The sequence below is a fragment of the Streptomyces sp. NPDC033180 genome (genome assembly GCF_055577645.1).
This window is the reverse complement of sequence record NZ_JBVIPU010000014.1, coordinates 1-55,842: the sequence shown is the minus strand read 5'-3', so window position 1 is coordinate 55,842 and position 55,842 is coordinate 1. Positions and strand designations below refer to the sequence as shown.

52 protein-coding genes and 2 pseudogenes (1 of these 54 only partly in view) are annotated in these 55,842 nt (G+C 70.9%); 25 read left to right on the top strand and 29 right to left on the bottom strand.

Features of this window, described 5'->3' with window-relative positions; all coding sequences use genetic code 11:
* A protein-coding gene (locus ACZ5WE_RS30255) for an SIS domain-containing protein (protein ID WP_467689717.1) crosses the window boundary here: on the bottom strand, positions 1-381 show its 5' portion. Its footprint begins 384 nt before the window's first position; the window shows 381 of its 765 coding nt (coding positions 1-381); it begins with the start codon at positions 379-381; its stop codon lies off the left edge, out of view.
* A gap of 263 nt (positions 382-644) precedes the next feature.
* Between ACZ5WE_RS30255 and ACZ5WE_RS30250 the strand changes: the two genes are divergently transcribed.
* Together ACZ5WE_RS30250 and ACZ5WE_RS30245 are read left to right on the top strand one after the other, a co-directional pair.
* Positions 645-1,337: a metal-dependent transcriptional regulator gene (locus tag ACZ5WE_RS30250; protein ID WP_467689719.1), complete on the top strand. Its 693-nt coding sequence runs from the start codon at positions 645-647 to the stop codon at positions 1,335-1,337.
* Positions 1,338-1,902: 565 nt separating this feature from the next.
* On the top strand, positions 1,903-2,766 hold the full coding sequence (locus tag ACZ5WE_RS30245; protein WP_467689720.1) for an alpha/beta fold hydrolase: 864 nt from the start codon (positions 1,903-1,905) through the stop codon (positions 2,764-2,766).
* 16 nt (positions 2,767-2,782) lie between these two features.
* Here the strand turns inward: ACZ5WE_RS30245 and pdxH are convergent, their stop codons facing one another.
* The gene (gene pdxH, locus ACZ5WE_RS30240; RefSeq protein WP_467689827.1) at positions 2,783-3,547 is read right to left on the bottom strand and encodes a pyridoxamine 5'-phosphate oxidase; all 765 of its coding nucleotides are present in this window, start codon (positions 3,545-3,547) and stop codon (positions 2,783-2,785) included.
* A gap of 294 nt (positions 3,548-3,841) precedes the next feature.
* Between pdxH and ACZ5WE_RS30235 the strand changes: the two genes are divergently transcribed.
* Positions 3,842-4,942, top strand: coding sequence for a citrate synthase 2 (locus tag ACZ5WE_RS30235; RefSeq protein WP_467689722.1), 1,101 nt, complete (start codon positions 3,842-3,844; stop codon positions 4,940-4,942).
* Positions 4,943-5,035: 93 nt separating this feature from the next.
* Here the strand turns inward: ACZ5WE_RS30235 and ACZ5WE_RS30230 are convergent, their stop codons facing one another.
* The 11 genes from ACZ5WE_RS30230 to ACZ5WE_RS30180 all read right to left on the bottom strand — a co-directional run bounded on the left by ACZ5WE_RS30230 (position 5,036) and on the right by ACZ5WE_RS30180 (position 18,900).
* On the bottom strand, positions 5,036-5,635 hold the full coding sequence (locus tag ACZ5WE_RS30230; protein ID WP_467689723.1) for a TetR/AcrR family transcriptional regulator: 600 nt from the start codon (positions 5,633-5,635) through the stop codon (positions 5,036-5,038).
* Entirely contained in the window at positions 5,623-6,357 is a 735-nt protein-coding gene (locus ACZ5WE_RS30225; RefSeq protein ID WP_467689724.1) for an enoyl-CoA hydratase family protein, read from the bottom strand. Before ACZ5WE_RS30225 ends, ACZ5WE_RS30230 begins: the two co-directional genes overlap by 13 nt.
* A 36-nt stretch (positions 6,358-6,393) precedes the next feature.
* Positions 6,394-7,560: an acyl-CoA dehydrogenase family protein gene (locus tag ACZ5WE_RS30220; RefSeq protein WP_467689726.1), complete on the bottom strand. Its 1,167-nt coding sequence runs from the start codon at positions 7,558-7,560 to the stop codon at positions 6,394-6,396.
* Entirely contained in the window at positions 7,557-9,452 is a 1,896-nt protein-coding gene (locus ACZ5WE_RS30215; protein WP_467689728.1) for an acetyl/propionyl/methylcrotonyl-CoA carboxylase subunit alpha, read from the bottom strand. Before ACZ5WE_RS30215 ends, ACZ5WE_RS30220 begins: the two co-directional genes overlap by 4 nt.
* A gap of 10 nt (positions 9,453-9,462) precedes the next feature.
* Positions 9,463-11,064 (bottom strand): acyl-CoA carboxylase subunit beta, encoded by a 1,602-nt coding sequence (locus ACZ5WE_RS30210; protein ID WP_467689730.1) that lies wholly within the window; start codon positions 11,062-11,064, stop codon positions 9,463-9,465.
* Positions 11,061-12,743 (bottom strand): acyclic terpene utilization AtuA family protein, encoded by a 1,683-nt coding sequence (locus ACZ5WE_RS30205; protein WP_467689829.1) that lies wholly within the window; start codon positions 12,741-12,743, stop codon positions 11,061-11,063. The genes ACZ5WE_RS30210 and ACZ5WE_RS30205 overlap by 4 nt, the downstream gene beginning before the upstream one ends.
* Before the next feature lie 56 nt (positions 12,744-12,799).
* Positions 12,800-13,636, bottom strand: coding sequence for a TIGR03084 family metal-binding protein (locus ACZ5WE_RS30200; protein WP_467689731.1), 837 nt, complete (start codon positions 13,634-13,636; stop codon positions 12,800-12,802).
* Positions 13,637-13,712: 76 nt separating this feature from the next.
* Positions 13,713-14,690, bottom strand: coding sequence for an EamA family transporter (locus tag ACZ5WE_RS30195; protein ID WP_467689733.1), 978 nt, complete (start codon positions 14,688-14,690; stop codon positions 13,713-13,715).
* A 154-nt stretch (positions 14,691-14,844) separates the two neighbouring features.
* Positions 14,845-15,351, bottom strand: coding sequence for a cupin domain-containing protein (locus ACZ5WE_RS30190; protein ID WP_467689735.1), 507 nt, complete (start codon positions 15,349-15,351; stop codon positions 14,845-14,847).
* 341 nt (positions 15,352-15,692) lie between these two features.
* Positions 15,693-15,899 (bottom strand): hypothetical protein, encoded by a 207-nt coding sequence (locus tag ACZ5WE_RS30185; protein WP_467689736.1) that lies wholly within the window; start codon positions 15,897-15,899, stop codon positions 15,693-15,695.
* A 190-nt stretch (positions 15,900-16,089) separates the two neighbouring features.
* A complete protein-coding gene (locus ACZ5WE_RS30180; RefSeq protein WP_467689738.1) occupies positions 16,090-18,900 on the bottom strand; it encodes an FAD-binding and (Fe-S)-binding domain-containing protein in 2,811 nt (936 codons plus the stop codon).
* Positions 18,901-19,029: 129 nt separating this feature from the next.
* Here ACZ5WE_RS30180 and ACZ5WE_RS30175 point away from each other — a divergent pair, with 129 nt between their 5' ends.
* The gene (locus ACZ5WE_RS30175; RefSeq protein ID WP_467689740.1) at positions 19,030-20,343 is read left to right on the top strand and encodes a cytochrome P450 family protein; all 1,314 of its coding nucleotides are present in this window, start codon (positions 19,030-19,032) and stop codon (positions 20,341-20,343) included.
* 9 nt (positions 20,344-20,352) lie between these two features.
* A complete protein-coding gene (gene serC / locus ACZ5WE_RS30170; RefSeq protein WP_467689742.1) occupies positions 20,353-21,471 on the top strand; it encodes a phosphoserine transaminase in 1,119 nt (372 codons plus the stop codon).
* A 71-nt stretch (positions 21,472-21,542) separates the two neighbouring features.
* On the opposite strand, the gene ACZ5WE_RS30165 is transcribed toward serC, so the two are convergent.
* Together ACZ5WE_RS30165 and ACZ5WE_RS30160 are read right to left on the bottom strand one after the other, a co-directional pair.
* Entirely contained in the window at positions 21,543-22,388 is an 846-nt protein-coding gene (locus ACZ5WE_RS30165; RefSeq protein ID WP_467689744.1) for an ABC transporter permease, read from the bottom strand.
* Positions 22,385-23,404 (bottom strand): ATP-binding cassette domain-containing protein, encoded by a 1,020-nt coding sequence (locus ACZ5WE_RS30160; protein WP_467689745.1) that lies wholly within the window; start codon positions 23,402-23,404, stop codon positions 22,385-22,387. Before ACZ5WE_RS30160 ends, ACZ5WE_RS30165 begins: the two co-directional genes overlap by 4 nt.
* Before the next feature lie 134 nt (positions 23,405-23,538).
* Between ACZ5WE_RS30160 and ACZ5WE_RS30155 the strand changes: the two genes are divergently transcribed.
* Positions 23,539-24,324 (top strand): TetR/AcrR family transcriptional regulator, encoded by a 786-nt coding sequence (locus tag ACZ5WE_RS30155; protein ID WP_467689747.1) that lies wholly within the window; start codon positions 23,539-23,541, stop codon positions 24,322-24,324.
* Positions 24,325-24,336: 12 nt separating this feature from the next.
* Here ACZ5WE_RS30155 and ACZ5WE_RS30150 read toward each other — a convergent pair whose 3' ends face one another.
* Positions 24,337-25,353: a TolB-like translocation protein gene (locus ACZ5WE_RS30150; RefSeq protein WP_467689749.1), complete on the bottom strand. Its 1,017-nt coding sequence runs from the start codon at positions 25,351-25,353 to the stop codon at positions 24,337-24,339.
* Positions 25,354-25,449: 96 nt separating this feature from the next.
* Between ACZ5WE_RS30150 and ACZ5WE_RS30145 the strand changes: the two genes are divergently transcribed.
* Positions 25,450-26,175, top strand: coding sequence for a GDSL-type esterase/lipase family protein (locus ACZ5WE_RS30145; RefSeq protein WP_467689751.1), 726 nt, complete (start codon positions 25,450-25,452; stop codon positions 26,173-26,175).
* Here the strand turns inward: ACZ5WE_RS30145 and ACZ5WE_RS30140 are convergent.
* A complete protein-coding gene (locus ACZ5WE_RS30140; RefSeq protein WP_467689752.1) occupies positions 26,165-26,950 on the bottom strand; it encodes a zinc metalloprotease in 786 nt (261 codons plus the stop codon). The genes ACZ5WE_RS30145 and ACZ5WE_RS30140 overlap by 11 nt on opposite strands.
* Before the next feature lie 78 nt (positions 26,951-27,028).
* On the opposite strand from ACZ5WE_RS30140, the gene ACZ5WE_RS30135 reads away from it, so the two are divergent.
* Positions 27,029-27,223 carry a hypothetical protein gene (locus ACZ5WE_RS30135; RefSeq protein ID WP_467689754.1) on the top strand — a complete coding sequence of 65 codons (195 nt, stop codon included), beginning with the start codon at positions 27,029-27,031 and terminating at the stop codon, positions 27,221-27,223.
* A 117-nt stretch (positions 27,224-27,340) separates the two neighbouring features.
* Positions 27,341-28,657, top strand: a complete 1,317-nt coding sequence (locus tag ACZ5WE_RS30130) for a DUF418 domain-containing protein (RefSeq protein ID WP_467689755.1) — start codon at positions 27,341-27,343, stop codon at positions 28,655-28,657.
* An 18-nt stretch (positions 28,658-28,675) separates the two neighbouring features.
* Here ACZ5WE_RS30130 and ACZ5WE_RS30125 read toward each other — a convergent pair whose 3' ends face one another.
* Positions 28,676-29,182: a carboxymuconolactone decarboxylase family protein gene (locus ACZ5WE_RS30125; protein ID WP_467689757.1), complete on the bottom strand. Its 507-nt coding sequence runs from the start codon at positions 29,180-29,182 to the stop codon at positions 28,676-28,678.
* A 15-nt stretch (positions 29,183-29,197) separates the two neighbouring features.
* Between ACZ5WE_RS30125 and ACZ5WE_RS30120 the strand changes: the two genes are divergently transcribed.
* The 3 genes and pseudogenes from ACZ5WE_RS30120 (at position 29,198) to ACZ5WE_RS30110 (ending at position 31,018) form a co-directional block, all read left to right on the top strand.
* On the top strand, positions 29,198-29,725 hold the full coding sequence (locus tag ACZ5WE_RS30120; RefSeq protein ID WP_467689759.1) for a MarR family winged helix-turn-helix transcriptional regulator: 528 nt from the start codon (positions 29,198-29,200) through the stop codon (positions 29,723-29,725).
* 29 nt (positions 29,726-29,754) lie between these two features.
* Positions 29,755-29,967, top strand: a pseudogene (locus ACZ5WE_RS30115) (Uma2 family endonuclease); the annotation flags it as partial.
* 58 nt (positions 29,968-30,025) lie between these two features.
* Entirely contained in the window at positions 30,026-31,018 is a 993-nt protein-coding gene (locus ACZ5WE_RS30110) for an aldo/keto reductase (RefSeq protein WP_467689761.1), read from the top strand.
* Between the two features lie 137 nt (positions 31,019-31,155).
* On the opposite strand, the gene thpR is transcribed toward ACZ5WE_RS30110, so the two are convergent.
* Entirely contained in the window at positions 31,156-31,725 is a 570-nt protein-coding gene (gene thpR, locus ACZ5WE_RS30105) for an RNA 2',3'-cyclic phosphodiesterase (protein ID WP_467689763.1), read from the bottom strand.
* A gap of 155 nt (positions 31,726-31,880) precedes the next feature.
* Between thpR and ACZ5WE_RS30100 the strand changes: the two genes are divergently transcribed.
* Complete coding sequence (locus tag ACZ5WE_RS30100; protein ID WP_467689765.1) at positions 31,881-32,393, top strand: GNAT family N-acetyltransferase; 513 nt, start codon at positions 31,881-31,883, stop codon at positions 32,391-32,393.
* Between the two features lie 16 nt (positions 32,394-32,409).
* Here the strand turns inward: ACZ5WE_RS30100 and ACZ5WE_RS30095 are convergent, their stop codons facing one another.
* The gene (locus ACZ5WE_RS30095) at positions 32,410-33,747 is read right to left on the bottom strand and encodes an MFS transporter (protein ID WP_467689766.1); all 1,338 of its coding nucleotides are present in this window, start codon (positions 33,745-33,747) and stop codon (positions 32,410-32,412) included.
* 72 nt (positions 33,748-33,819) lie between these two features.
* On the bottom strand, positions 33,820-34,257 hold the full coding sequence (locus tag ACZ5WE_RS30090) for a MarR family winged helix-turn-helix transcriptional regulator (RefSeq protein ID WP_367043108.1): 438 nt from the start codon (positions 34,255-34,257) through the stop codon (positions 33,820-33,822).
* A 144-nt stretch (positions 34,258-34,401) separates the two neighbouring features.
* Between ACZ5WE_RS30090 and ACZ5WE_RS30085 the strand changes: the two genes are divergently transcribed.
* Positions 34,402-34,584, top strand: a complete 183-nt coding sequence (locus ACZ5WE_RS30085; RefSeq protein WP_467689767.1) for a ribbon-helix-helix protein, CopG family — start codon at positions 34,402-34,404, stop codon at positions 34,582-34,584.
* Between the two features lie 64 nt (positions 34,585-34,648).
* Here ACZ5WE_RS30085 and ACZ5WE_RS30080 read toward each other — a convergent pair whose 3' ends face one another.
* Positions 34,649-36,097, bottom strand: coding sequence for an NCS2 family permease (locus tag ACZ5WE_RS30080; RefSeq protein ID WP_467689769.1), 1,449 nt, complete (start codon positions 36,095-36,097; stop codon positions 34,649-34,651).
* Positions 36,098-36,312: 215 nt separating this feature from the next.
* Here ACZ5WE_RS30080 and ACZ5WE_RS30075 point away from each other — a divergent pair, with 215 nt between their 5' ends.
* Together ACZ5WE_RS30075 and ACZ5WE_RS30070 are read left to right on the top strand one after the other, a co-directional pair.
* A complete protein-coding gene (locus tag ACZ5WE_RS30075; protein WP_467689771.1) occupies positions 36,313-36,582 on the top strand; it encodes a DUF2530 domain-containing protein in 270 nt (89 codons plus the stop codon).
* A gap of 136 nt (positions 36,583-36,718) precedes the next feature.
* Entirely contained in the window at positions 36,719-39,121 is a 2,403-nt protein-coding gene (locus ACZ5WE_RS30070) for an HAD-IC family P-type ATPase (protein ID WP_467689773.1), read from the top strand.
* A 3-nt stretch (positions 39,122-39,124) separates the two neighbouring features.
* Here the strand turns inward: ACZ5WE_RS30070 and ACZ5WE_RS30065 are convergent, their stop codons facing one another.
* The 3 genes from ACZ5WE_RS30065 to ACZ5WE_RS30055 all read right to left on the bottom strand — a co-directional run bounded on the left by ACZ5WE_RS30065 (position 39,125) and on the right by ACZ5WE_RS30055 (position 45,226).
* A complete protein-coding gene (locus ACZ5WE_RS30065) occupies positions 39,125-39,964 on the bottom strand; it encodes a DUF5707 domain-containing protein (RefSeq protein WP_467689775.1) in 840 nt (279 codons plus the stop codon).
* A 418-nt stretch (positions 39,965-40,382) separates the two neighbouring features.
* Positions 40,383-43,529 (bottom strand): sacsin N-terminal ATP-binding-like domain-containing protein, encoded by a 3,147-nt coding sequence (locus tag ACZ5WE_RS30060; RefSeq protein ID WP_467689777.1) that lies wholly within the window; start codon positions 43,527-43,529, stop codon positions 40,383-40,385.
* A gap of 758 nt (positions 43,530-44,287) precedes the next feature.
* On the bottom strand, positions 44,288-45,226 hold the full coding sequence (locus tag ACZ5WE_RS30055; protein ID WP_467689779.1) for a DUF3027 domain-containing protein: 939 nt from the start codon (positions 45,224-45,226) through the stop codon (positions 44,288-44,290).
* 391 nt (positions 45,227-45,617) lie between these two features.
* On the opposite strand from ACZ5WE_RS30055, the gene ACZ5WE_RS30050 reads away from it, so the two are divergent.
* The 4 genes from ACZ5WE_RS30050 to ACZ5WE_RS30035 all read left to right on the top strand — a co-directional run bounded on the left by ACZ5WE_RS30050 (position 45,618) and on the right by ACZ5WE_RS30035 (position 49,109).
* Entirely contained in the window at positions 45,618-46,985 is a 1,368-nt protein-coding gene (locus tag ACZ5WE_RS30050) for an MFS transporter (RefSeq protein ID WP_467689831.1), read from the top strand.
* 78 nt (positions 46,986-47,063) lie between these two features.
* Entirely contained in the window at positions 47,064-47,573 is a 510-nt protein-coding gene (locus tag ACZ5WE_RS30045) for a DUF2771 domain-containing protein (protein WP_467689781.1), read from the top strand.
* Positions 47,543-48,232 (top strand): futalosine hydrolase, encoded by a 690-nt coding sequence (locus ACZ5WE_RS30040; RefSeq protein ID WP_467689783.1) that lies wholly within the window; start codon positions 47,543-47,545, stop codon positions 48,230-48,232. Before ACZ5WE_RS30045 ends, ACZ5WE_RS30040 begins: the two co-directional genes overlap by 31 nt.
* A complete protein-coding gene (locus ACZ5WE_RS30035; protein ID WP_467689784.1) occupies positions 48,225-49,109 on the top strand; it encodes a 1,4-dihydroxy-6-naphthoate synthase in 885 nt (294 codons plus the stop codon). Before ACZ5WE_RS30040 ends, ACZ5WE_RS30035 begins: the two co-directional genes overlap by 8 nt.
* A 22-nt stretch (positions 49,110-49,131) precedes the next feature.
* On the opposite strand, the gene ACZ5WE_RS30030 is transcribed toward ACZ5WE_RS30035, so the two are convergent.
* The gene (locus ACZ5WE_RS30030) at positions 49,132-49,515 is read right to left on the bottom strand and encodes a cold-shock protein (RefSeq protein ID WP_055701393.1); all 384 of its coding nucleotides are present in this window, start codon (positions 49,513-49,515) and stop codon (positions 49,132-49,134) included.
* A gap of 171 nt (positions 49,516-49,686) precedes the next feature.
* On the opposite strand from ACZ5WE_RS30030, the gene ACZ5WE_RS30025 reads away from it, so the two are divergent.
* Positions 49,687-49,938, top strand: coding sequence for a hypothetical protein (locus ACZ5WE_RS30025; RefSeq protein ID WP_467689786.1), 252 nt, complete (start codon positions 49,687-49,689; stop codon positions 49,936-49,938).
* Between the two features lie 6 nt (positions 49,939-49,944).
* Here the strand turns inward: ACZ5WE_RS30025 and ACZ5WE_RS30020 are convergent, their stop codons facing one another.
* Positions 49,945-50,568 carry an HAD family hydrolase gene (locus tag ACZ5WE_RS30020; RefSeq protein WP_467689788.1) on the bottom strand — a complete coding sequence of 208 codons (624 nt, stop codon included), beginning with the start codon at positions 50,566-50,568 and terminating at the stop codon, positions 49,945-49,947.
* 118 nt (positions 50,569-50,686) lie between these two features.
* Between ACZ5WE_RS30020 and ACZ5WE_RS30015 the strand changes: the two genes are divergently transcribed.
* Genes ACZ5WE_RS30015 through ACZ5WE_RS30000 form a run of 4 tightly spaced genes read left to right on the top strand, consistent with a single transcriptional unit; the run spans position 50,687 to position 54,688 of the window.
* Positions 50,687-51,685 carry a FecCD family ABC transporter permease gene (locus ACZ5WE_RS30015; RefSeq protein ID WP_467689789.1) on the top strand — a complete coding sequence of 333 codons (999 nt, stop codon included), beginning with the start codon at positions 50,687-50,689 and terminating at the stop codon, positions 51,683-51,685.
* 23 nt (positions 51,686-51,708) lie between these two features.
* Complete coding sequence (locus ACZ5WE_RS30010) at positions 51,709-52,812, top strand: FecCD family ABC transporter permease (protein ID WP_467689832.1); 1,104 nt, start codon at positions 51,709-51,711, stop codon at positions 52,810-52,812.
* Positions 52,809-53,675, top strand: a complete 867-nt coding sequence (locus ACZ5WE_RS30005) for an ABC transporter ATP-binding protein (RefSeq protein ID WP_467689791.1) — start codon at positions 52,809-52,811, stop codon at positions 53,673-53,675. Before ACZ5WE_RS30010 ends, ACZ5WE_RS30005 begins: the two co-directional genes overlap by 4 nt.
* On the top strand, positions 53,672-54,688 hold the full coding sequence (locus ACZ5WE_RS30000; protein ID WP_467689793.1) for an ABC transporter substrate-binding protein: 1,017 nt from the start codon (positions 53,672-53,674) through the stop codon (positions 54,686-54,688). The genes ACZ5WE_RS30005 and ACZ5WE_RS30000 overlap by 4 nt, the downstream gene beginning before the upstream one ends.
* 151 nt (positions 54,689-54,839) lie before the next feature.
* Here ACZ5WE_RS30000 and ACZ5WE_RS29995 read toward each other — a convergent pair whose 3' ends face one another.
* Complete coding sequence (locus ACZ5WE_RS29995) at positions 54,840-55,625, bottom strand: ABC transporter permease (RefSeq protein WP_467689795.1); 786 nt, start codon at positions 55,623-55,625, stop codon at positions 54,840-54,842.
* Positions 55,622-55,842: pseudogene (locus ACZ5WE_RS29990) on the bottom strand (ABC transporter); the annotation flags it as partial. The pseudogene ACZ5WE_RS29990 and the gene ACZ5WE_RS29995, both read right to left, overlap by 4 nt.

Sequence of the window (55,842 nt, the reverse complement as noted above, 5' to 3'; positions counted from 1 at the left end):
GTTGCGCCCGGAGAGCGAGATGATCACGAGTACGTCGCCGGGGCGGGCCGGCGAGGAGTCCAGGACGGCGCCCGCGAGCCCGTCCACCCGCTCCAGGGCCGAGCCGAGCGTGGCGGGCATGACGTCGATGCCGACGACTCCGGGGACGGCGAGGAGGTTCATCAGGGCGAGGCCGCCCGCGCGGTAGACGACGTCCTGGGCGGCGAGCGAGGAGTGTCCGGCGCCGAAGGCGAAGAGCCTGCCGCCCGCCTCGACCGCGTCGGCGAGCAGCGCGCCCGCCGCATCGACGTTCCCGCCCTCCTCGTCGCGCACACGGCCGAGCAACCCGATCGCGGCGTCGATGTACTGACCGGCCAGCTTGCTCTCGCTCTTCGAGCCCATGCGCCGAGGAACCTTTCCGGGTACGTATGTGTTCTGTAGTTACGTGGTCCGTACGCACGTCTGCACGTATGTCCTGTGTCCTGCACGCTCTTCCCGTGTGCCGCGGATCACGTTGCGGTCTGGACCAGTGCCCTGTCAATACGGCTCGAGCACGCCGTCCAGGCCGCCTGGACCGGGTTTTCCCCTGGCCGACCCGGTTGTCAGCGGTATGCGTCAGACTTGAGGGCAGGGCCGGCCGCACGAGCGAAATCTGAGGGGCACCCATGTCGGGGCTTATTGACACCACTGAGATGTATTTGCGCACCATCCTCGAACTGGAGGAGGAAGGTGTGGTCCCCATGCGCGCCCGGATCGCCGAGCGTCTCGACCAGAGCGGGCCGACGGTGAGCCAGACGGTCGCGCGCATGGAGCGCGACGGCCTGGTGTCCGTCGCGAGCGACCGCCATCTGGAGCTGACCGAGGAGGGCCGCAGGCTCGCCACCCGCGTCATGCGCAAGCACCGCCTGGCGGAGTGCCTGCTTGTCGACGTGATCGGTCTGGAGTGGGAGCAGGTCCACGCGGAGGCGTGTCGCTGGGAGCATGTGATGAGCGAGGCGGTGGAGCGCCGCGTCCTGGAGCTCCTGCGCCACCCCACCGAGTCTCCGTACGGCAACCCGATCCCGGGCCTTGAGGAGCTGGGCGAGAAGGACGGGGCCGACCCGTTCCTGGACGAGGGCATGGTCTCCCTGGTCGACCTGGACCCCGGCGCGGAGGGCAAGACCGTCGTGGTGCGCCGCATCGGCGAGCCGATCCAGACGGACGCTCAGCTGATGTACACGCTGCGGCGCGCGGGTGTGCAGCCCGGCTCCGTGGTGAGCGTGACGGAGTCCGCGGGCGGGGTGCTCGTGGGCAGCAGCGGTGAGGCGGCCGAGCTGGACACGGAGGTCGCTTCGCACGTCTTCGTCGCCAAGCGCTGAGGCCGCCGGACCGGAGCTCGGCGAGATCCGGCTCCTGTTACCGAGAGTTCGTGTCAACTAGCGGTAACGGTTGGGCAGTTGTGAAGACTCCGGGATCGAATGGGGTCCAAGATTCAGTGTGCGGAATCGCAGCGCCCGGACGCTTTGCGTGCGAGGCTGTCGCGAGAGGCATATGACCTGAGGGCTCTTGACCGGGTCGGCGCCGGGTCTGGCCGCCACGGCCGTGGGAGGGGGCAGGAGAATGTGCCCATCTGGTGAGCGGGAGCGCGTTCGCGTGCGGAGCGAGGGCCCCGGCGCCCTTGAGCGCCGGGGCCTGTCCTCCCCTGTTCTGACCCGGAGCCCCGAGCTCCCAGGGTCATCCCCCTCGGACCGATATCCCCGAGCGGTCCGCCTCCCGATGAAGATCTCCCCTCGGCGGCGGCGGCCAATCCTTGAGCGTGGTCACTCGAAGGAGGGGTGTTGCCGGCGATCTGGCCGCTTTCGAAAGAGAGTTCGATAGCGTGCGGGGGTGCGTGACAGAACCAGGCGATCAGCCCGAGATGATTCAAGGGGGGTGCCAGGAACCATGGTGCGGCGCATTGACGTGACGGGCACGGGCGGCGTACGCCTTGCCGCCTGGGAGTTCGCCGATCCTCCGAAGTCCAGGGAGACGGACGGGCCGCCCGGCGGCGTGCTGTTACTGCACGGCCTGATGGGCAGGGCATCGCACTGGGCGGGCACGGCCCGCTGGCTCGCCGAGCGACATCGCGCGGTCGCACTCGACCAGCGCGCGCACGGGCAGAGCGACAAGCCCCCCGAGGGCCCCTTCACCCGCGAGGCCTACGTGGACGACGCCGAGGCCGCGCTCGTCCAGCTCGGCCTCGCTCCCGCCGTCCTCGTCGGCCACTCCATGGGTGCGCTCACCGCCTGGCAGCTCGCGGCGAAGCGCCCCGACCTCGTCCGCGCCCTGATCATCTGCGATATGCGGGCCTCGGCACTCGGCGCCGCGTCGCAGCGCGAGTGGGAGGACTGGTTCAAGGCCTGGCCCGTGCCCTTCGCCACGCTCGCCGACGTACGGAAGTGGTTCGGCGAGGACGATCCCTGGGTCGAGCGGCCCAACCCCTCACGCGGCGAGTTCTTCGCCGAGGTGATGACCGAGGGCCCGGACGGCTGGCGCCCCGTGTTCGACCGCGACCAGATGCTGAAGTCCCGCGAGACCTGGGTGTACGACGCCCACTGGGAGGATCTGGCCCAGGTTCAGTGCCCCGCCCTGGTCGTGCGCGGCCTTGACGGCGAACTGGGCCGTGCCGAGTCCCAGGAGATGGTCCGCGTGCTGCCCCGCGGGGCGTACGCGGAGGTGGCCGATGCCGGGCACCTCGTGCACTACGACCAGCCCGAGGCCTGGCGCGAGGCGATCCAGCCGTTCCTGGACGGAGTCCTGACGGGGTAGTGCGCGCGAGAGCCCGTCACGGGCTGAGGCGTTCGACCGTCCAGCCCGAACCGGCCGCTCCCGCGTCCTGCTCCGTCCGTACGTAGCGCAGGCGGTCGTGCAGGCGGTTCGCCCTGCCCTGCCAGAATTCCACCGTCCTCGCCGCGACACGGAAGCCGCCCCAGTGCGGAGGCGCGGGCACCTGCTCGCCCTCCGGGTAGCGCGCGTCCAAGTCGGCGTACGCGCGGTCCAGTTCATCGCGCGTGGCGATGACCGAGGACTGGGCGCTGGCCCAGGCACCGAGCTGGGAGCCGTGCGGGCGGGTGCGGAAGTACGCCACCGTCTCCTCGCGGGCGACGCGCTCCGCCGTGCCCGTGACGATGACCTGGCGGGTCATCGGGTGCCAGGGGAAGAGCAGCGCGATGTTCGGGTTCTCGGCCAGTTCGCGGGCCTTGCGGGACTCGTAGTTGGTGAAGAAGACGAAGCCGCGCTCGTCGTACCCCTTCAGCAGGACCGTGCGTGAGCTGGGGCGGCCCGCGGCGTCCACCGTGGAGACGACCATGGCGTTCGGCTCGTACAGCTTGCCCGCGTCGGCCGCGGCGAGCGCCTGAGTGAACCACATCGCGAACAGCTCGACGGGCGTGGCGGGCGCATCCGCCTCGACGAGTCCGTCGAAACCGTAGTGGGCACGTATGGCTGCGGGATCCGACACGGGAGAGACGGGAGCGGTAGATGAGGAGGCTGATGCGGAGGCCGATGAAGAGGCGGCGGCTGGATCGGTCACGCGGTCATCTTGCCGTATACGAAGGGCCGTCCGACGGGGTGCCGAGCGCCACGGGGAGGTGACGTGTGGCACTGAGTGCCGCATACCATCGCCAAGGGTGGCACCAAGGGATATCGTTCCGCTGCCGTATCGGTTGGGTGACCACCAGCCGCACGGGGCATCACCGGGATGACCGATCCGGACCGCGAGTCGAAAGCCGGCTGTCAAAGCACCGGCAGACCGCGGAACCAGACCGAGAACGCCCGCTTCTGACACATGGTCACGAGCTGTCTGTCACCACCATCTGTCGTACACATCACGAGGAGCCGCCCGATGTCCGACTTCGTACCCGGACTTGAAGGAGTCATCGCGTTCGAGACGGAGATCGCCGAACCGGATAAGGAAGGCGGCGCGCTTCGCTATCGCGGCGTCGACATCGAGGATCTGGTCGGCCACGTCTCCTTCGGCAACGTCTGGGGCCTGCTCGTCGACGGTGCCTTCAATCCCGGCCTGCCGCCCGCCGAGCCGTTCCCGATCCCGGTGCACTCCGGCGACATCCGCGTCGACGTCCAGTCCGCCCTCGCGATGCTCGCCCCCGTGTGGGGCCTGAAGCCGCTCCTGGACATCAGCGAGCAGGAAGCACGCGACGACCTGGCGCGCGCCGCCGTCATGGCACTCAGTTACGTCGCCCAGTCCGCCCGCGGTCAGGGCCTGCCGATGGTGCCGCAGCGGGAGATCGACAAGGCCGACACGGTCGTCGAGCGGTTCATGAAGCGCTGGCGCGGCGAGCCCGACCCCAAGCACGTCCAGGCCGTCGACGCCTACTGGACGTCGGCCGCCGAGCACGGCATGAACGCCTCCACGTTCACGGCCCGCGTCATCGCCTCGACAGGCGCGGACGTGGCGGCGGCGCTGAGCGGGGCCGTGGGCGCGATGTCCGGGCCCCTGCACGGCGGGGCGCCCTCCCGTGTCCTCGGCATGATCGAGGAGATCGAGCGGACGGGCGACGCGGTCGCGTACGTGAAGCAGGCGCTGGACAAGGGCGAGCGGCTGATGGGCTTCGGTCACCGGGTGTACCGGGCCGAGGACCCCCGCGCGCGGGTCCTGCGCCGCACGGCCCGCGACCTGGGCGCTCCGCGCTTCGAGGTGGCCCAGGCGCTGGAGAAGGCCGCCCTCGACGAGCTGCACGCCCGCCGACCGGACCGCGTCCTTGCGACGAATGTCGAGTTCTGGGCCGCGATCGTCCTCGACTTCGCCGAGGTGCCCGCGCACATGTTCACGTCGATGTTCACGTGCGCGAGGACCGCGGGGTGGTCGGCGCACATCTTGGAGCAGAAGCGGACGGGGCGGCTTGTCCGCCCCTCGGCCCGGTACATCGGCCCCGGGACGCGGGACCCCCGGGATGTTGAGGGGTACGGGGACATCGCGCGGTAGGGAGGCCTTGGCAGCCGTCATCACCGGCTGCGCCGAGTTCGTCCTCAAACGCCGGACGGGCTGAAATCCAGCCCGCCCGGCGTTTGAGGACGCTCAGCGCAGCGCCCCCTCCACCAGCCTCGCCCACTCCCCCACCACTCGCTCCCGACGTGCCCTGTCATCCGTGAGCAGGTTCGCGAGGCCCAGGCCCCGCGCCATGTCCAGGAGCCCCTGGACCGTCTCCCGCACCCCGGGTCGGGACTCGTCCGCGCCCAGCAGCTGTACCGCTATCCGGTGCGTCTCACGCCCCACCCTTGCCTCCAACTCCGTTACACGGGAGCCGAGTTGAGGCTCGTTCGACGCCGCCACCCACAGATGCAGCGCCGCCCGGAACAGGGGCCCTGTGTAGAGGTCGACCAGGGCGGCGACCACGGAGGCCCGGTCCTGGGCCGGAAGCTCCCGCAGCGCGGTCGAGCGCTGCTCGGCCACGTACTCCACCGCCGCCGTGAACAGGTCCTCCCGCGTCGGGAAGTGATGCTGGGCCGCACCGCGTGAGACCCCGGCACGCTCGGCGACCACGGACACCGTGGACCCCGCCCAGCCGCTCTCGGCCAGGCACGCCACCGCGGCCTCCAGGAGCCGCTGCCGGGTCGCACGGCTGCGGTCCTGCTTGGGCGAGCGATCGGCACGGTCAGCCGCGGTCACAGCACCCATGGGCACTCCCGTCGTTCGAGGAACGCCCCCATCCCCTCCCGCGCCTCCGCCGATGCGAAGAGCCGCGCGGACAGGGCGATGAGGGAGTCCGTGTGGTGGTCGAATGCGTCGAGCACCCTAGCCGTGAGCAGCTTCTTCGTCTCGGCCAGGGCCTGCGGCGCCCCCTTCCGCAGCCCATCGAGGAGCGGCGAGAGCTCCGCGTCCACGTCCCGCCCGGCCACCGTCACCAGACCGATCCGCGCCGCCTGCGCCCCACCGAAGTGCTCCCCGGTGAGGAAGTAGCGGGAGGCCGCGCCCGGGACCAGCCGGGACAGGAGCGGCATGGAGATGACCGCGGGCGCCACCCCGATCCGTACCTCCGTCAGCGCGAACGACGCCCCCGGTCCCGCGCCCGCCATGTCGCACACGCCGAGCAGCCCGAGCCCGCCCGCCCGCACGTGCCCGTCCACCCGGGCCACCACCGGCTTCGGCAGCTCCACGATCTGCCGGAGCAGCCCCACGAAGACCGCGGGGTCCGGCGGCTCCCGCAGATCGGCGCCCGAGCAGAACGTCGTACCGGTGTGCGTGAGGACGATCGCGCGTACGGCGGGGTCCTTGCCGCAGTCGTCGAACGCCTCCGCGAGTTCCCGCAGCAGCCCCGCCGAGAGAGCGTTGCGGTTGGCGGGGTTGTCCAGGGTGAGCGTGGCGATGCCGCGCTCCTGGGGCGTGTGCACAAGTGCCATCAGTCCTCCAGCGGTTGGCGGTGTCGGAGGAGCGCCTCAGTACGACTTGGGCAGGCCCAGCGTCTGGTGCGACACGTAGTTGAGGATCATTTCCCGGCTCACCGGGGCGATCCGCGCCACCCGCGACGCCACGATCAGCGAGGCGAGGCCGAACTCCTTGGTCAGGCCGTTGCCGCCGAGCGTGTGCACCGACTGGTCGACGGTCTTCACGCACGCGTCGGCAGCCGCGAGCTTGGCCATGTTGGCGGCCTCGCCCGCGCCCATGTCATCGCCCTCGTCGTAGAGCCGGGCAGCCTTCTGCATCATCAGGCGGGCCAGTTCGATGTCGATGTGGGACTGCGCGAGGGGGTGCGCGATCGCCTGGTGGGCGCCGATCGGGCTCTTCCAGACGCTGCGCTCCCTGGCGTATCCGACGGCCCGGGAGAGGGCGTAGCGCGCCATGCCGATCGAGAACGCCGCCGTCATGATCCGCTCGGGGTTGAGCCCGGCGAACAGCTGGAGCAGCCCGGCGTCCTCGTCGCCCACCAGGGCGTCCGCGGGCAGCCTCACATCGTCCAGGGTCAGCTCGAACTGCTTCTCCGGCGCCTGGAGTTCCATCTCGATCTGCCGCCGCTGGAAGCCCTCGGTATCGCGCGGGACGATGAAGAGGCACGGCTTGAGGCTGCCCGTGCGCGCGTCCTCCGTGCGGCCCACGATCAGTGTCGCGTCGGCGATGTCGACGCCCGAGATGAACACCTTGCGGCCGGTCAGGAGCCAGTCGCCACTCGCCTCGTCCTTGCGCGCGGTCGTGGTGATCCGGTGGGAGTTGGAGCCCGCGTCGGGCTCGGTGATGCCGAACGCCATGGTGCGGCTGCCGTCGGCGAGACCGGGCAGCCAGGCCTGCTTCTGCTCCTCGGTGCCGAAGCGGGCGATGACGGTGCCGCAGATCGCGGGTGAGACGACCATCATCAGGAGGGGGCAGCCCGCGGCGCCCAACTCCTCCAGGACGATGGACAGTTCGGCTATGCCGCCGCCTCCGCCACCGTACTCCTCGGGGAGGTTCACGCCCAGGTAGCCGAACTTGGCCGCGTCGGCCCACAGTTCGTCGGGGTGGCCTTCGCCCGCCACGACCCGGGTCATGTAGTCGCGGCCGTACCGCTTGCCGAGTGCGGCGACGGCCGCGCGCAGGGCCTGGTGCTCTTCGTTCTCGAGGACGGTGCTCATACGGATTGCTCCTCCTGTACGACGCCTGTGACGCCGTCGACGTCTACGACTGCGAGCAGCGCGCCGACCTCGACCTGGCGGCCGGGCGTGGCGTGCAGGGCGGTGAGCGTGCCGGAGGCGGGAGCCGAGATGCGGTGCTCCATCTTCATGGCCTCCAGCCAGACGAGGGGCTGCCCGGCGGTGACCCGCGCCCCCTCCGTGAGCCCGTCGGCAAGGCGCACGACGGTGCCGGGCATCGGGGCGAGCAGGGAGCCGGGCGACTGCCTGGTGGTGGGTTCGGGGAGCAGCGGGAGCGGGGTGAGGGCATCGTTGCCGACGTACACGCGATCATCGCCGTAACGGCTCACGGGGAACTGCCTTCGCACGCCGTCGACTTCGAGCACGACGAGCTCGCCACAGACGGAGAGCACCCGCGCCCCTTCCGCGCTCAGCCCCTCCCGCGTGTGCCGGTAGCGCACCTCGTGCTCGACGCCGTCCGGCTCGCTCCGAAAGAGCTTGACCTGCGGCTGCGACGCGAGGTTGCGCCAGCCGCCGAACCGCGAGCGACCGTGCGCGTCGGCGAGCGCGGCGGCCAGCGGGGCGTGCGGATCCGGGGCGGGGCCCACGAGCTCGGCGATGTGCCGGTCGTAGAAGCCCGTGTCCATGCGACCCTCGACGAACTCCGGGTGCCGCAGGGACCGTACGAGCACCTCCCTGTTGGTGACGGGCCCGTGGACGACCGCGCGCTCCAGCGCTCCGGCGAGGGCGCGCAGGGCCTGCGCACGCGTGGGGGCGTACGCGATGGCCTTGGCCAGCATCGGGTCGTAGTGGACGCCGATCGTGTCGCCGTCCACATACCCGGTGTCGAGTCGCACGCCGGGCACAGAGAGCCGGTGCAGGGTGCCGGTCTGCGGGGCCCACTCCGCGGCCGGGTCCTCGGCGTAGAGGCGGGCCTCCACGGCGTGACCGCGCGCGGGCGGCGGCTCCTCCGAGAGGCGTGCGCCCTCCGCGACCTGGATCTGCAGCGCCACGAGATCGATGCCGAACACGGCCTCCGTGACCGGGTGCTCGACCTGCAGCCGGGTGTTCATCTCCAGGAAGTGCGCCCGGTCGCCCGCGACCAGGAACTCCACCGTGCCCGCCCCGCGGTACCCGGTCACGCGCGCCGCCCGCACGGCCTGCGCGTGCAGCTCATCGACGAGCCCGTCGGTCAGCCCCGGCGCCGGTGACTCCTCGATGACCTTCTGATGCCTGCGCTGGAGCGTGCAGTCCCGGGTGCCGAGCGCCCAGACCGTGTCGTACGCGTCGGCCATGATCTGCACCTCGACGTGCCGGCCGCCCTCCAGATAGGGCTCGACGAACACTTCGCCGTCCCCGAAGGCGCTGGCGGCCTCCGCGCGGGCGGCGGCCAACTCGCCCTCCATGGCGGCCAGTTCCCGTACGACGCGCATGCCACGCCCGCCGCCACCGGCCGCCGCCTTCACCAGAACCGGCAGATCGGCTCCGGTGACCTTCCCGAGGGGCGCGATGCCCATGAGCTCCTTGGCGCGCGTCTTGGAGGCCATGGACTCGATCGCCTCGGGCGAGGGCCCGATCCACACGAGCCCGGCGTCCAGGACGGCGCGCGCGAAGTCCGCGTTCTCGGAGAGGAAGCCGTAGCCGGGGTGGACGGCGTCCGCGCCGGCCGCCTGCGCGGCCTTCACGATGAGTTCGCCGCGCAGATACGTGTCGGCGGGCGTCGCGCCGGGCAGCCGCACGGCGGAGTCGGCCTCGCGGACGTGCAGGGCGTCCGCGTCGGCGTCGGAGTACACGGCCACGGTGGCGATGCCGAGGTCGCGGCAGGTGCGGAAGACGCGGCAGGCGATCTCGCCGCGGTTGGCGACGAGGATGGCGTTGATCGTGGTGGTGATCATGGGGAGTTCCTCACATCCGGAAGACGCCGAAGCCGCCGCGCGCGCCCTCGTAGGGGGCGGTGTGGATCGCGGACAGGCACAGGCCGAGGACCGTGCGGGTGTCGCGGGGATCGATGACTCCGTCGTCGTAGAGACGCCCGGAGAGGAACATCGGCAGGGACTCCGACTCGATCTGCTGCTCCACCATGGCGCGCAGGCCCGCGTCCGCGTCGTCGTCGTAGGGCTGCCCCTTCGCGGCGGCGGAGGCGCGGGCCACGATCGACAGGACCCCTGCCAGCTGCTGCGGCCCCATGACGGCCGACTTGGAGCTGGGCCAGGCGAAGAGGAAGCGCGGGTCGTAGGCACGCCCGCACATGCCGTAGTGCCCGGCTCCGTACGAAGCGCCCATCAGCACACTCAGATGCGGCACACGCGAGTTCGACACGGCGTTGATCATCATCGCGCCGTGTTTGATGATCCCGCCCTGCTCGTACTCCTTGCCGACCATGTAGCCGGTGGTGTTGTGCAGGAAGAGCAGCGGAATGTCCCGCTGATTGGCCAACTGGATGAACTGCGCGGCCTTCTGGGACTCCTCACTGAAGAGCACACCCTGTGCGTTGGCCAGAATCCCGATGGGATAGCCGTGCAGTGCGGCCCACCCTGTCGTGAGACTCGATCCGTAGAGCGGCTTGAACTCGTCGAAGTCGGAGGCGTCGACGATGCGGGCGATGACCTCGCGCGGATCGAAGGGAACCTTCAGATCACCCGGCACGATGCCGAGCAGCTCGTCCGCGTCGTACGTGGGCGGCTCGACGGCCACGGCCGGATCGGCGTACGCCTTGCGCCAGTTGAGCCGCTTCACGACCCGCCGCGCCTGCCGCAGCGCGTCGCGCTCGTCCTCGGCGAGATAGTCCGCGAGGCCGGAGGTACGGGCGTGCATCTCGGCACCGCCGAGCGACTCGTCGTCGCTCTCCTCACCGGTGGCCATCTTCACCAGCGGCGGGCCGCCGAGGAAGACCTTGGCCCGCTCCTTGACCATGATCACGTGGTCGCTCATGCCGGGGACGTACGCGCCGCCCGCCGTGGAGTTGCCGAAGACGACGGCGACCGTCGGGACACCGGCGGCTGACGACTGGGTGAGGTGCTTGAAGAGCGCACCGCCCGGAATGAAGATCTCCTTCTGGGACGGCAGGTCGGCGCCCCCGGACTCCACGAGATGGATGGAAGGCAGCCGGTTGGCGTGCCCGATCTCATGGGCGCGGAAGGCCTTCTTCAGGGTCCAGGGGTTGCTCGCACCGCCGCGCACGGTCGGGTCGTTGGCGGTGATCAGACACTCCACGCCCTCCACGACGCCGATGCCGGTCACCATCGAGGCACCGACGGGGTAGTCGCTCCCCCAGGCGGCGAGCGGCGACAGTTCGAGGAAGGGCGTGTCGGGGTCCAGGAGCAGCTCGATCCGCTCCCGGGCGAGCAGCTTGCCGCGCCCCCGGTGCCGGGCCACGTACTTCTCGCCGCCACCCTCAAGAGCCTTGGCCTGCTCGGTGTCGAGCTCGGCGAGCTTGGCGAGCATGGCCTCGCGGTGCTCGCCGTACTCGGCGCTCGCGGGGTCGAGCGCGGACGCGAGGACGGTCACGGGAGTACCTCCGTCGATTCGGTCGCTGCAGTCGTTTCCACCGCGTCGAGGAGCGCGGCCGGTATGTCGGTGTGGCGGGCGCGCAGCCACTCGCCGAGGCCCTTGGCCTGCGGATCGAAGCGGGCCTGGGACGCGACGCCCGCGCCGAGGATCCCCACGACGACGAAGTTCAGCGCCCGCAGATTCGGCAGCACATGCCGCACTACGCTCAACTGACGCGTTTCCGGAAGGAGTTCACGGAATCGCTCGACGGTCAGCTCATGCGCGAGCCACCGCCAGGCGTCATCCGTGCGCACCCACACCCCCACGTTCGCGTCCCCGCCCTTGTCACCGCTGCGGGCCCCGGCGACGAGGCCGAGGGGAGCGCGGCGGGTGGGGCCGTCCGGCAGGGGCGGGGGCAGGGGCGGCTCGTCCGGTTCTTCGAGTACGAGGGTGTCGCCGACGCCCGCGACGGGGTGCCGCTCACCGCCGGGCAGGACGGCCACATGGTCGACGGTTCCGCGCTCGACGTACGCGGCTTCGAAGACTCCGTAGGGTGCGCCCCTGCCCGGGGGCGCCGTCACATGGAATCCGGGGTAGCTGCCGAGGGCCAGTTCGATCGCGGCGCCGCTCAGGGCGCGGCCGACGGGGTCCTGCTGCGGGTCGCGCACGACGAGCCGCAGGAGGCCGGAGGCGGCCTCTTCACTCGGCGCGTCCGGCCGATCGGTACGGACAAGCTCCCAACCGACCTCCTGTGGCCGGGCCTTGGCCCGCCCGAACGCGTCCTCGACCTGAGCACGGACGAGATGAGCTTTCGCCTCCACATCGAGGCCGGTGAGGACGAAGACGACTTCGTTGCGGAAGCCGCCGAGCCGGTTGAGCCCCGCCTTCAGGGTCGGCGACGGTGCTTCTCCCCGCACACCCGCGACGCGCACCCGGTCGGGCCCCTCCTGGGTGAGGGTGACCGTGTCGAGCCGGGCGGTGACGTCGGGCCCGGCGTACCGGGCGCCGGAGGTCTCGTACAGCAACTGCGCGGTGACCGTGCCGACGTCGACGAACCCGCCCGTGCCGTCATGCTTGGTGATGACGCTGGACCCGTCCTCGTGGATCTCGGCGACCGGAAAGCCGGGCCGGCGCAGCTCCCGCTCCGAACGCTCGGCGAAGAAGGCGTAGTTGCCCCCGGTGGCCTGCGTCCCGCATTCGAGGATGTGCCCGGCGACGACCGCACCCGCGAGCCGGTCGTGGTCACCGTCTCCCCACCCGAAGTGCGCGGCGGCGGGCCCGCTGACGAGGGCGGCGTCGGTCACGCGCCCGGTGACGACGACATCGGCACCGGCCCGCAGACAGGCGGCGATCCCGGCGCCGCCGAGATAGGCGTTGGCGGCAAGGGTGTCCGGAAAACGCCCCCCTAGATCATCTCCCTCCACATGCGCGACCCGCACGGTGATCCCCAGGCGCTCGGCCAACTCCCGCACACGATCGGCGAGTCCACCGGGGTTGAGCCCGCCGGCATTGGAGACGATCCTGACTCCCCGCTCCTGGGCGAGCCCCAGACACTCCTCCAACTGCCTCAGGAAGGTCCTCGCGTAGCCGCGCGCGGGGTCCTTGAGCCGGTCACGCCCGAGGATCAGCATGGTCAGTTCGGCGAGATAGTCGCCGGTGAGGACGTCGAGCGGCCCGTCGGTGAGCATCTCCCGCATGGCGTCGAAGCGATCGCCGTAGAACCCGGAGGCATTACCGACCCGCAGCGGCCCGGTCACCGCCCACGCTCCTCGGCCGGCCGCCCGCCTTCCACGACAGGCCGTCCCGCCTTCCTGGCCGGCCTCCCCGCCCCCGCCGGCCCCGCGAAGGCTTGCGCGACACCGAGCCACCGCTCGGCGTCGACGCCCTCCGCACGCACGGCGAGATCGTCCCGGTGCGCTCGCTGCGTGACGAGCAGACAGAAGTCCACCGCGGGCCCGGTCACACGCTGTTCGGCATCCTCGGGCCCACTGACCCACAGCTCGCCCGAGGGCAGCCGGAGCTCAACCCGAAAGGAACTCGTGGGCGCACTCAGTCCCCGTACCCCGAAGGAGAAGTCCCGGGTGCGCACGCCGATGTGAGCCACGTGCCGCAGCCGGTCGGTGGGGATCCGCTCCACACCCAGCGCGTCGGCGACGTCCTGGCCGTGGGCCCAGGTCTCCATGAGCCGCGCGGTAGCCATGGAGGTGGCCGACATGGGCGGCCCGTACCAAGGGAAGCGGGCGCCGCGCGGGGCGGCGATCAACGCCTCCAGCAGGGCCTCACGCCCACCCCGCCACCGCTCGAGCAACTCACCGGGCGGCAGCGCGGCCCCTTCCCCGGCCCCGTCATCGACAAAGGACTCAGGAGCCGCGAGGGCCTCCTCGACGAGCCGGCCGAAGGCGTCACCATCGGTGACGGCGATCAGCGCGGCCCGATCGGTCCAGGCGAGATGGGCGACCTGATGGACGATGGTCCACCCGTCGGCGGGAGTGGGCAGCGCCCAGCGGGTATCACCCAACCCCGCCACCAGCTGGTCGAGTTCCTCGCTCTCACGGCGCAGATCGTCGAGTACGGGCACAGCTTCGGACACGGAGCGCTCCCCTCGGGGCACGGCGGTGTGCCCCGGAGCATGGCAGCGCCCGGAGAAACAAGCAAGCGTGCTTGCATTACTTTCCGGACGTCTCCGGGACCGGTTCCGCCGCGTCCGCGACCACGGCTTCGGGGGCGGACCCCGACACGACGTCCCCGGAACCACGCGGCTTCCCACGCCCGACCTGGGTCCGCACTGCACCCATGCTGGCGGCGATGACCAGCGAGATGGCCAGAGCCTCGTTCACGGAAAGAGCCTGGTTCAGGACGAGGAACCCGGCGACGGCCGCGATGGCCGGTTCCAGACTCATCATGATCGCGAAGGTGGAGGCGGGAAGCCGTCGCAGGGCGAGCAGCTCAAGCGTGTACGGCAGCACGGAGGACATCACGGCGACGGCCGCACCAAGGGCGAGCACCTCGGGCCGGACAAGCTTCTCCCCGGACTCGATGAGGCCGAGCGGCAGAAAGAGAACAGCCGCGACGACCATCGCGAGGGCGAGCCCGTCGGCCTGCGGGAAACGACGTCCCGTACGGGCACTGAACATGATGTACGTGGCCCACATGGCACCGGCACCAAGGGCATAGGCCACACCAGCCGGATCGAGCCCGCTGAAGCCGCCCCCACCCCCCAGCAGGAAGACACCGCACAGGGCCAGACCGGCCCAGACCAGATTCACGGCACGGCGCGACGCGAGAACAGATAGGGCGAGCGGCCCGAGCACCTCGAGCGTCACAGCCGGCCCCATGGGAATCCGAGCGACGGACTGATAAAAAAGCCCGTTCATCCCGGCCATGGCCACCCCGAAGGCGACCACGGTCCCCCAGTCGGCCCGCGAGTGCCCCCGCACCTTGGGTCGGCAGACGATCATCAACACCAGAGCGGCGAAGGCGAGCCGCAGGGTCACGATGCCGAGGGCTCCGGCCTTGGGCATCACGCTCACGGCGATGGCCCCGCCGAACTGGACGGATACGCCGCCCGCGAGCACCAGCCCGACGGGCCCGAGGGCACCCCACCGCCCACCGGGTGCCGCCTGACCACTCCTCGACGCGTCCACAACCGACCCTTCCACGTTCTACGACGTCAACCAGTCCACTCACCTGAACTGCCCCGTCCAAGGTAGTAGACCACGTCAGGATTGTGGAGCCCTTTCACTGCTGTACGCAACCGGCGTCCACATGCCGACGCGTCTGGCGCCCGCCACGAGCGAGTCACGAGCCGGCGAGAGCCTCCCGCCACACAGGGCTGTCGACGTAGTGGTTGTCGAAACGCTCGGAGGACTCCGCGATCTTCTTCGGATCGACCTCACCGCGCATCACGCTGCCGAGGAGACGCAGGTAGTCGAAGCGGCCCATGCCGGGCGTGAAGACGAACAGCACGTCCGCCTCGCAGCCCGGGGCCGCGGCGAAGGCGTGCGGGGTGTGCGGAGGGACGGCGAGGAAGTCGCCGGCACCGAGGACAGTGATCTCATCGCCCACCAGGACCCGCAGCGAGCCACTGATCACGAAGAAGAGCTCGGTGGCCTTGGTGTGCAGATGCGCGGGAGCTCCCACAGCCCCCTCCGCGAACGAGGACCGATAAGCGGTGAACCCACCACCAGTCCCGTCCGCCCCGTCCGTGTCGGCGAGGAAGGTCATCACGCTGCTCGGATCGGCACTGGTCTCGGCCTCGGACGCACGGGTGAGGAAAGCGGCGAAGTCGGCGTTCGTGCTGCTCATGGCGGTAACTCCTTCAGTCCTGCGACGCGATCGCGCCGTGCTGTGACCACCACTCTATGAACCGGAAAGACCCCTGACAGAGTGCAATTCAACTCCAAAAACGGAGGTCAATTACCACACGTCGAGCTTCTCCGGCCTGCTGCCATGGAACCCCGTCCGCCCCGCCCTGACGGCCCTCGTCGGCCGCGCGATCCTGGCCGGTGGGTTCGCGGCGGCCTGGGACACCTTCGAGGGTCCGGGACTACGCGGACCGCAACATCGCCAACGAGGACTCCTACGTGGCCTGTGCCGACGGCGGCTGGTTTCCGTTGGTGAGGGTCGGCCTCGTGGTGTCGCTGCTGCTACTCGTCCTGGGACTTCTCGTCGTGTCCGTCCCGCACGCCGCGTACGCCGTCGCCGAGTCCCACTCCACGCGCGACGGCGGGCCGCTGACCGTCCGCGAGTTGTGGCGGCGCACCCGCGGGCGCTTGCCCGCCGCCGTCGCCGTCAATGTGCTGGGCGGACTGCCTGTGGGTGCCATGGCTCAGCGACGACAACGTGTGGATCACCGGCGTACTGGTACTGATCCTGCCCACAGCCGTGGCCCTGCTCCTGCTGCCTCCGCTGGTCATGCCGCTGGTGAGTGGGACGTTCGCCCGCCTCCGCGGAGAACTGCGGGCGCGTGAGGGGGCCAGGGCCGGGCGTCCGGCTGGCTAGGAGGGGGGCGGCTGGGCGCCCCCCTTCTCCCGAGCCCCCACCTCAGGACTCCCCCAGGCCCTCCGCCAAGACCTCCGCCAAGTGCCGCCCCCGCGCCCCCTCCCCCAGCTGTTCCAGTTGGGTTCGGCAGGAGAAGCCGTCCGCCAGGATCACCGCCCCGCGCTCGCTCCCCGCCTTCACCGCCGGCAGCAGCTGCTCCTCCGCGCAAGCCACCGACACCTCGTAATGGCCTGCCTCGAAACCGAAGTTGCCCGCGAGCCCGCAGCAGCCCCCGCTCAACTCCCCCTCCAGGCCCGCCTTCTCCCGCAGGCGGCGCTCGGCGCCATCCCCCAGGACCGCGTGCTGGTGGCAGTGCGTCTGTCCCACCACGGATCGCCCGATCCGGGGCGGCGACCACTCCGGGGCCAGTTCCTCCAGGGCTTGCGCGAACGTCCTTACGCGAGCGGCGAGTTCCTCCGCGCGCCCGTCCTCCCCTCCCAGCAGCTCCACCAGGTCCGTCTTCAGCGCCGCCGCGCAGCTCGGTTCGAGGACCACGAGCAGGGCCCCCGAGTCCAGCAGCGGCCTCATCCGCTCCAGAGTCCTCAGCATCACCGACCGTGCCCGGTCCAGCTGGCCCGTGGACACATACGTCAGGCCGCAGCACACATCCCCCGGAGGCACCGCGACCCGCAGCCCGGCGTCCTCAAGGACCCGCACCGCCGCCCGTCCGACCCCCGGCGACAGGTAGTCCGTGAACGTGTCCGGCCACAGCACCACGACCGGACCCGACGCCCCCGCGGCCCCCCGCCCCCGGAACCAGCCACGGAACGTCTCCCCCGCCAGGCGCGGAATCTCCCTCTCCGGAGCAATCCCGCCCAACCGCTTCGCCAGCGAAGCCACCACCCCCACCCTCGCCAGTGCGTTGGCCGCCCCCGCCGTCCGCGTCCGGTTCGCGAGCCGCAGCCACAGCGGCAGCCAGCCCATCGCGTAGTGCGCCGCGGGGCGCTTGCGGCCCTCGTAGTGGTGGTGCAGGAACTCCGCCTTGTACGTGGCCATGTCCACGCCCACCGGGCAGTCCGACCGACAGCCCTTGCAGGACAGGCACAGGTCGAGCGCGTCCCGCACCTCCTCCGAGCGCCAGCCGTCCGTCACCACCTCCCCCGCGAGCATCTCGTGCAGGAGCCGGGCCCGCCCCCGTGTGGAGTGCTCCTCCTCGCCCGTCGCCCGGAAGGACGGGCACATCACCCCGCCGCCCGAACCAGCCCCCTCCGTACGGCACTTCGCGACCCCCACGCACCTGCGCACCGCCGCCGAGAAGTCCCCGCCGTCATGCGGGTAGCCGAAGGCCACGTCCACCGGCTTCCTCGGCAGCGGGTCGAAACGCAGGTTCGCGTCCAGCGGCGCGGGCCGCACCAGCATCCCCGGGTTCAGCAGGTCCGCCGGGTCCCACACCCCCTTCACCCGCTCGAACAGCCGGATGAGGTCAGTGCCGTACATCTTCGGAAGGAGCTCGGCCCGCGCCTGTCCGTCCCCGTGCTCGCCCGACAGCGAGCCCCCGTGCGCGACGACGACCTCCGCCAGGTCCTCCGAGAAGCGCCGGAAGCGCCGCACGCCCACGTCGCTCATCAGGTCGAAGTCGATGCGTACGTGAATGCAGCCGTCCCCGAAGTGGCCGTACGGAGTCCCGCGCAGGTTGTGCTCGGCGAGCAGCCCCCGGAAGTCCCGCAGGTACGCCCCGAGCCGGGCGGGCGGCACCGCGCAGTCCTCCCACCCCGGCCACGCCTCGCTGCCGTCCGGCATCCGCGTCGCCGTACCGCTGGCGTCCTCGCGGACCCGCCACAGGGCTCGCTGCCCGGCCGGATCCGTCACGACCACCGAGTCCACCGTGTCCGCGGAGACCGCCCGCGCGATCGCCTCCGCACGCGCGCGTGCCTCACGCTCGTGTGCGCCGCCCGTCTCCACGAACAGCCAGGCGCCGCCCTTGGGCAGCCCCTCGGAGCCCCGTACGAGGTCGGCCGCCATTCCCTCCACGGTCAGGGGGCCATACGAAAGCAGCCCGGAAGCCGCCTCCGCCGCGGCGCTCTCGTCGGCGTACCCGAGGACGGCGAGCGCACGCGCGCGTGGCGAATCGACGAGGCGTACGACCGCCTCCGTCACCACGCCCAGCGTGCCCTCGGATCCGCAGAAGGCGCGGGCCAGATCGACGCCCCGCTCGGGGAGCATGGCGTCGAGCGCATAGCCGGAGATGCGGCGCGGAAGCTCCGGAAAGCCCGTGCGCAGGAGCTCCAACTCGCCCTCGGCCAGCGCGCGGAGGCCCTGCGGCGCACCGGCCCAGCCCTGGCCCAGGGCGAGCCGATCGCCCGCGCCGCTCACGACCGAGAGCGAGGCGACGTTGTCGGCGGTCGTGCCCCAGGCGACCGAGTGCGACCCGCAGGAGTTGTTGCCGATCATTCCGCCGAGCGTGCAGCGGTTGTGAGTTGACGGATCCGGGCCGAAGGTCAGGCCGTGCGCGGCTGCCGCGCCCCGCAGGCTGTCGCAGATCACCCCGGGCTGGACGACCGCGGTCCGCGACTCCGCGTCCAGGGAGACGATCCGGTTCATGTGGCGGGTGAAGTCCAGGACGAGCCCGGTGCCGGTCGCCTGCCCTGCGATGGACGTGCCGGCGCCACGCGCCACGACCGGCACCCCGCGCTCCCGGCACACAGCGAGCGCCGCCGCCACGTCGTCCGCGTCGCGCGGGGCGAGGACGCCGAGCGGCACACGGCGGTAGTTGGACGCGTCCATGGTGTTCAGGGCCCGCGCGGTCACGGAGAAGTCCACCTCCCCCCGCACCGCTGCCCGCAGTTCCTTTTCCACGCCTCCGAGATCACTCATTCCCATGTCCATGCCCTCAGGATGCATCCGCGAAGGCCTGCACCGACCGCAGCCAAACGCCCGACGCGCACCTATGGTTGCCGCGAACTTGATCACCGGAACTGTGCCCGGCCCCAGAGGAGAACCCAGATGCCGACCACCACCCCCGCCCGCATCGTCCTCGACCCCTTCGTCACCGACCTGGACGGCGAGAGCGCAGGGCTGCGGGCCGCCGGCCCGCTCGCCGAGGCGGAGCTGCCCGGCGGCGTACCGGTCTGGGCGGTCACGCACCACGCCGAGGCACGCCAACTCCTCACCGACAAACGCCTGGTGAAGGACATCGAGGTGTGGGCTGCCTGGCGGCGCGGCGAGATACCCGCGGACTGGCCGCTGATCGGCCTGGCCAACCCGGGGCGTTCGATGCTGACCGTGGACGGTGAGGAGCACCGCCGGATGCGCGCCCTGGTGGCGCAGGCGCTGACGCCGCGGCGGGTGGAGCGGATGCGGGAGCGGATCGCGGAGCTGACGAAGGGGCTGTTGGACCAACTCCCTTCAGGCGACCGTCAGGACGACCATGAAGGCGACCATGAAGGCGACCATCACGTGGTCGACCTCAAGGCCGACTTCGCCTACCCCCTGCCCATGTACGTCATCAGCGACCTGATGGGCGTCGACCCCGCCGACCACCCCCGCCTGAAGGTCCTCTTCGACAAGTTCTTCTCCACCCAGACGCCGCCCGCCGAGGTCATGGCGACCCTCGCCGAACTCGCCGAGATGATGGGCGGGGTCGTCGCGGCGCGGCGCTCCGAGCCCGGCGACGATCTGACCAGCGCCCTGGTCCTCGCGTCGGAGGGCGGCGACCACCTCACCGACGCGGAGATCGTCTCCACGCTCCAGCTGATGGTCGCCGCGGGGCACGAGACGACGATCTCGCTGATCGTCAACGCGGTGGTGAATCTCTCGGCCCATCCCGAGCAGCTCGCGCTCGTCCGCGCCGGCGAGGTGAGCTGGGACGCGGTGGTCGAGGAGACCCTGCGGTACTCGACGCCGACCTCGCACGTCCTGATCCGGTTCGCGGCCGAGGACGTACCCGTCGGCGACAAGGTGATCCGCGAGGGGGACGCGCTGATCGTGTCGTACGCGGCGATCGGCCGCGACGAGCGGGCGCACGGTCCCACGGCGGGCGCCTTCGACATCACGCGCACGTCCCCGAACCGCCACATCTCCTTCGGCCACGGCCCGCACGTCTGCCCCGGTGCGGCGCTGTCCCGCCTGGAGGCGGGGGTGGCGCTCCCCGCTCTCTACGAGCGCTTTCCCGAGCTGACCCTGGCGGTCGATCCCTCCGAACTCCGCAACAAGCCGGTGGTGACGCAGAACGACCTGTACGAGCTGCCGGTGATCCTGGCTCCGTCCGGCGGTCTCACCCGACGGACACCCGGAAGCCACGGCGCCGGAAGCCGTTAGGCTCGTCCCGTGGCTGAGATCCAGATTCCCGCTGACATCAAGCCCGCCGACGGACGTTTCGGCGCGGGCCCCTCCAAGGTGCGCACGGAGGCGCTGGACGCGCTCGCCGCCACCGGTACCTCTCTGCTCGGCACCTCCCACCGCCAGGCCCCGGTCAAGAACCTGGTCGGCAAGGTGCGCGAGGGCGTGCGCGACCTCTTCTCCCTCCCCGAGGGCTACGAGGTGATCCTGGGCAACGGCGGCTCCACCGCCTTCTGGGACGTCGCGACGCACGGCCTCATCGAGAACAAGTCGCAGCACCTCGCCTTCGGCGAGTTCTCCTCCAAGTTCGCCAAGGCCGCCAAGCTCGCCCCGTGGCTGGCCGAGCCCACCGTGATCAAGAGCGAGCCGGGTACGCACCCGGAGCCGCAGGCCGAGGCGGGCGTGGACGTGTACGCGTTCACGCACAACGAGACCTCGACCGGCGTCGCCGCCCCCATCAAGCGGGTGGCGGGCGCGGACGAGGGTTCCCTCGTTCTGGTGGACGCCACTTCCGGCGCGGGCGGCCTGCCGGTCGACATCGCCGAGACGGACGTCTACTACTTCGCCCCGCAGAAGTCCTTCGCGTCGGACGGCGGTCTGTGGATCGCCGCGTTCTCCCCGGCGGCCATCGAGCGTGCCGAGCGCATCCACGCGAGCGGCCGTCACGTCCCGGAGTTCTTCAGCCTCCCCACGGCGATCGACAACTCCCGCAAGAACCAGACGTACAACACCCCGGCGCTCGCCACGCTCTTCCTGCTCGGCGAGCAGCTGGAGTGGATGAACGGCCAGGGCGGCCTGGAGTTCACCACCGGCCGCACGGCCGCCTCCTCGCGCACGCTGTACGGGTGGGCCGAGGAGTCCAAGTACGCGACACCGTTCGTCACGGACCCGGCCAAGCGCTCGCAGGTCATCGGCACGATCGACTTCGCGGACGAGATCGACGCCGCCGCGGTCGCGAAGGCTCTGCGCGCGAACGGGATCGTGGACACGGAGCCGTACCGCAAGCTCGGCCGCAATCAGCTGCGTGTGGCGATGTTCCCGGCGATCGACCCGGCGGATGTCGAGGCGCTCACCAAGTGCATCGACTACGTGATCGACAAGCTCTAGCAGTTCCTACGCGGATGGGGGCGCCCGGCAGGTGAGACCTGCCGGGCGCCCCCATCGCGTACGAGGACCGACTACCTGCTCAGCTGCTTGAACTTCCGCACCGCGAGCGGCAGGAACAGGAGTGAGATCGCCACCGGCCAGACCACGGCCATCAGTACCGCGTTCTGCTCGACCCAGCTCGCCCCGCCCGCCCCGGGGTTGCCGAACAGCTCGCGTGCCGCCGTGCCCGTGGAGGAGACCGGGTTCCAGGCCGCGATCGGCGCCAGCCAGTCCGGCATCAGGGACGGCGCGACGAAGACGCTGGAGATCATGGTGAGCGGGAAGGCGACCGCGTAGAGCCCGCCCGCCGCCTCCGGGGTCGGCACCACGAGGCCCAGGAAGACGCCCACCCAGATCAGGCTGAACCGCAGGAACAGCAGCAGGGCGAAGGCGGCCAGGGTCTGCGGAAGGCCCTGGTCGGACCGCCAGCCGATCGCGAGCGCGGTGAGCGCGAGGATGGTCAGCTCGGCGCAGGCCACGATCAGGTCGGCGAGTCCGCGCCCGGCGGCGACCGCCGACGGCGCCATCGGCATCGAACGGAAGCGGTCGATGACGCCCTTGGTGGAGTCGGTGACGACCGCCATCGCGGTGTTCATGAAGCCGAAGGCCATGGTCATCACGAACATGCCGGGCATCAGGAACTGCTTGTAGTCGCCGTCCTCGCCCCCGCCGGGCACCTTCATCGCCTCGCCGAAGACGAATCCGTACAGGAGCACGGAGATGATCGGGAAGCCCAGCTGCCAGGCGATGTTGGCGGGCTGGCGCTGGAAGTGGGTGAGGTAGCGGCGGGTGACGTTCCAGGTGTCGGCGAGCGCCCAGTAGAGGCGCCCGCGCGGGGGCTGGGTGTCCGTGGCATCCGCGGTCAGTACGGCGCTCATGCCGCGACTCCCGTCTTCTCGTCGATTCCGGTGGCCTCGGCCGGGGCCGCCGCGTCCGTCTCGCACTCCGTCCGGTGTCCCGTCAGGCGCAGGAACACGTCGTCGAGGCTCGGCCTGCGCAGTCCGATGTCCTCCACTGCGACACCCTGGTCCTGCAAGGTCCGTGCCACGTCGGTCAGGGCGCCGACCCGGTCGGTCACGGCCGCCTGGACGCGCCGCTCCAGGTCGTTGGCCTCGGGCACGCCTTCCGCGACCCGGTCGACGGCCCGCACGGCCGCGGGCAGATCGGCGGCCTCGCGCACCACGACCTCCAGATAGCTGCCGCCCACCGTGTTCTTCAGGCCGTCGGGGGTGTCGTCGGCGATGGCGCGGCCCTGGTCGATGACGGTGATCCGGGAGGCCAGCTTGTCGGCCTCCTCCAGATACTGGGTGGTGAGCAGGACGGTCGTGCCCTCCGCGACCAACTTCCGTACGGTGTCCCAGACTTCGAGGCGGCTGCGCGGGTCGAGCCCGGTGGTCGGCTCGTCCAGGAAGAGGACGGCGGGCGAGAGGATCATCGAGGCCGCGAGGTCGAGCCTGCGCCGCATGCCGCCGCTGTACTGGCCCGCGCCCTTGCCTGCCGCGTCCACCAGGTCGAACTGTTCGAGGAGTTCCTGGGCACGCCGCGCCGCCCGCTTGCCGCCCAGATGGAAGAGTCGGCCGAACATCTCCAGGTTCTGCCGGCCGGTGAGGACCTCGTCGACCGCCGCGTACTGGCCGGTGAGGCCGATGCGGCCGCGCACGACGTCCGGCTGCCGCACGACGTCGGCGCCCGCGACCTCGGCACGGCCGCCGTCGAGCCGCACCAGTGTGGAGAGGATGCGCACGGCGGTGGTCTTGCCCGCGCCGTTCGGGCCCAGCAGTCCGTGCACCGTGCCGCGTTCCACATGCAGATCGAAGGCGTCCAAGGCCTTCTTGTCGCCGTAGCGCTTGTCGAGCCCCTCGGCCCGCACCGCGTATTCGTTCGTCTCGCCCACTGCCCCTCCAGCCCTTCACGTCCCGGTCGCCCGGACGCCCATCTGGGTACGCCGTACTCAATAGAGAGTACACCGTACCCAGTTTTTCGGGTACACCGTACCCAATGACCGGTCCGGCGATTAGGCTGAGCGTCATGACGAGCACGAACGGCAGCGACACCCAGCGCACCGGCAGCGACATCGTCCGCAGCCTGGAGCTGCTCTGGGGCGAGGGCGAACGCCCCACGCGGGGCCCCAAGCCCGGACTCACCCTGGACCGGATCGTCACCGAGGCGGTGCGCCTCGCGGATGCCGAGGGGCTCACGGCAGTCTCGATGCGCCGCCTGTCCACGGAACTCGGCACCGGCACGATGTCCCTGTACCGGTACGTCCCGGGCAAGGGCGAGCTGCTCGATCTGATGCTGGACCGGGTGTACATGCCGGCCGCCGACGCCGAGCCCCCGTGCGGCGGCTGGCGCGCGGCCGTGGAGACGTACGCCCGCGAGACTCTCGTCCTCTACCGCGCGCACCCCTGGCTGCTCCAGGTGAACCAGGCCCGCCCGGTGCTCGGCCCCGGCTCGGTCGGCGGCCTGGAGCTGACCCTGTCCGGCATCAAGTCGATGGGCCTGACCGACCCCGAGCTGATCGGCGTGATCGTCATGATCGAGGGATACGTCACCGGGGTCGCCCGCACGCAGGTGCACGAGGTCGAGGCGGTGAAGAAGAGCGGCCTGACGGACGAGGCGTTCTGGGAGGCGCAGACCCCGGCCCTCGGCCGGATTATGAACAGCGGCCGCTACCCCCACCTCGCCGGACTCTCCGATGACGCGTTCGGCTCGCAGTTCGACCATTTCGAGTTCGGCCTGCAGCGCCTGCTCGACGGTCTTGACGTCCTGGTGGCCCGGCGCGACGCGGAGACGGGCGCCGCCGGGGAGGCCTGAGCCCCTGCCCGGTCACCTGCGCCGGAACACCCGCTTCAGCCCGAAGAAGGCGGCGAGCACGACGGCGAGGGCCAGCGCGCCCACCTTCAGGTCGCCCTCGACCCCGGAGCCCCCGTCACCCCCCGCCTCGCCCGAACTACCGGCGCCGGACGAGGAGTTGTGGCCGCCGCCCGCGCCCTCGACCTCGACGGGCTCGACGTCCGACTGCGCGCCCTCGGTGCCGTACATGAGGGTCGTCCCGTCCGGGGTGTACGTCACGGACTCGCCCTGCCGCTGCAGCGGGACGCTCAGCCGCCCCTCGCGCTCGGGCCTCTCGCCCTCGCCCTTCCACGCGTACGAGACGCCGCCGAGGTAACCACGCAGGGCGAGTTGCTTGCCGTCCGGCGAGAAGGCGCCGTCCGTGGTCCAGAGCCCGGTGTCGCCGAGCCGCTTGAAGACGTTGGTGCCGGAGGCGGACATCTGCTCGGGCCCCTCGTACAGGCCGCCGCCCTCCTCCTTCTTGTCGGCGATGTAGATCCGCCCGGTCCTGGGGTGCACCATCAGCGCCTCGGCGTCGCGCGCCCCGTCCTCGTACTTCACCGTGTACTGGGTGGCGCGGACGGTCTGGTCGCTGAGCTTCTTCGGCTCGGGCAGCTTGTAGATCCACACGTGGGACCAGGTGCCGCCGAGGTTGTCGCCGATGTCGCCGACGTAGATGTCGCCGTCGCTGCCGACCGAGACGGCCTCCACGTCACGGGGCGTCCCGACGCCGGTCATGGTCACCGTGGCGAGGGTCTTCCCCGTCCTGCCGTCCACCGCGTAGAGCAGGGCGCCGTTCTTGTCCTGGTCGTTGTGCGTCCAGTAGACGCCCGGGTGGGCGCGGGACGCGGCGAGGCCACTGGACTCGATGATGCGGGGGTCCTTGATGCTGAAGCCGTCGTGGCTGTCGTCGGCGGCCGCGGGGCCGGGGACACTCAGCAGGACAAGGCACCCGGCGGCGACGGCACCCATGGCGCCCGTGGCACCCATCGAAGAACGCAGTGAACGCATGAGCCAAGCCTGCCACCCCCGCGCCGGGCGACGGACGTATCCCAGGTGTTCAGCCTCACATCGCAGGCCGGGGCGTTGATCCGCGATGATGAGCGGATGCTCAGGTTCATGTTCGTCGGCGACTCCATGACGATCGGCAGCGCGGGGGAACACACCTGGCGCTACCGGATGTGGCAGCACTTGCGGGCCTCGCTCGGCGAGCAGGATGTCGCCGTGGTGGGCCCGCGCCGCGCGCTGCACGACAAGGCGTCCGGCGAACCGGTCTCGTACGCCTATGCCGGCCTGGACCCTGACTTTCCTCGCCACCACCTCGCGGGCTGGGGCGAGGGCTGGCTGCACATGGCGCCGCGGATCGCGGACGCGGTGCGGCGGGACCGCCCCGACGTCCTGCTCATCTCGCTCGGTCTGATCGACCTGGGCTTCTACACGAACGCGGACCAGACAGCGGACAACGTGCGCCGTTTCGTGGCGGAGGCCCGCACGGCGAACCCGCACGTCCGCCTCGTCCTGCTCCCCGTGATCCCGAACATCCGGGCCCGCACGGACGCCCCGTTCGCCGCGGAGGTGGCGCGCTTCAACGTGCTCCTCGCGAAGGCGGCCGCGGACCTGGACACGGGTGCGTCCCCGCTGCTCCTGGCCTCGACGCCGCCGTCGTACGACATCGAGCGCGACACGTACGACGGGACGCACCCGGGCGCGAGCGGCGAGCACAAGCTGGCGGCGGCGTTCGCGGACGCGATGCACCAGGCGTGGGGGCTTGGCGCACCGTACGCGACGGCCCACCCGCCCCTCCACCTGAACGAGCTCACGGCTACCGGCTGAAGTTGGCCTTCAGGGCCTTGAGCCCGGCGATGTCCCACTTCGTGTACTGCCCGGCGTACTTGTCGGCGCGGGCCGCACTGCCGCCCTTGCCCCGCGCGTGGCCCCCGTTGGGGGAGCACATGACCGGAGTGTCCTTGTAGCTGTTGGTGACGCATTCGAAGGGATCGGCGGTGTTGTTGGCGTCCGAGCCGTCCGCGTTCGCGTGGTCGAGTCCTACCGAGTGCCCGACCTCATGGCTCACCAGGTTCGAGATGCGCGTCGAACCGATCGCGTAGTCGCCGGGCTTCCAGTACTCGCTGTCGACCCATATCCTCCCGCCCCACGCGCTCTTGTCGCCGCTCGCCGAGCAGGGGAAGGCCTGGGACACGCCCGGCTTGTTGCCCGGCGTGAACGGCCGGTACTTCAGCCCCACCGTGATGGTGTGCCGCGGGGTGGTGGAACAGGCCTTCTGCTCGGGGTGATAGCCGCTGGCCAGTGTGAACTTGGTCCCGGTGAGCGAGGTCAGCTGCGCGGCGGTGTCCTTCAACTGCGCCCGCAGCTTCGCCTCGGCCTTCTTCGTCTGCGCGGCGGTGAGCTTGGTGGCGGCCGCGTTGGGCTTCACGACCCTGATCACGTACGGATCGGGGCTGAGGGACTGAATCCCACGGCCGGTGAGGATCCGCCACCCGGTGCCCTTGTAGACATCCCCCGCGGCATAAGCCGGATTGCTGAGTGCGACGAGGCCCGCGGCAGCGGCGAGCACACCGAGGGAACGGGCGGTCTTTTTCATGGTCATGACCGGCATCATCGCGGAGGGCGCCAACATCTCCCCAACAGGGGTGCACCGCACGGCGATACGGCATGATCACCCCCCATGAACTACCAGGAGCGCAGGCTCCAGCGAGTCGTCTGGACCTACACGGGCTTCACCACCATCGGCATCGCCGTCGGCTTCGGCGTCGCCGTCCTGCTCGGCTTCGGGGACACCGCCCGGTCCGTCTCCGTCGGCGCGTGCGCCATCCTCGGCGTCGGCGCCGCGGTGGCGTACCTGCCGCGTTCGGCGGACTGACGCCCGCCGGGCGGCCTCCTTGGGTCGCCCGGCGCCGAGCGACCCGTATCCCTTCGGCTGCCGCGGCCAGCCGGAAGACGGATGCCCGCCCCACCACCGCTTTCCTAGCGTTCAGGCATGACGGTCGAGAGCACTGACGAAGCCCCGCCCCGGTCCGCACGGACCGCACCCCGCCGCGCGGGCGTACTGCCCGGTGAGCGGGCCCTCGCGCCCGATCTCGCGCGCGGGCTCATGCTGCTGTTCATCGTGTTGTCCAACACCGCGTTCCATCTGACGGCTGCCCGGCACGGGCCTTCCGGGTGGCAGCCGGTGGACGGCGGCTGGGTGGATCATGCCGTGCAGTTCAGCATGATCATCGCCCTAGACCTGCGCATCTACCCGCTCTTCGCGTTCCTCTTCGGGTACGGGATGACGCAGCTCTTCCTGCGGCAGACGGCCGCGGGGACCTCGGAGCGCGACGCCGTGCGGCTGCTGCGGCGGCGGAGTCTCTGCCTGATCGTCATCGGGCTGCTGCACGCCACCCTGCTGATGGCCGGGGACATCGTCGGTTACTACGGACTCATCAGCCTCGCCCTGGGGTGGCTCTTCCTGCGCCGCAGCGACCGCGCCCTGAAGTGGTGGATCCGGATCGCCACCGCGCAGCTCGTGCTGCTCGCCGCCCAGCCCGTCGTGTCGGCGGCGCTGGCGGGCGAGTTGGGCTCGATGGGCGACGCCGGCGCGGACCCGGGGGCGGACGCGTACGCGGCGGGTGAGGGGAACTGGCTGACGGCTGCGGGCACTCGCTTCATGACCGGTCTGTTCGTAACCTTCGCCGCGGCACCGCTGTCACTGGTGGGCGGCGTGTACGTCATCTTCCTGCTCGGCTTCTGGGCCGCGCGCAGGCGTGTGCTCGAAGAACCGGGCCGCCATCTGCCGCTGCTGCGGTGGACCGCGGTGATCGGCATCGCGGTGGGGTGGCTGGGCGCACTGCCGGCGGCGCTGGCCCATGTCGGGGCCCTGGACGTCCCGGACGACGCGCAGAGCGAGTTCGGAGTGCTGACCATGCTGCGGGACACCACGGGGAACGCGGCCGGGCTCGGGTATGTGGCGGCCGTGGCCCTGTTCGCGCACTGGTGGACGCGGCGCGGGCCCCGGCGGGGGGCGAAGTCCGTCGCGGCGATCTCCGCCGTCTCCGCCGTGGGCAAGCGCTCCCTGTCCTGCTACCTCGCCCACTCCCTGGTCTTCGCTCCGGCACTCGCCGCCTGGGGCCTCGGGCTCGGCGCACACCTGACGAGCGCGACCATGGCGCTGTTCGCGGTGGGAGTGTGGCTCGTGACGGTCGCGGGCGCGTACGCGATGGAGCGGGCGGGGCTGCGGGGGCCGGTGGAGGTGGCGCTGCGGCGAGTCATGTACCGCTCGCGCTCCCCCCGGGCCACCCGCGACCCCGTCACTTAGCCGCTGCTCAGCCGCGCGTCACGTAGCCCGCGTCAGCCGGTTCGCCAGGGTCGACATCGTGTACGTACCGATCCCCATCACGACCTCCAGCGCGTTCCGTTCCGTATAGCCGTGCGCGAGGAACGCCTTCAGGTCGTCGTCCCCCACGCCGCCCGAGGTCGCGAGCACCTCCAGCGTGAACTGCCGGACCGCCTCAAGCCGTTCGTCACTCAGCGCCTCGCCCTGCCGCAGGGCGGCGATCAGCTCCGTGCCCGCGCCCAGCTTGCGCAGCTTGGCGGTGTGCATGGTCACGCAGATGTGGCAGTCGTTGCGTACGGCGACCGTCATGATGACGACTTCCCGCGCCACGGGCTCCAGCGTCGTCCGCTCGAAGGACGCGCTCAACTCCAGGAAGCCGTTGAGCAGTTCGGGCGACTCGGCCAGCAGCGCCACCGCGCTCGGCGTCTTCCCGAAGGCGGCGGCCGTGCGCTCCATCGCGGCGCGTGACTCTGCCGGCGCGGTCTCAACGGTGTGCTCGGTGAACAAGAAGTACCCCCTACGATGGACAACGTGGTTGACGATAAGAAGGTAAACCAGGTTGTCGATTCCCGCAAGGCCCCGGAGGAGGACGGGCCCGGCTTCGAGCTGCCCCTCCTCCTCTTCGCCGGGTTCCGCACCCTGATCGACCGGCTCCACGCCGAGCTGGCCCGCCAGGGGCACCCGGACGTGCGCCCGGCCCACGGCTTCGCGATGCAGGCGATCGGCGTGCGGGGCGCGAGCGCCAGCGAGGTGGGCCGACGGCTCGGCGTCTCCAAGCAGGCGGCAGGCAAGACCATCGACCGCCTCATCACCCTCGGCTACGCGGAACGCACCGACGACCCGGCCGACGCCCGCCGCAAGCTGATCCGCCTCACCCCGCACGGCATCGACGCGCTGCGCCGCTCGGCGGCGGTCTTCGACGAACTGCGGGCGGAGTGGGCCTCCGCGCTCGGCCCCCGCCGCTTGCGCGCGATGGAGGATGACCTGCGCACGGTCGTACCGCCGGACGCGTTCCGCCTGGACGCGGCGGGGTGGCTCGGGGGCTCGTGACCGGACGCGACCTCGGCTCCGTGCGTATCGACGACTACGGCCCCAAAAAGATCGCCTACGCCACGGCCGAAGTCCCCGTCTATCTCATCGCCGACCCCTACGAAGGCGAGTGCCATCTCTACACCCAGCCCAGGGACGGCGACTACCACGTCGAGACGACCGTCGACTTCGGCGAAGAGATCGACCTGACCCACACCCTCCTCGGCCTCACTCTCGACAGCTCGGACTTCCCCCGCGACTGACCGCCCCACCCCCCGCCCCCTTGCCTAGAGCCCACTCCAAGCTCTTGGCTAAGGCCCCATGAAGTACACGCAGCTGGGACGCACAGGACTCAAGGTCAGTCGACTCGCGCTCGGGACCATGAACTTCGGGCCACTGACCAACGAGCCCGACAGCCACACGATCATGGACGCCGCGCTCGACGCGGGCATCAACTACTTCGACACCGCCAACGTCTACGGGTGGGACGAGAACAAGGGCCGCACCGAGGAGATCCTCGGCACGTGGTTCACGCAGGGCGGCGAGCGGCGCGACAAGACCGTCCTCGCCACCAAGATGTACGGGAACATGGCGCTCGACGGAAAGCCGGCGTGGCCCAACCACGACCTGCTCTCGGCGGTCAACATCCGCCGGTCCGTCGAGGCTTCGCTCAAGCGGCTGCAGACCGACTACATCGACATCTACCAGTTCCACCACATCGACCGCCGCACCCCCTTCGAGGAGATCTGGCAGGCCGTCGACGTCCTCATCACGCAGGGCAAAATCCTCTACGCGGGTTCATCGAACTTCCCCGGATACAAGATCGCCCAGGCCAACGAGATAGCCGGGCGGCTCGGCTCCTACGGCCTCGTCAGCGAGCAGTGCCTCTACAACCTCGCCGAGCGCAGCGCCGAGATGGAAGTGATCCCGGCCGCCCAGGACTACGGCCTCGGCGTCATCCCGTGGTCACCACTGCACAGCGGGCTGCTCGGTGGCGTGCTGAAGAAGGAGGGCGAGGGCAAGCGGCGCGCGGGTGGGCGTGCCGCCCAGGAGCTCGCGAAGCCCGAGGTGCGCGCGCGGGTCCAGGCGTACGAGGACCTGCTCGACAAGCACGGCCTCGCGCCGGGTGAGGTGGCGCTCGCCTGGCTGCTCACCCGGCCCGGCGTGACCGGGCCGATCGTCGGGCCGCGTACGCCTGAGCAGCTCACCAGCGCGCTGCGCGCGGTCGATCTCGAACTCTCGGACGAGCTGCTCGACGCCCTGGACGAGATCTTCCCGGGGCCGGGTCCTTCGCCGGAGTCCTTCGCCTGGTGATCAGCTGGTGCGTGCGGCCGCGGTCATCGCCTCAGTCTCACTGGCCGACCGCGGCCGCCACCGCCACGACGACGAACATCAGCACGAGCACACCGGCCATGATTTGGTTCCTGGTTTTCGGGTCCACGTAGTCGAGGTTAACCGGCTCCGCCCAGCGGCCATCGACCGACCACCTCATAGCGGGGCCGCTCCCCCGGCATCCCGCTCACGGGCAGATTGCTTCGTACGAGGGTCAGCTCGGCCACGGTCCACTCCGAGCCCTCGAAGTCCGCGAGGGCGTCGGCGTACGCGCGCAGGGACGGCTCCCCGTGGCCGCGGGCCAGGGTCAGGTGCGGGCGGTAGTGGCGGTGCTCCTCCATGGTGATGCCGGACTTGCGGGCTGCGGCGTCCGCCCGCTGGGCGAGGAGGCGCAGGGTTTCCACGTCGCCGCGGGCGCCTGCCCACAGGGCGCGGTCGCCGAAGTGGCCGCCGGCGTGGAGGGCCAGGGGGAAGGGGGGTGTGCGGTGCGCGGCTCGCTCCAGGCGGGTGGAGAGCTCCGGGACCACCTCGTCTGGTACTTCCGCCATGAAGGCGAGCGTGAAGTGCCAGCTCTCGCGGGGCGTCCAGCGGAGGGCTTCGGCGCCGGGGAGGGGCTTCAACTTCTCCACTGCGTGGGCCAGTTCGTCCGCCGCCGCGGGGGGCGGCAGGAGGGCCGCGAAGAGTCTCATGGGGTGAGTCTCGCCTCCGGCGGTTCTCTTCCCCAACCCCACCCCTTCCCGACTGCATCTATTGGCGGCTCCGCCGCGCAGGGGGCTCCGCCCCAAACCCCGGTCCTCAAATAGCGGACGGCTGAAATCCAGCGGCCTGGGGGAAGGATGGCCGCATGGACAGCCACATAACCATCCGCCCCGCCGGCCCCGACGACATCCCCACCGTTCTCGCCCTCTTCGACGAAGCCGTCGCCTGGCTCGTGTCGCAGGGTCGCACCGGGCAGTGGGGCGACAAACCCTGGTCGACGAACCCCAAGACCATCGCTCTGGTCGAGAAGTACCTGACCACCGGCTCCGCCTGGATCGCGGAGATCGGCGGACAGCCGGTCGGCACGGTCACGCTGACCGACGGGCCGGGGTCGTACATCCCGCCGGTGGACGAACCGGAGCGGTACATCCACCTGCTGGCCTCCCGGCACGGCACGGGCGCGGGCGCCGCCCTCCTGGCGCACGCGGCCGAGGAGACCCGGAAGCAGGGGATCTCCCTGCTCCGGGTCGACTGCTACGCGGGCGGTGACGGCAAGCTCGTGGCGTTCTACGAGCGCAACGGCTTCACACGGACCGAGTCCTTCGTCGAGCAGGACGGCACCTGGCCGGGCCAGATCCTGGCCCGGCGGGTGTCGTAGCCGGACCGGAAACGGCCTACGCCGCCGTCGCCAGCTGTTCCCGCGGCACGAACTGCACGTGCTGCCGCCCGCGCCGCAGATCCACCTTGAGCCGCAGGTTCGCGGCGCGGGCCAGCATCAGGCCGACGCCGACCGCGGCCACGGCGCAGATGAGGCCGCCGGCGGCCATGCTGACGCGCACGCCGTACGCGTCGGCGAGCCAGCCGAAGAGCGGGCCGCCGAGCGGCGTGCCGCCGGTGAAGACCATCATGAAGAGGGACATGACGCGGCCGCGCATCTCGGGGTCGGTGGCCATCTGGACCGAGGAGTTGGCGGTGACGTTCACCGTCAGGCCGAGGATGCCGATGGGCACGATCAGCGCGACGAACATCCACAGGTCGGGCGCGAACGCGGCCACGATCTGCAGAACACCGAAGGCGATCGCGGCCCCGGCGAGCAGCCGCAGGCGTGAAGTCCCTCGCCGCGCGGCGAGGAGCGCGCCGGCCAGCGAGCCGATCGCCATCAGGGTGTTGAAAAGCCCGTACATCCCCACGCCGCCGTGGAAGATGTCGTTCGCGAAGGCGCTCAGCCAGATCGGGAAGTTGAACCCGAAGGTGCCGACGAAGCCGACGAGGACGATCGGCCAGATCAGCTCGGGGTGCTTGGAGACGTAGTTCAGGCCCTCCTTCAGCTGTCCCTTGCCGCGCGGCTTGCGCGGGGTGGGGTGCAGCTCGCGGGTGCGCATCAGCATCAGGCCGGTGAGCGGCGCGAGGAAGGACAGGCCGTTGGCGAGGAACGCCCAGCCGGGGCCGACGGCGGCGGTGAGGCCACTGGCCACCGCGGGGCCGATGAGGCGGGCGGACTGGAAGTTGGCGGAGTTCAGGCTGACCGCGTTGCGCACCTGGTCGGGGCCGACCATCTCGGACACGAAGGACTGCCGGGTCGGGTTGTCGACGACCGTGACGAGACCCGTGAAGAACGCCGCGAGGTAGACGTGCCAGACCTGGACGTTGCCGCTCAGGGTGAGCGCGGCCAGGAACAGGCCGCTGATGCTCATCGCGCCCTGGGTGCAGAAGAGCAGCTTCCGCTTGGCGAAGCGGTCGGCGATGACGCCGCCGTACAGGCCGAACAGAAGCATCGGCAGGAACTGCATCGCGGTGGTGATGCCGACCGCGGCCGAGGAGCCGGTGAGGCTCAGGACCAGCCAGTCCTGGGTGATGCGGGCCATCCACGTGCCGGTGTTGGAGACAACGGCGCCGGAGGCGAAGAGCCGGTAGTTGCGGATCTTCAGCGAGCTGAACATCGACGACTTGGCGGGGGTCTTGTCGAGGGTGGTTGGTGCGGGGGCGGAGTCTGCTCCGGATCCCGTACTCAAAGTGCGTTCGCCTCCTTGGCGTCGTACGGACACGCGGCGGGCGGGGCCGCCGCGCGCGCTGTCTACAGCTGTCTACAGATGTGCGAGCTTCTCCAGGACGGGCGCCGCGGCGCGCAGTCGCTCCCACTCGTCCTCGTCGAGATGCTCGGCCAGGCCGGCCAGCCAGGCGTTCCGCTTGCGGCGGCTCTCCTCGAGCATGGCCTCGGCCGTCTCCGTCTGGGTCACCACCTTCTGGCGGCGGTCCTCGGGGTGCGGCTCGAGCCGGACGAGACCCTTGGCTTCGAGCAGCGCGACGATGCGGGTCATCGACGGCGGCTGCACGTGTTCCTTGCGGGCCAGCTCACCGGGGGTGGCGTGGCCGCAGCGGGCGAGGGTGCCGAGCACCGACATCTCGGTGGGGCTCAGCGACTCGTCGACCCGCTGGTGCTTGAGTCGACGGGACAGGCGCATCACGGCGGAGCGCAGGGAGTTCACGGCGGCGGCGTCGTCACCATGGGAGAGGTCCGGCATGTTCGTTAGAGTAACTCATTACTCTAGCTAAGGACCACCCGGATTCCCGCGTTACGCGTCACAGAACCCTTTCGTCACCCATATGAGTGAGGTGACTGCGGAAAGTAGGACAAGGGCCGCTGGGCGGCATGGACCCTGTCACGCATGGCATCGACAGTGCTCAGCCTGCGAATAGACGGTGAGCTGCTCGACCGGCTCAAGCAGCACGCCGCGAAAAGGGGAATGAGCGTCCAGGACTACGTGGTCGGGACGCTCATTCGCGGTGACTTCGACGAGCGTTTCCGCACGGCCGTCGAAGAGACGGAAAAGTTCTACGGGGTGGCCTGACGCGCCCGAAGGGGCGCGGGGAACTGCGCGCCCAGCCCCCACGGGCCCGCGGAGAACAACGAACCTACGTAAGCCCCAGCGCCGGCATCAGGTAGTAGAACCCGAACACCGCCGACACCACGTACATGGCGACCGGCACCTCCCGCCCACGGCCTGCGGCCAGCCTCAGCGCGGTGAAGCTGATGAAGCCGATGCCGATGCCGTTCGTGATCGAGTACGTGAACGGCATCATCATCATCGTCAGGAACGCCGGGATGGCGATGGTGAAGTCCGTCCAGTCGATCTGACCGATCGAGCCGGACAGGATCAGGAAGCCGACCGCGAGCAGCGCGGGCGTGGCCGCCTGGGACGGGACCATCGTCGCGATGGGCGTGAGGAACAGCGCCACGGCGAAGAGACCGCCGGTGACGATGTTGGCGAAGCCCGTACGGGCGCCTTCGCCGACGCCCGCCGTGGACTCCACGAAGCAGGTGGTGGCCGACGAGGACGAGGCGCCGCCCGCGGCGACCGCGATGCCGTCGACGAACAGCACCTTGTTCATGCCCGGCATGTTGCCCTTGGCGTCGGTCAGCTTCGCCTCGTCGCCGACGCCCATGATCGTGCCCATGGCGTCGAAGAAACAGGACAGCAGCACGGTGAAGACGAAGAGGATGCCGGTCAGCAGGCCGACCTTGTCGAAGCCGCCGAACAGGCTGACCTGACCGACGAGGCCGAAGTCCGGGGTCGCGACGGGGTTGCCGGGCCACTCGGGGGTCGTCAGGCCCCAGGAGGGCACGGTCGCGACCGCGTTGATGATCATCGCGACGATCGTCATGACGACGATGCTGATGAGGATCGCGCCCGGCACCTTGCGCACGAGCAGGCAGAGCGTGAGCACCGCGCCGAGCACGAAGACGAGCACGGGCCAGCCGTTGAGGTGTCCGTCGCCGCCCAGCTGCAGCGGGACCGTGGTGTGCGCGGCGTCCGGCATGCGCGAGACGAAGCCGGAGTCGACGAGGCCGATCAGCATGATGAAGAGGCCGATGCCGATCGCGATGCCCTTGCGCAGACCCAGCGGCACCGCGCTCATCACGCGCTCCCGCAGGCCGGTCGCGACAAGGAGCATCACGACGAAGCCCGCGAGGACGACCATGCCCATCGCGTCGGGCCACGACATGCGGGGCGCGAGCTGGAGGGCGACCACGGTGTTCACGCCGAGCCCGGCGGCGAGCGCGATCGGTACGTTGCCGATGACGCCCATCAGCAGCGTGGTGAAGGCGGCGACCAGGGCGGTGGCGGTCACCAGCTGGCCGTTGTCGAGCTGGTGCCCGTACATGTCCTTCGCGCTGCCCAGGATGATCGGGTTGAGCACGATGATGTAGGCCATCGCGAAGAAGGTGGCGAAGCCGCCGCGGACTTCCCTGGCCAGGGTCGAGCCCCGCTCCGTGATCTTGAAGTACCTGTCGAGGCCCCCCTGCGGGGAATTCGGGTGCGGCGGCTTGGCGTCGACCGGAGCAGTGGCCGAGGGGGGCATGGGGGACCTCATGACCTGTGATGGGAGAGACGTGCGGGAGATGCGCCGAACCCGAACGAACTTGTATCTTCGTACGAAAGCAATCGGCCATTAATGAGCCGTTTCAGTATGAATACATGAAGGGAAATGCGCTATCTCCGCGCGTAGACCCTTGTGGCACAGGGGTGCACCCGACCGCGTCGGGGCCCCGAGCCGCCGCCTCGTAAGCTGTGCGCATGGAGAAGTGGACCCCCAAGCACGACGCGCCGGAGCCCCTGGAGGGCCCCGTCGTCGCCACCATCACGGGCGGCACGATCCTCTGGTTCGTCCTCTTCCTGGTGCAGCTGCCGTTCTACGGCTGGTTCGACGACCGCGACGCGACCTGGTGGGTGTGGACCTGCCTGGCCGGAGCGGGCCTCGGCCTCATCGGCATCTGGTACGTGCGGGGCCGCGACGCGGCGATCAAGCGGGACGCGGAGCGCAAGGCAGCGGCCCCCGCCGAGTGACCGGCGGCGTAAGCGGAGTCGCGCGCCCCTGACGGATTCCGTACGTACAACCACGGGAGTGTCCGTGTCCTACCGTGGTCGGATCTTTGGGGCACTCAAGGGGTGAAGCCCCCGCCCCGCCCTTACGGTCGAGGGCATGACGCATATCGACGCGGGCGCCGAGCTCGACCCGGTCCACCCGGTGGCACCGCCCTCCGGACGCGCGACGGGTCTGAGCGCGGACGAGGTCGCCGAGCGGGTCGCACGCGGCGAGGTCAACGACGTACCCGTCCGCAGTTCCCGTTCCGCCACCGAGATCGTCCGGGCGAACGTCTTCACCCGCTTCAACGCGATCATCGGCGTGCTCTGGGTGATCATGCTCTTCGTCGCGCCGATCCAGGACTCCCTCTTCGGCTTCGTGATCGTCGCCAACACGGGCATCGGCATCATCCAGGAGCTGCGCGCCAAGAAGACCCTGGACGGACTCGCGGTCATCGGCGAGGCGAAACCGACCGTGCGGCGCGACGGCACGGCGGCCGAGATCTCCACCTCCGAGATCGTCCTCGGCGACCTGGTGGAGCTGGGGCCCGGCGACAAGATCGTCGTGGACGGCGAGGCGGTCGAGACCGAGAGCCTGGAGGTCGACGAGTCGCTCCTGACCGGTGAGGCCGACCCGGTCATCAAGCAGCCCGGCGACAGGATGATGTCGGGCTCGTTCGTGGTCGCGGGCGGCGGCGCGTTCACCGCCACCAGGGTGGGCCGCGAGGCCTACGCGGCGCAGCTCGCCGAAGAGGCGTCGCGCTTCACGCTCGTCAACTCCGAGCTGCGCAACGGCATCTCCACGATCCTCAAGTACGTGACGTGGCTGATGATCCCGACCTCGATCGGCCTCATCATCAGCCAGCTCGTCGTCAAGGACGACAACTTCAAGGAGTCCATCGCCTACACCGTGGGCGGAATCGTCCCCATGATCCCGGAGGGGCTCGTGCTCCTCACGTCGGTCGCCTTCGCGATCGGCGTGATCCGCCTCGGCCGCCAGCAGTGCCTCGTCCAGGAGCTGCCCGCCATCGAGGGCCTGGCCCGCGTCGACACGGTCTGCCTCGACAAGACCGGCACCCTCACCGAGGGCGGCATGGACGTCACCGAGCTGCGTCCCCTGAACGGCACGGACGAGGCGTACGTACGCAAGGTCCTCGGCGCCCTGGGCGAGTCCGACCCGCGGCCGAACGCGTCACTCCAGGCGATCATCGACTCCTACCCCGACAGCGAGGAGTGGCGCTGCACCGAGTCGCTGCCCTTCTCATCGGCCCGCAAGTACAGCGGTGCCTCCTTCAGCGAGGGTGACGGCAACAGCTCGGCGTGGTTGCTCGGCGCCCCCGACGTGCTGCTGCCCGACGGCGACCCGTCCCTCGCCGAGATCGACGGCCTCAACCAGCAGGGCCTGCGCGTACTGCTGCTCGCCCGCGCCGCCGGTGAACTGGACGACCCGGACGTGGCGACAGGGGCCCGCGCCACCGCCCTGGTGGTCCTGGAGCAGCGGCTGCGCCCGGACGCCGCCGACACCCTGCGGTACTTCGAGGAGCAGGACGTCAGCGCGAAGGTCATCTCCGGTGACAACGCGGTGTCCGTGGGCGCGGTCGCCGGGAAGCTGAACCTGCCGGGCGCGGAGAACACCGTGGACGCCCGCAAGCTGCCCGCGGAGCAGGGCGAGATGGCCGAGGCCCTGGACGCCAACTCCGTCTTCGGCCGCGTCACCCCGCAGCAGAAGCGCGACATGGTGGGCGCCCTGCAGTCACGCGGGCACACGGTCGCGATGACGGGCGACGGCGTGAACGACGTCCTGGCCCTGAAGGACGCCGACATCGGCGTCTCGATGGGCTCGGGCTCGGAGGCGACGCGTGCGGTCGCCCAGATCGTGCTCCTGAACAACAGCTTCGCGACGCTGCCCTCGGTGGTCGCGGAGGGCCGCCGGGTCATCGGCAACATCACGCGGGTCGCGACGCTGTTCCTGGTCAAGACGGTCTACTCGGTCGTCATCGCGCTGCTCGTGGTCTGCTCGCAGGTGGAGTACTTGTTCCTGCCGCGCCACCTGACGCTGCTCTCGACCCTGACGATCGGCGTCCCGGCCTTCTTCCTCGCCCTCGCGCCCAACAAGGAGCGGGCCAAGCCCCACTTCGTACGCAGGGTCATGCGGTACGCGATCCCGGGCGGAGTCGTCGCGGGCGCCGCCACCTTCTGTACGTACCTCCTGGCGCGCAGCCACTACTCGGGCACGGGCGCGCGGGAAGCCGAGACCAGCGCGGCCACGCTGGCGCTGTTCCTGATCGCCATGTGGGTCCTCGCGATCATCGCCCGCCCCTACACGTGGTGGCGGCTCGGCCTGATCTCCGCGATGGGTCTCGGCTTCCTGCTGGTGCTCACCGTGCCGTGGCTTCAGGACTTCTTCCAGCTGAAGCTGGTCGGCACGACGATGCCGTGGGCGGCGGTCGCGATCGCGGCGGCGGCCTCACTGGTCATCGAGGTCATCTTCCGCTGGGTCGGCCGACGCTTTCCGGCGTAGTTCTTACTGAACGTCGACGAAGTCGCTGGTCGACGTCACGGCCGGGGTCGTGGACGTACCGGCGAAGACGTAGCGGAAGTAGCCGTCGGCGGAGGCCTTCACGGTCGTCTTCAGGTTGCCCTTGGTGTCGGACGTGATGGTCTTGAGGGTGGAGTAGGAGGCCGCACCCTTCTTCTTGTACTGGAGCTTCACGGACTGCTTGGTGTAGCCCGCGTACTTGCCGCTGTCCCAGTTGGCGCGGGTCAGGGCGCCGGTGACCGTGAGGGTCCTGCCCTTCTTGACGGGCTCCGGGGAGGCGTTGGTGGTGAGGCGGGAGGCCCGCTTCACCGAGACGCTCGTCGGGTAGTCGTCGTTGGAGACGTGGTCCCCGTCCTTGCCCTGGGCTATCGTCCAGACCTTCCACTTGCCGGCCAGGACGTTGCTGTAGATGTTCGACTTCGGGTCGGCGACGACCTTCACCGTGCAGGTGGAGGTGGTCGCGTTCACGGCCGTGCACTTGCCGTTCTCGGTCTCCGGGACCATCGAGCCGTCGATGGTCTCCGGGTCGTCGAAGTTCTTGCCGTGCCACAGGAAGGCGACGGCGTCCTCGATGCCGGACGGGTCCGTCGCGGTGACGGCGATGGTGATCGTCTTCTTCTCGCTGGTGCCGACCACGATGTCCTTGCCACCGTTGACGGTGATCTTCGTGATCTTGGTGTCGCCCACGGCCGCGCCCGCCTTGGCGGCGAAGGTGGCCGGCTGCTTCGGGGTGTTCGGGCCGTCGACGGCCTGAGCGGCCGGGACGACGAGTGCGGAAAGGGCCAGGGTGCCGGTCAGTGCGGCCACGGTGGCACGGATGCGCATGTGTTTCCCCAGTTGGGAAGGGGGCTCCGCGGTGCGTTGCCAGCTGTCACGCGGGGCCCAGTGATCTAGGAGTCTGTTGACTCGGATGATCAGACCCTCGACCGGGGCCTCTGGTTGTACGGGAAGTGAAGATTTCGTGACCACTCCCACCCGGCGACGAACCCGGCGGACCCAAGGGGCGCGAGGAACAGCGCGAACAACCACGACACACCCGCCACCCGGCGACGAAACCGGCAGACCCCAAGGGGCGCGAGGAGCAGCGCGAACAACCACGACACACCCGCCGCCCGGCGACGAAACCGGCAGACCCCAAGGGGCGCGAGGAACAGCGCGAACAACCACGACACACCCGCAGCCAACCGCAGCCCCAGGCACCCCGCTCCCGCATCGCACCCGCACCCGCACCCCAGACGCAGAGTCAGTCGAACCAGCGGTCCCGCTCCAGTTCCTCGGTCCGCGAGGGGTCTTCGAGCAGCGCCGCCACCTCGAAGCGGCGCGGCCACTGGCCCGCCGCCCAGGCGAGACCGGCCGCCACGCCCTCCAGCGTGGCGGCGTGGACCGTGCCGTCCGGGGTCCGGCGCCAGTCCAGCTCGACGCCGCCCGCGATGAGCTCCTCGTGCTCGACGTACGTCTCCGGGGTGGCCGGTCCGAGCAGGATCCGCACCGCGTCCGGCACCGGATGCTCGGCGCCGTCGCCCGCGGGCTCCACGGCCGCCGTCTCGCTCAGCCTGCGCACCTGGAACAGCTCGGCCAGGTCATGGGCCTTGCGGGGCTCCACGGGCAGCAGCGCCACACCTCCGGTCAGCGGCAGCAGGTCGGGGGCGTCGGCGACGACCGCGTCCGCCACGTCGACCACCACGACCTCGCCGTCCACGACGGCTCGCACCTCGTCCGGCAGCGTCACCTGCTCCGGGTCCAGATCGGCGAGGGCGCCGTACAGGGCGTGCAGCTGGCCCGCCGAAACGGTCCTCTCCGGGTCCGCGAGCCGGTCCAGCAGCTCGGCCGCGCCGCCGGGCTCCTCCAGGAGGGCGGCGACCGACGTGCGGACGCCGAGCGCGCGAAGCACCTGCTCGTCGTCGAAACCGGCGGCGTCGGCGGCGTCGTAGAGCCCTTCGAGCAGCGGATCGCCGCCCGAGGCCCGAAGGCCGGCGGGACGCCTGCCGCCGAGGACGGGATTGCCGCGCAGCCACCAGGCCGTGTACGACCGGACGCTCTCCGTCGTGCCGTCCGGGAGCAGAATCCGCAGCGGCTGCGTGAGGGCGTCCCGCAGCGGCGGGCGCGAGAGCATCGCAAGGGCCCGCGGCCAGCAGTCGTCGTCGACCAGGTCCAGGTCCCGTACGGCGATGATCTCGGTGGCGACCGGCGGGACGGAAGTCTCCGGCAGCCGGTCGAGGGTGTCCTCGCACCACACGTCGACCGCGTCGAGCAGCCCCGCGTCGTCGGGCTCCGCGAAGTCGCCGTCGCGCGGCTCCAGTTCGTCGGGGTCGAGTACGACGTCCGTGGCGCGGACAAGGGCGAAGGTGGCGAGCACACCGCAGGCGGCCAGCGGCTGCTCGCCCCAGCGCTCGGCGAGCTCGGCGTCCACCGTGGCGAGTTCGTCCTCGCGCATGACCTGGGCGAAGGGGCTGCCGGGCAGAACGAGTTCACCGGCGGGAGCGAGCTCGCCCTCCTCGTCGGGCAGCGCGAGCGCGCCGAGCCAGGGCTCGTCGCCGGGCGCGAGGTTCGCGTCACGGGCGAGCGAGAGCACGGTGTCCGCGAGATCCTCGGCGTCCAGGGCGTCCTCGTCCCACGTGTCGTCGTCGAGGGACGCTGCGACGGCGGCGCGGACCTGCGGGGTCGTCAGGACGGCGCGGGGCGTGGCGGGCAGGGCGCCGAGCTTCTCCAGGAGGGGATGCACGGCGTCGGGGTGGGCGACCTTCAGGCCGAGGCGGACCAGGGCCGCGGGGTCGCTGTCGTCGCCGGTGACGGGCAGGAGGACCTGGCGGGGCCCGATGGTGGTGCGCCCGTCAGCCAGAGGAACGGGAAGCCCGGTCAGGCGGTCGGGGTCGACACCGGCGAGGGTGTCGTACAGCCCCCGCCACCACCCCGGCTCCCGCTCCAGACCGGCGAGGCGGTCGATCGCCTCGGTCAGCGGTACGCGGGCGACGCCGAGGGTGCGGAGCTCGGCACGCCGCTCAAGTCCTGCGGGCAGCAGGCTGGGCAGTACATCGGCGAGCACGCGTACGGTGTCGGCGCCGGCGCCCTCCACGACCTCCGCGTCACGCGGCCGCAGCGCGACGGGGACCTGCCACTCGGGTACGTCGGGGTCTTCCTGGGGCACGGGCTCCACCGCGGGCGGCAGGAATGCCGTACGGGGCAGCCGGTCGAGGATGGCCTGGCGCAGGGCGCCGTCGAGCTCGCTCTTGCCGAGGGGGCCGGGGACCAGGCTGATGATGCCTTCCCCGACGGGCCGCCAGTCGGCGAGGAGTTCGGCGTACGCGTCGGCCGCGCGCTGCACGAGGAAGTCGGTCAGGGGCCCGGGCGCCGCGTGCCGCCGGGTCGTGTCCAGCGGGAACGAGGCGATGAGCAGGGCAGGCACCCCGAGTGGCTCGTCACTCGGGGTCGGGGCGTGCAGGACGGGGGCGCTGCGGGGGGTGCGCGGGGCGCCCTCGCGGTCGGTGGGGACGGCCCAGGTGACGGACCAGTGGGGCCGCAGCCGCTCCTCGACGGGCCGGTCGGCCAGGAGGTCCTTGTGGAGCGCGCCCCGCCGGCTGACGGTGCGCCAGCGGGTGTCGCCGTCGCGGCTGTCGGAGACGTCCACGTAGCCGGGTTCGGCGGTGCGGCGCAGGGTGCGGGTGGCGTGGTCGCCGATTTGGACGACGACTTCTTCGAGCCCCGGGAGTGCCAGCAGAAGAGCGTCATCGATCTCATCGAGGAGTCGTACGACGAGGTCCTCGGCGGCGGCGTCCCGCAGGGGCAGGATGACGACGGTGTCGTACCCCTCCGGGGCGGAGCCTTCGGCGGCGAAGGGCAGCCGCAGGAGAGGCACGTGGCCGTCGCGGCGCCGGACCTCGTCTCCGAGGCCGGGGCTGAAGCGGGCGGTGTCGGCGGCGAGTTCGCGTGCCTCGCTCAGGGACCAGCGGACGCCGCCGGTACGTCCCACGACGGCGGGCTCGTCCGATACGGCGAGGACGGCGGCGAAGCCGACGCCGAACCGCCCGACGGCGCCGTTGTCCTTCTCCTCCTTTTGCTCCTCCCGCTTGGCAGAGGCGCGGAGGGTGGAGAGGGACTCGACGCCGGTGGCGTCGAGGGGTGTGCCGTTGTTGGCGGCGGCGAGTACGCCGTCCCGGAGGGTGAGGGCGAGGCGGCCCGGAGCGCCGGCGCGGGCCGCGGCGTCGGCGGCGTTCTGCGCGAGCTCCACGATCAGGCGGTCCCTGTACCCACCGAGTGCGAGGTCCTCCTCGGCGTTGGCGTCCTCCCGGAACCGGGCCGGGCTCGCCGCCCAGGCGTCGAGGACCCCCCGCCGGAGCCGTGCCGTGCCGAACGGGTCAGTACCCTCGGCCGCCGGCCGCACGGTCTTGCTCACGGTGTCGTCTCCCTCGCTCGGTTCGCGGGGCGAACGGTACCGCGTCCTGCGGTTTCCCCGACGCGGGTGGCTGGCCGCCTGGCTGGACCGCACCTGCCCTGCCGGGGGCGGCAGTGTCCCAACCGGGGGCCGGGGGCCGGTTCCCGTGCCGGGCGCCGCGGGCCGGCGGCCGCCTCCTCGCGCCGGGCGGGGGCCGAGTGTCACCCGCGGGCCGGATGTCGCCTTCCGCGCTTCGCGCGGGCCTTTCCCACCCACCCGCCCGATCACCCCGCAGCACCAGCCCCCCCGTAGAAGCGCCGTGCGCTGCGGGAAATTCGTTGTCGTGCGGCCGGTGCACATTCCCCGCGCTCCGCGCGAGTGTTTCCCGGCCACCCGGCCGATCACCCCGCAGCACCAGCCCCCCCCGTAGGAGCGCCGTGGGCTGCGGGAAATTCGTTGTCGTGCGGCCGGTGCACATTCCCCGCGCTCCGCGCGAGTGTTTCCCGGCCGCCCACCCGATCGCCCCGGGGTGATCGGGTGGGCGGGCGGGAAAGATCCGCGCGGAGCGCGGGCACGAACAACCACCCAGCCGCAGGCAGAGAACAGGCACAAGCCACCGAAGGCACACCCGGGGCAATCGGGCGGGTGGGTGGGGGAGAACCCGCGCGGAGCGCGGTAGGGCGCCCGCCGGGCCGCAGGCGAGGGGGCCGGGCAGCACCCGCAGGGGAGGCACAGCCCCGCTCCCGGGGCGAGCCCCCTCCGCCACCCCCAGCGGGAGCTCAGCTGTGGCCGAGTTCCTCCGGCGCCCCCTCCACCGGCACCGAGCCCGAGTCGGGCGCGGGCCGCAGCGGCAGGACGTCCACCCGGGTCTCGTCGAGGACGGGCGCGGCGGGCCGCGACGGCGTAGGCATCACGGCCGCCTCCGAGTGGCCCCCGCAGCCGTACGCGAGGGAGACCACATGCCCGTCCGCGGGACCGAACTCGTTCGCGCACACACCGAATGCCTGGCCGAGCGATCCGCCGATCGGGGCAAGGAAGCCACAGCTGACGCAGGACGCGGGCGCCGCCTGCGCCATCGCCGTCTTCGCGCCGTGCGACTCCTCCCAGCGGTCCGCCGCGGTGTGCAGGCCGTACCGGGACAGGACACGCGCCCTGCGCATGCCCAGCTCGTCGGCGATCGCGGCGATCGAGCCGCGCGCGGGCGCCGCGGGCAGCTCGGCGGGCGGCCCCGCCGTCACCTCGGCGTCCTCCGCCTCGACCAGCTCCGCCATCTCCTCCGAGAACACGGAGTTCGGCGGCGGCTCCTCCTCGCCCGAGTAGCCGGGCTCCAGGCGCAGATCCTCCGCGTCCGTGGGGAGCAGGTCCCCCGGACCCATGTCACCGGGGCGCAGCCGCTCGCTCCACGGCACCCACTCGGGGGCGAGGAGAGCATCCGGGCCGGGAAGCAGCACCGTCTCGTCGAGCGTGACGACCTTGGCCCGCGAGGCGCGGGTCACCGTCACGGCCCAGCGCCAGCCGCGGTAGCCGAACTCCTTGCACTCGAACAGGTGCGTGACGACGCGGTCGCCCTCGACCACGACCTCGACGTGCTCACCGACCACACCGGGCGCGGCGGCCTCCTCGGCCGCGTCCCGTGCCAGTCCCACCGCCTCGGCGCACAGGCGGTCGGGAGTACGCGGGGTACGCGGGGTACGGCTTCGCGTTGTCGCTGCGCTCACAGGTATCGCTTCTCCATTACGCCGTCTCACGAGTGCGCCACCCATACGCGGGAGTGCGGACGGAGCGGACCAAAGGGCCGCGTCGACGTCCGCGCCCGAACGTCCTCGGGCGCACCTACGTCATCCATTCTGCGGGATGACCGAGAGGCGCGCGGCCAAGAACAACCGCCGCAGGCGCGCTACGCACGCTACCTTCTCCTGGCCCCTGGGCCTACACCGGCGTGCCCGCCCCTCTGCCGTGGGCCCGGCCCGATGCCGCTTCGCGGCGGTTTCCCACCCGCCCACCCGATTACCCGGCAGTCGATACGCACTAGTGCGGGCCATAAGGGGGCACTATGACGAGGTGGCTGCCGCAAGGTCGTCGTCCCAAGGAGTCAGCGGTCGGGGTTCGGTGCTGAACCGAGCCGCCCGCTGGGTCGGCCGCGCCCTGCACCTGCCCTTCACCGGCACAGCCCGCGGCATCCGCAAGGCCACGCACGCGCACGGCGCGGGCGAGTCGGGGCTCGGCAAGCTCATCGAGCTGCACGCCGTGAACGGCGCGGGCGACGTCATGATCACCATCGCGCTCGCGTCGACCGTCTTCTTCTCCGTGCCGACGGACGAGGCGCGCGGCCGTGTCGCCCTCTATCTCGCCATCACCATGGCGCCCTTCACTCTGCTCGCGCCCGTCATCGGCCCCCTCCTGGACCGCCTCCCGCACGGCCGCCGCTATGCGATGGCCGCCGCGATGCTGGCCCGCGCCCTCCTCGCCCTGCTGCTGTCCGAAGCGGTGATCACCGGGAGCCTGGAGCTCTATCCGGCGGCGCTCGGCGTCCTGGTCGCATCCAAGGCGTACGGAGTCGTACGCAGCGCCGTGGTGCCCCGGCTGCTGCCCAAGGGCTTCTCCCTGGTCAAAGCCAACTCCAGAGTCACGCTCGGCGGCCTGCTCGCCACCGGGATCGCGGCCCCGATCGGCGCGGGGCTGCAGGCGCTCGGGCCACGCTGGCCGCTGTACGGCGCCTTCGTGCTCTTCGTCGTCGGGATGTTCCTCTCCCTCTCGCTGCCGCCGAAGGTCGACTCGGCGAAGGGGGAGCACAAGGCGCTGCTCGCGGCCGACGAGGAGCATCTGCATCTGCACGCGCGCGCCGAAGCCGCCACGGACACGTCCAAGAAGCGGCGCCTGGGGCTGCGTACGGTCGGGCCCGCCGTCACGCACGCCCTCACCGTCAACGCCTCACTGCGCTGTCTCTCCGGCTTCCTCATCTTCTTCCTCGCCTTCCTGCTGCGCGAGGAACCGCTCGGCGGCCAGAGCGCCGCGGTGTCCCTGGGGATAGTGGGTGTCGCGGCCGGCGTGGGCAACGCGCTCGGCACCGCTGTCGGCGCCGGACTGAGATCCCGGGCGCCGGAGGTCATCATCGTGACCGTCGTCGCCGTCGTCCTCGGTGTGGCGATCACCGCGGCGGTGTTCTTCGGGGCGGTGGGCGTCGCCTGCCTCGGCGCGGTGGCGGGCTTCGCGCAGGCGATGTCGAAGCTCTCCCTGGACGCGCTGATCCAGCGGGACGTACCGGAGGAAGTGCGGACCTCCGCCTTCGCCCGCTCGGAGACCATCCTTCAGATGGCGTGGGTGGTGGGCGGTGGTATCGGCATGGCCCTGCCGCTGATCGGGTCACTGGGGCTCGCGGTGGCCGCGGGGATCGTCGCCATCGGCTGGCTGACGACCGCGCGGGGCCTGCTCTCGGCGGCCCGGCACGGCGGGAAGCGCCGCCAACGGGTGGTGTGAGTCCGACAAACCAACAGGTGCGGCACGCCGCGACCCCCACGTGGCGAGACGGCACGGGGTGCCCGATAGCCTTCGCCCATGACCTCCCTGCTCCGCGGCGGAGCCGCACACGTCCTCAAGCCGGCACGCCGTCGCCGTTCCGTGGCCGCCCTTGGCGCCGTATCCGCCGGACTCCTCGTCCTGTCGGCCTGCGACAAGCCGACGCCGCTCGCCACCGTCACGGTCGGCAGCGACTCGGTGAACACCGAGGCCTCCTGCTACAACGACGGCAAGGAGCTCGAGCAGTCCCAGCTGCAGGGCTGCCTCAAGGAGAAGGACGTCCAGTCCATCAAGGTCGACCCCGACGAGAAGGTCCGCTTCGGCGTCGACCCCGAGGTCGCCGACAAGGGCTGGACGCTTCTGATGAACGGTCAGCCGCTGACCGAGGCGAGCAACAAGACGTACGTCGTCATCCCCGGCAGCGTCTTCTTCAACCAGCAGTACGGCGGCGGGACCAACTCCACCACCGTCAGCCTCCTCGAGGGCGGCAAGGGCTCGTCGGCCAAGGCGACCGGCCTGTGGTCGTTCAAGCTCAAGAAGGACGCCTGACCCCTCCCTTGCGGTCCTTTCCCCGCGTACTGGTAGCCACCGCTGTCCCCGCCGAACGGGACGCGGTGGCCGACCTGCTGCCCCCGCACGCCGACGCCGTCGCCGTCGGTGTCGGCCCGGCAGCCGCCGGTGCGCACACGGCGGCCGCCCTCGCGCGCGCCCCGTACGACCTGGTGATCTCCGCCGGGATCGGTGGCGGCTTCCAGCCTGACGCGCCTCTCGGCTCCCTGGTCATCGCCGACGAGATCACCGCGGCCGATCTGGGCGCCGAGACGCCCGACGGCTTCCTGCCCGTCACCGAACTCGGGTTCGGTGCCGTCACCCACCGGCCGCCGTTTTCCCTCGTACGGGATCTGGCCGCCGCCTGCGGCGCTCGCACCGGCACCGTCCTGACCGTCTCCACCGTGACCGGCTCCGCCGAGCGCGCCGCCGAGCTGCGCCGACGGCATCCGCGAGCCCTCGCCGAGGCGATGGAGGGATTCGGGGTCGCCGAGGCCGCCGCCGCGTACGCACTGCCCGTCCTGGAGATACGCGCGGTCTCCAACGCCGTCGGGCCCCGGGACCGCGGAGCCTGGCGGATCGGTGAGGCGCTGGGCGCGCTGGGAGACGCGTTCGGGAAATTCGCGCCCGTACTGGAGAGTTGGAAACGGCATGACTGAAACGCCCGCGCAGGACGCGCACGACGCACACGACGCGAACCCCCTGCGGATCGCCTACTCCCCCTGCCCGAACGACACGTTCGTCTTCGACGCCTGGGCCCACGGCCGTGTGCCCGGCGCTCCCGCGCTCGATGTGACCTTCGCCGACATCGACATCACCAACGGCATGGCCGAGCGAGGCGAGTTCGACATCCTGAAGGTGTCGTACGCCGTGCTGCCCTACGTCCTCGACGAGTACGCCCTGCTGCCGTGCGGCGGCGCGCTCGGGCGTGGCTGCGGTCCGCTGGTGCTCACGCGGGAGGCCGGGATCGACCTCACGGGCAAGACCGTCGCCGTGCCGAGCGAGAAGTCGACGGCGTACCTGCTGTTCCGGCTCTGGGCCGCGGACACGCTGGCCGGCGGCGTGGGCGAGATCGTCGTGCTGCCCTTCGACCAGATCATGCCCGCGGTGCGGGACGGCAAGGTCGACGCGGGTCTCGTCATCCACGAGGCGCGCTTCACCTACCAGAACTACGGCCTCAACTGCCTCGCCGACATGGGCGAGCACTGGGAGCGGACGACCGGCCTGCCCATCCCGCTGGGCGCGATCATCGCCAAGCGGAGCCTCGGCGCGAAGACGCTGGAACGGCTCGCCCGGTCGACGCGCACCTCGGTCCGCATGGCCTGGGACGACCCCGAGGCCTCGCGACCCTACGTGCAGGAGCACGCCCAGGAGATGGACCCGGCCGTCGCCGACCAGCACATCGGCCTGTACGTGAACGAGTTCACGGCCGACCTGGGCGAGAGCGGCCACGCGGCGATCCGCGGGCTTCTGACGCGCGCCGCGGCGGAGGGGCTTGTTCCGCCCCTCGCGCCGACCGCGCTCGCGTTCCCCTGAGCCTGCCGCCTGAGCCCGAGGCCTAGACGTCCAGCTGGTCCGCGACCGCCCGCAGCAAGCCGGCGATCTTCGCGCCCGACGCCTTGTCGGGGTAGCGGCCCTTCTCCAGCATCGGCGTGATGTTTTCGAGGAGCGTCGTCAAGTCCTGGACGATGGACGCCAGTTCGTCCGGCTTGCGCCGCTGCGCGGCCGCGACGGACGGCGTCGGGTCGAGGATCGTGACCGACAGGGCCTGGTCACCGCGCTGGCCCGCGACGACGCCGAACTCGACGCGCTGGCCGGGCTTGAGTGTGTCGACACCTGCGGGCAGTACGGAGGAGTGCACGAAGACGTCGCCGCCGTCATCGCGGGAGAGAAAGCCGAAGCCCTTCTCACTGTTGAACCACTTGACCTTGCCGGTAGGCACCTGAAGTCCTCGTCCTCGTACTTGTCGTCGTACGCGTCTATGCCGCGGAAAACGGCTCTGGATAGCACTACAGCGGGTCGCTCGACCCGCCGGAACCAAGACTATTGGTCCGGGGGCCGGTGACAAGACGTCCCCGGTTTCTTCCTTCGCGCTGGGAACTACCCTGGTCGGGTGCGTGACAAAACCCAAGCGAATTCCGCCGGCCCGGGCGATGGCCTGGTTCGGACCGGAGCAATCGTCTTCTTCGTCGGAGCCGTGGCCACTTTGGTCACGGTGGCCCCACTGTTCCTCGGCACCGACCCCTTCCCGTCCATCGCGTACGCGGTGTGCATGCTGATGGGCGTCGGATTCCTCATCGCCGTGGCCGGGGTGCTGCGCGGTATCGCCGTTCAGCGCCGCCAGGCCAGGTCGGCGGCCGCCTGACGACGCTCAAGCGGCGTCGGCGACGTACCCGTCGAGCCAGGCGGGGAACTCCGTCAGGTCGGTGAGCACGATGTCCGCGCCCGCCGCGCGCAGTTCCGCTGCGTCGCACGGCCCGGTCGCCACCGCGACGGACAGCGCGCCCGCCGTACGCGCGCCGCGTACATCACCGGTGTGGTCACCGACGTACACCGCCGCGTCGTGCTCGCGCAGCGCCTCCGCCTTCGCCTCCGCCCACAGCCAGCCGATCACCGCGTCCGCCTCGATGCCGAGGTGCGCCAGGTGGAGCTTCGCGTTGGGCTCGTGCTTGGCGGTCACCACGATCGCCCGGCCGCCGTGGGAGCGGACGGCGGCCACCGCCTCGCGGGCGCCGGGCATCGCGAGCGTGGGGGCGATGGCGTAGGTGGGATAGATCTCACGGTAGCGGTCGCCCATCTCCTGGATCCGGTCGGCCGGGAACCAGTTGCGCAGCTCCTCCTCGAGCGGCGGGCCGAGCCGGCTGATGGCGAGATCGGCGTCTATGTACGTTCCGGTCTCGGCGGAGAGGGCCAGATAGGCCTCTTTGATGCCGGGGCGGGAGTCGATCAGGGTCATGTCGAGGTCGAAGCCGACCGTCAGGGCGCGGGAGCTCATGAAGCCATTGTGCAGAGGCCCGACGGCCGGGTGACCGGCATTGAGGTCGCCCTTACGCTTAGCCAAGCCTTACCAAGCCCTCTCGCTCAGCTCCACCGAACCGAAACGAGCTCAGCCGATGCGTGTGCCGGCCAGACGCGCTGTCGCGATGACGGTGGCCGTCGTGGCCCTGCTGCTCGCGGTGCTGTTCAGCCTCTCCGTCGGCGCCCGCGCCATCGCGCCGTCCGCCGTCATCGACGCCCTGCTGCACGGCGGGCCCAGCGACGCCGCCGAAGTCATCCGCGAGATGCGGGTGCCGCGCACGCTCATCGGCCTGATGGTCGGCGCCGCGCTCGCCCTCGCCGGCACCGTCCTGCAGGGCATCACGCGGAACCCCATCGCCGACCCCGGCATCCTCGGCGTCAGCCAGGGCGCGTCGGTGGGTGTGGTGATGGCGATCGCCTTCGCGGGCGTGCACACGCTGACCGGATACGTCTGGTACGCCTTCGTCGGCGCGGGCATCGCGTCCGTCGCGGTGTACGCGATCGCCGCGAGCGGACGGGGCGGGGCGACCCCCGTGAAGCTCGCCCTCGGCGGCGCCGCGATCAATGCGCTGCTGGTGTCCGTGACCACCGGGATCCTCACCACCAAGGCGTCCGCCCTGGACGAGTTCCGCTTCTGGCAGGTGGGCTCGCTCTCCGGGCGCGACGCGGAGATCGTCGGGCAGATCTGGCCGTTCCTCCTGGTGGGGCTCGTGCTCGTGCTGTCCGTGGCGCGCGGGCTCGACGCGCTCGCCCTCGGCGAGGACGTGGCCAAGGGGCTCGGCCAGAAGGTCGCCACCGTGCGGATCGTCGGAGGGCTCGGGGCGACCGTGCTCACGGGGGCGGGGGTCGCGGCGGCCGGTCCCATCGCGTTCATCGGGCTCGCCGTCCCGCACATCGCTCGCGCGATCGTGGGCAGTGGACATCGCTGGGTGCTTCCCATGGCCGCGGTCCTCGGGCCCGTGATGCTTCTCGTCTCCGACACCGTGGGGCGCGTGATCTTTCCGCCTGGCGAGGTGCCTGCCGGGGTGATGACGGCGCTGATCGGGGTGCCGTTCCTGGTGACCCTGGTGCGCCGCAAGGCGGTGGCGGCGTGACCTCGGTATCTCCTGAACCGCCGCTGCGCGGCGGAGCTCTCCCACCCACCCGCCCGATCACCCGCATCCGACCCGCCGGGTACGCAGTGGTGGGATTCCGGAAGGCCGCCTTCCTGCTCCACCGGCGTGCAGCCGTGGCCGCGGTCGGCCTAGCCCTGCTCCTGGCGGCGAGCTGCCTCGCGTACCTCTGCGTGGGCGAGTCCTTCGTCGCGCCGGGCGAAGTCCTGAAGGTCCTGACGGGGCAACCCTCCCCCGACGAACTGGTGGTGGGAACGCTGCGCGAACCCCGCATGGTCGTCGGACTCCTCGTCGGCGCCGCATTCGGTGTCGCGGGCGGACTCATCCAGACCGTCGCCCGCAACCCCCTGGCCAGCCCCGACATCATCGGCATCAGCCAGGGCGCGAGCGCCCTGACGGTGGGCGCGATGACCCTCGGGGTCACCTCCGCCACCGTCCTGCCCTACCTCTCGGTGCTCGGCGGCGTCGCTGCCGCCGCCCTCGTGTACGTCTTCGCCTGGCGCGGCGGCCTGCACGCCACCCGCTTCGTGCTCATCGGCATCGGCTTCGCGATCGCCCTGCGCTCCGTCACCACGCTCTTCATGACCAAGGGCGACTATCTCGTCGCCCAGCAGGCGCAGATCTGGATGACGGGCTCCCTCAACGGGCGCGGCTGGACGGAGGCGACACCGCTCGCCCTGACCCTGCTCGTCCTGCTCCCGTTCGTGTTCTGGGCCGCCCGCGCCCAGCGTTCGGTGACCATGGACGACGACACGGCGACCGCGCTCGGAGTGCGCCTGGGGCACGTACGCCTCGGTCTCGTCCTGCTCGGCGTCGTCCTCGCCTCCGTGGCGACCGGCGCCGCGGGGCCCGTCGACTTCGTGGCGCTACTCGCCCCGCAGATCGCCCGCAGGCTGACCCGCACCGCGCAGATCCCGCTGCTCTGCTCGGCGTTGACCGGCGCGCTGATCGTGGTCGTCGCCGACCTGCTCGCCCGGCGTCTCTTCTCGCCCACGGAGCTGCCGGTCGGCGTTCTCACGGTGGGCGTCGGAGCCCCGTACCTGATCTGGCTGATCGTGCGAAGCCACAGCGACCGCAGCCGCTCCGTCCGCCATGGAGGCACCTCGTGACCGCCGCCCGCCTCAGCGCCCGCGAGCTGACCCTCGCCTACGAGGACCGCGAAGTCGTGCACGAGCTCGAACTCGCGGTGCCCGACGGCAAGGTCACGGTCATCGTCGGCCCCAACGCGTGCGGGAAGTCGACCACCCTGCGTGCGCTCGGCCGCCTCCTCAAGCCCAAGCGCGGCGCGGTCCTGCTCGACGGCGACGCGCTCGCCGAGCTGCCGACCAGGAAGATCGCCCAGCAGATCGGGCTGCTTCCGCAGACGCCCGTCGCGCCCGAGGCGATCACTGTCGCCGACCTGGTCGCGCGCGGGCGCCAGCCGCATCAGCACTGGTGGCAACAGTGGTCCGACGAGGACGAGCGGGCCGTGACGGAGGCGATGGAGCGTACCGACGTCGCCGCGCTCGCCGAGCGGTCCGTGGACGAGCTCTCGGGCGGTCAGCGCCAGCGGGTGTGGATCGCGATGGCCATCGCGCAGGAGACGGACATCCTGCTCCTGGACGAGCCGACGACGTATCTCGACATCTCGCACCAGGTCGAAGTGCTCGACCTGGTGCGCCAGTTGGCCGCCGAAGGTCCGGACGGCGAGCGCGGCAGGACCGTGGTCGTCGTGCTGCACGACCTCAACCAGGCAGCCCGGTACGCCGATCACCTCGTCGCCATGAAGACGGGCCGGATCGTCGCCGAGGGCGTACCGGCCGATGTCGTCACCGAGGATCTCGTACGCGAGGTGTTCGGTCTGGAGTGTGTGGTGGTGCCGGATCCGGTGACCGGGTCGCCCCTGGTCGTTCCCGGGGCTCCGTGGACTGCCGGGTCGCGTCCGCGGCTCCCGTCCGATCGATCCGACCGAAAGGTGGCCCACAAGCCATGACCGAGACCATGACTGTGACCGTGACCGCCAGGACCCGCTCCGCGAACCGCCGCCATGCCCTCGCCGCCGGGGCACTCGCCCTCAGCGGCGCGCTCGCGCTCTCCGCCTGCGGATCGTCGGACTCGGACACGAACTCCGACTCCGGTACGGGTGCGGGCAGGACGCACGTCGTCAGGACCGCCATGGGTGACGTGAAGGTCCCTGTCGCCCCGAAGCGGGTCGTCGTCCTCGACACGGCCGAGCTGGACTCCGCGATCACGCTGGGCGTGCGGCCGGTCGGCTCCACGCACGTCGAGGCTTCGTCGGGCTTCCCGAGCTACCTGCCCATGGACGAGGTCAGCGGCGTCAAGGATGTCGGCGAGATGCTGAACCCGAACATGGAGGCCATCGCGGCCCTCGATCCGGATGTCATCCTCACCAGCAAGATCCGGCACGCCGGGAAGTACGAGCAGCTCAAGCAGATCGCGCCGACCGTGATGACGGAGAACACCGGCCACCCCTGGAAGGAGAACTTCCAGGTGCACGCCGACGCGCTGGGCAGGAAGGCCGAGGCGAAGAAGGTCGTCTCCGCGTACGACGCGCACGCCGAGAAGGTCACCACCGCGGTCGGCGGCCCGGCGAAGGCCAGGGCGACGGAGGTCAACGTCGTGCGCTTCGTGGAGGGCGCGGACATCCGCATCTACGGCGAGCGGACGTACATCGCCACGCTCCTCAAGGACGTGGGTCTTGGCCGCCCTGCCATCGCGGCCAAGGCCAAGGACGGCTTCTCGTACGACGTGTCGCCCGAGAAGATCGACCTCGCCGACGCGGATGTCATCTTCCGCTCCACGTACGGCGACCCGAAGAAGTCCAAGCAGACGCAGACCGTCGGCAGCGGCCTGTGGAAGAACATGAACGCGGTGAAGAAGGGCGACGTCCACACCGTCGACGACGAGCTGTGGATCCAGGGCATCGGCTACACGGCGGCGAACAGGATCCTGGACGAGATGCAGAAGGCCCTGACGAAGAAGTAGGCGACGTAGGCGAAGCCGGGAGAAGCAGGACGAGGCGGCGCACTCCGACGTGGTGTCGGTGTGCGCCGCCTCGGGGGATGACTCGGGGGCTGAGGGGACGAGTTGCGGGTGCTGCCCGCGGGGCCATGACGGCTGCGCGGTGTCATGAGACCTACTTCGGGTCCTCGTTGAACTTCGACTTGGACCAGTAGTAGCCGAGCACGGTCAGTCCCAGGCACCAGGCGATGGCGATCCATCCGTTGTTGCCGATCTCGCTGCCGAGCAGGAGGCCGCGCAGGGTTTCGATGGCCGGCGTGAAGGGCTGGTACTCGGCGATGGGCTGGAACCAGCCCGGCATCGAGTCGACCGGGATGAAGGCGCTGGACAGGAGCGGCAGCAGGATCATCGGCATGGCGTTGTTGCCGGCGGCCTCGGCGTTCGGGCTGACCAGACCCATGCCGACGGCTACCCAGGTGAGCGCCATGGCGAACAGGGCGAGCAGCCCGAAGGCGGCGAGCCACTCCAGGGCCGTGGCGTCCGTGGAGCGGAAGCCGATGGCCACGCCGACGGCGCCGACCAGGACCACACTCATGACCGTCTGGAGCACGCTGCCGGCCACGTGCCCGATGAGCACCGAGGCGCGGTGGATGTTCATGGTGCGGAAGCGGGCGATGATGCCCTCGGTCATGTCGTTGGAGACGGACACCGCGGTCCCGATCACGGTGGAGCCGATGGTCATCAGCAGGATGCCCGGGACGATGTAGGCGATGTAGTCGGAGCGGTCCGCGCCGCCGATGCCCGCGCTCATCACGTCTCCGAAGATGTAGACGAAGAGCAGCAACAGCATGACCGGGGTGAGCAGCAGGTTCAGGGTGAGGGACGGGTAGCGCCGGGCGTGCAGGAGGTTGCGGCGCAGCATCGTGTTCGAGTCGCGGACGGCGAGGGCGAGGGAGCTCATCGGACGTTCTCCTTGGTGTTGTCGGTCTGGCCGGGGAGGGTGGCCGGGGCGGTGAGGGCGAAGAAGACGTCGTCGAGGTCGGGGGTGTGGACGGTGAGTTCGTCGGCTTCGATGCCGGCGGAGTCGAGCCAGTCGAGGATGGAGCGCAGTTCGCGTTGGCTGCCGTCGCTGGGGAGTTGGAGGGTGAGGGCCTCGTCGTCGGCGTGGGCTTCGTTCA

What these genes read in the sequence shown, in the direction of transcription:
- ACZ5WE_RS30250 (WP_467689719.1), top strand. Translation starts at nt 645, where the DNA reads ATGTCGGGGCTTATTGACACCACTGAGATGTATTTGCGCACCATCCTC.
- ACZ5WE_RS30245 (WP_467689720.1), top strand. Translation starts at nt 1,903, where the DNA reads ATGGTGCGGCGCATTGACGTGACGGGCACGGGCGGCGTACGCCTTGCC.
- ACZ5WE_RS30235 (WP_467689722.1), top strand. Translation starts at nt 3,842, where the DNA reads ATGTCCGACTTCGTACCCGGACTTGAAGGAGTCATCGCGTTCGAGACG.
- ACZ5WE_RS30230 (WP_467689723.1), bottom strand. Translation starts at nt 5,635, where the DNA reads ATGGGTGCTGTGACCGCGGCTGACCGTGCCGATCGCTCGCCCAAGCAG.
- ACZ5WE_RS30225 (WP_467689724.1), bottom strand. Translation starts at nt 6,357, where the DNA reads ATGGCACTTGTGCACACGCCCCAGGAGCGCGGCATCGCCACGCTCACC.
- ACZ5WE_RS30220 (WP_467689726.1), bottom strand. Translation starts at nt 7,560, where the DNA reads ATGAGCACCGTCCTCGAGAACGAAGAGCACCAGGCCCTGCGCGCGGCC.
- ACZ5WE_RS30215 (WP_467689728.1), bottom strand. Translation starts at nt 9,452, where the DNA reads ATGATCACCACCACGATCAACGCCATCCTCGTCGCCAACCGCGGCGAG.
- ACZ5WE_RS30205 (WP_467689829.1), bottom strand. Translation starts at nt 12,743, where the DNA reads ATGCGGGAGATGCTCACCGACGGGCCGCTCGACGTCCTCACCGGCGAC.
- ACZ5WE_RS30190 (WP_467689735.1), bottom strand. Translation starts at nt 15,351, where the DNA reads ATGAGCAGCACGAACGCCGACTTCGCCGCTTTCCTCACCCGTGCGTCC.
- ACZ5WE_RS30180 (WP_467689738.1), bottom strand. Translation starts at nt 18,900, where the DNA reads ATGAGTGATCTCGGAGGCGTGGAAAAGGAACTGCGGGCAGCGGTGCGG.
- ACZ5WE_RS30175 (WP_467689740.1), top strand. Translation starts at nt 19,030, where the DNA reads ATGCCGACCACCACCCCCGCCCGCATCGTCCTCGACCCCTTCGTCACC.
- ACZ5WE_RS30165 (WP_467689744.1), bottom strand. Translation starts at nt 22,388, where the DNA reads ATGAGCGCCGTACTGACCGCGGATGCCACGGACACCCAGCCCCCGCGC.
- ACZ5WE_RS30155 (WP_467689747.1), top strand. Translation starts at nt 23,539, where the DNA reads ATGACGAGCACGAACGGCAGCGACACCCAGCGCACCGGCAGCGACATC.
- ACZ5WE_RS30150 (WP_467689749.1), bottom strand. Translation starts at nt 25,353, where the DNA reads ATGCGTTCACTGCGTTCTTCGATGGGTGCCACGGGCGCCATGGGTGCC.
- ACZ5WE_RS30145 (WP_467689751.1), top strand. Translation starts at nt 25,450, where the DNA reads ATGCTCAGGTTCATGTTCGTCGGCGACTCCATGACGATCGGCAGCGCG.
- ACZ5WE_RS30140 (WP_467689752.1), bottom strand. Translation starts at nt 26,950, where the DNA reads ATGACCATGAAAAAGACCGCCCGTTCCCTCGGTGTGCTCGCCGCTGCC.
- ACZ5WE_RS30135 (WP_467689754.1), top strand. Translation starts at nt 27,029, where the DNA reads ATGAACTACCAGGAGCGCAGGCTCCAGCGAGTCGTCTGGACCTACACG.
- ACZ5WE_RS30130 (WP_467689755.1), top strand. Translation starts at nt 27,341, where the DNA reads ATGACGGTCGAGAGCACTGACGAAGCCCCGCCCCGGTCCGCACGGACC.
- ACZ5WE_RS30120 (WP_467689759.1), top strand. Translation starts at nt 29,198, where the DNA reads ATGGACAACGTGGTTGACGATAAGAAGGTAAACCAGGTTGTCGATTCC.
- ACZ5WE_RS30110 (WP_467689761.1), top strand. Translation starts at nt 30,026, where the DNA reads ATGAAGTACACGCAGCTGGGACGCACAGGACTCAAGGTCAGTCGACTC.
- thpR (WP_467689763.1), bottom strand. Translation starts at nt 31,725, where the DNA reads ATGAGACTCTTCGCGGCCCTCCTGCCGCCCCCCGCGGCGGCGGACGAA.
- ACZ5WE_RS30100 (WP_467689765.1), top strand. Translation starts at nt 31,881, where the DNA reads ATGGACAGCCACATAACCATCCGCCCCGCCGGCCCCGACGACATCCCC.
- ACZ5WE_RS30090 (WP_367043108.1), bottom strand. Translation starts at nt 34,257, where the DNA reads ATGCCGGACCTCTCCCATGGTGACGACGCCGCCGCCGTGAACTCCCTG.
- ACZ5WE_RS30085 (WP_467689767.1), top strand. Translation starts at nt 34,402, where the DNA reads ATGGCATCGACAGTGCTCAGCCTGCGAATAGACGGTGAGCTGCTCGAC.
- ACZ5WE_RS30080 (WP_467689769.1), bottom strand. Translation starts at nt 36,097, where the DNA reads ATGCCCCCCTCGGCCACTGCTCCGGTCGACGCCAAGCCGCCGCACCCG.
- ACZ5WE_RS30075 (WP_467689771.1), top strand. Translation starts at nt 36,313, where the DNA reads ATGGAGAAGTGGACCCCCAAGCACGACGCGCCGGAGCCCCTGGAGGGC.
- ACZ5WE_RS30070 (WP_467689773.1), top strand. Translation starts at nt 36,719, where the DNA reads ATGACGCATATCGACGCGGGCGCCGAGCTCGACCCGGTCCACCCGGTG.
- ACZ5WE_RS30065 (WP_467689775.1), bottom strand. Translation starts at nt 39,964, where the DNA reads ATGCGCATCCGTGCCACCGTGGCCGCACTGACCGGCACCCTGGCCCTT.
- ACZ5WE_RS30045 (WP_467689781.1), top strand. Translation starts at nt 47,064, where the DNA reads ATGACCTCCCTGCTCCGCGGCGGAGCCGCACACGTCCTCAAGCCGGCA.
- ACZ5WE_RS30035 (WP_467689784.1), top strand. Translation starts at nt 48,225, where the DNA reads ATGACTGAAACGCCCGCGCAGGACGCGCACGACGCACACGACGCGAAC.
- ACZ5WE_RS30020 (WP_467689788.1), bottom strand. Translation starts at nt 50,568, where the DNA reads ATGAGCTCCCGCGCCCTGACGGTCGGCTTCGACCTCGACATGACCCTG.
- ACZ5WE_RS30015 (WP_467689789.1), top strand. Translation starts at nt 50,687, where the DNA reads ATGCGTGTGCCGGCCAGACGCGCTGTCGCGATGACGGTGGCCGTCGTG.
- ACZ5WE_RS30000 (WP_467689793.1), top strand. Translation starts at nt 53,672, where the DNA reads ATGACCGAGACCATGACTGTGACCGTGACCGCCAGGACCCGCTCCGCG.
- ACZ5WE_RS29995 (WP_467689795.1), bottom strand. Translation starts at nt 55,625, where the DNA reads ATGAGCTCCCTCGCCCTCGCCGTCCGCGACTCGAACACGATGCTGCGC.